The organism is Desulfosporosinus sp. HMP52 (assembly GCF_000765145.1).
Taxonomy (GTDB): Bacteria; Bacillota; Desulfitobacteriia; order Desulfitobacteriales; family Desulfitobacteriaceae; genus Desulfosporosinus.
In genome coordinates this window covers 57,672-107,941 of record NZ_JMGA01000012.1, presented here as the reverse complement: position 1 = coordinate 107,941, position 50,270 = coordinate 57,672, and the positions used below count along the sequence as shown (strand labels likewise).

General features: G+C 40.4%; 39 protein-coding genes and 4 pseudogenes (1 of these 43 only partly in view). 6 read left to right on the top strand and 37 right to left on the bottom strand.

Going from position 1 to position 50,270, the window contains the following annotated elements:
• Positions 1–36: 36 nt before the first annotated feature.
• The 10 genes from DP73_RS04775 to DP73_RS04730 all read right to left on the bottom strand — a co-directional run bounded on the left by DP73_RS04775 (position 37) and on the right by DP73_RS04730 (position 11,580).
• On the bottom strand, positions 37–1,224 hold the full coding sequence (locus tag DP73_RS04775) for a glycosyltransferase (RefSeq protein WP_034597876.1): 1,188 nt from the start codon (positions 1,222–1,224) through the stop codon (positions 37–39).
• Between the two features lie 31 nt (positions 1,225–1,255).
• Complete coding sequence (locus DP73_RS04770; RefSeq protein WP_034597875.1) at positions 1,256–2,371, bottom strand: glycosyltransferase family 4 protein; 1,116 nt, start codon at positions 2,369–2,371, stop codon at positions 1,256–1,258.
• 43 nt (positions 2,372–2,414) lie between these two features.
• A complete protein-coding gene (locus DP73_RS04765) occupies positions 2,415–3,548 on the bottom strand; it encodes a glycosyltransferase family 4 protein (protein ID WP_034597874.1) in 1,134 nt (377 codons plus the stop codon).
• Between the two features lie 484 nt (positions 3,549–4,032).
• Positions 4,033–6,126, bottom strand: coding sequence for a sigma 54-interacting transcriptional regulator (locus DP73_RS04760; RefSeq protein ID WP_034597872.1), 2,094 nt, complete (start codon positions 6,124–6,126; stop codon positions 4,033–4,035).
• 369 nt (positions 6,127–6,495) lie between these two features.
• Entirely contained in the window at positions 6,496–7,458 is a 963-nt protein-coding gene (gene meaB, locus DP73_RS04755) for a methylmalonyl Co-A mutase-associated GTPase MeaB (protein ID WP_034597871.1), read from the bottom strand.
• A gap of 5 nt (positions 7,459–7,463) precedes the next feature.
• Positions 7,464–7,868 carry a cobalamin B12-binding domain-containing protein gene (locus DP73_RS04750; protein WP_034597869.1) on the bottom strand — a complete coding sequence of 135 codons (405 nt, stop codon included), beginning with the start codon at positions 7,866–7,868 and terminating at the stop codon, positions 7,464–7,466.
• Between the two features lie 80 nt (positions 7,869–7,948).
• Positions 7,949–9,631 (bottom strand): methylmalonyl-CoA mutase family protein, encoded by a 1,683-nt coding sequence (locus DP73_RS04745; protein ID WP_034597868.1) that lies wholly within the window; start codon positions 9,629–9,631, stop codon positions 7,949–7,951.
• Positions 9,632–9,659: 28 nt separating this feature from the next.
• Entirely contained in the window at positions 9,660–10,211 is a 552-nt protein-coding gene (locus DP73_RS04740; RefSeq protein ID WP_034597867.1) for a cob(I)yrinic acid a,c-diamide adenosyltransferase, read from the bottom strand.
• 334 nt (positions 10,212–10,545) lie between these two features.
• Positions 10,546–11,310: a DUF6125 family protein gene (locus tag DP73_RS04735; protein WP_034597866.1), complete on the bottom strand. Its 765-nt coding sequence runs from the start codon at positions 11,308–11,310 to the stop codon at positions 10,546–10,548.
• Positions 11,311–11,358: 48 nt separating this feature from the next.
• On the bottom strand, positions 11,359–11,580 hold the full coding sequence (locus DP73_RS04730) for an AbrB/MazE/SpoVT family DNA-binding domain-containing protein (protein ID WP_034597865.1): 222 nt from the start codon (positions 11,578–11,580) through the stop codon (positions 11,359–11,361).
• 1,346 nt (positions 11,581–12,926) lie between these two features.
• Here DP73_RS04730 and DP73_RS04725 point away from each other — a divergent pair.
• Complete coding sequence (locus tag DP73_RS04725; RefSeq protein WP_034597864.1) at positions 12,927–13,592, top strand: hypothetical protein; 666 nt, start codon at positions 12,927–12,929, stop codon at positions 13,590–13,592.
• 72 nt (positions 13,593–13,664) lie between these two features.
• Here the strand turns inward: DP73_RS04725 and DP73_RS04720 are convergent, their stop codons facing one another.
• The 5 genes and pseudogenes from DP73_RS04720 to ltrA form a co-directional block, all read right to left on the bottom strand.
• Entirely contained in the window at positions 13,665–15,311 is a 1,647-nt protein-coding gene (locus DP73_RS04720; RefSeq protein ID WP_034597863.1) for a hypothetical protein, read from the bottom strand.
• Between the two features lie 511 nt (positions 15,312–15,822).
• Positions 15,823–15,894: pseudogene (locus DP73_RS22375) on the bottom strand (PD-(D/E)XK nuclease family transposase); the annotation flags it as partial.
• Between the two features lie 170 nt (positions 15,895–16,064).
• Positions 16,065–16,310, bottom strand: coding sequence for a DUF2442 domain-containing protein (locus DP73_RS04710; protein ID WP_034597862.1), 246 nt, complete (start codon positions 16,308–16,310; stop codon positions 16,065–16,067).
• 9 nt (positions 16,311–16,319) lie between these two features.
• Positions 16,320–16,568 carry a DUF4160 domain-containing protein gene (locus tag DP73_RS04705; protein WP_034597860.1) on the bottom strand — a complete coding sequence of 83 codons (249 nt, stop codon included), beginning with the start codon at positions 16,566–16,568 and terminating at the stop codon, positions 16,320–16,322.
• 335 nt (positions 16,569–16,903) lie between these two features.
• A complete protein-coding gene (ltrA, locus tag DP73_RS04700; protein WP_052090404.1) occupies positions 16,904–18,259 on the bottom strand; it encodes a group II intron reverse transcriptase/maturase in 1,356 nt (451 codons plus the stop codon).
• Between the two features lie 779 nt (positions 18,260–19,038).
• Here ltrA and DP73_RS04695 point away from each other — a divergent pair.
• Positions 19,039–20,781 carry a reverse transcriptase/maturase family protein gene (locus DP73_RS04695; protein ID WP_034597859.1) on the top strand — a complete coding sequence of 581 codons (1,743 nt, stop codon included), beginning with the start codon at positions 19,039–19,041 and terminating at the stop codon, positions 20,779–20,781.
• A 388-nt stretch (positions 20,782–21,169) separates the two neighbouring features.
• Here DP73_RS04695 and DP73_RS04690 read toward each other — a convergent pair whose 3' ends face one another.
• Together DP73_RS04690 and DP73_RS04685 are read right to left on the bottom strand one after the other, a co-directional pair.
• Positions 21,170–21,388, bottom strand: coding sequence for a type II toxin-antitoxin system HicB family antitoxin (locus DP73_RS04690; RefSeq protein ID WP_034597858.1), 219 nt, complete (start codon positions 21,386–21,388; stop codon positions 21,170–21,172).
• Positions 21,389–21,393: 5 nt separating this feature from the next.
• Complete coding sequence (locus DP73_RS04685) at positions 21,394–21,675, bottom strand: type II toxin-antitoxin system HicA family toxin (RefSeq protein WP_052090403.1); 282 nt, start codon at positions 21,673–21,675, stop codon at positions 21,394–21,396.
• 460 nt (positions 21,676–22,135) lie between these two features.
• Here DP73_RS04685 and DP73_RS22365 point away from each other — a divergent pair, with 460 nt between their 5' ends.
• Positions 22,136–22,354, top strand: a complete 219-nt coding sequence (locus tag DP73_RS22365) for a helix-turn-helix transcriptional regulator (RefSeq protein WP_081962955.1) — start codon at positions 22,136–22,138, stop codon at positions 22,352–22,354.
• A 669-nt stretch (positions 22,355–23,023) separates the two neighbouring features.
• Here DP73_RS22365 and DP73_RS04680 read toward each other — a convergent pair.
• Both DP73_RS04680 and DP73_RS04675 read right to left on the bottom strand, forming a co-directional pair.
• Positions 23,024–23,206, bottom strand: coding sequence for a transposase (locus tag DP73_RS04680; protein ID WP_052090402.1), 183 nt, complete (start codon positions 23,204–23,206; stop codon positions 23,024–23,026).
• A 109-nt stretch (positions 23,207–23,315) separates the two neighbouring features.
• Positions 23,316–24,155 (bottom strand): putative capsular polysaccharide synthesis family protein, encoded by an 840-nt coding sequence (locus tag DP73_RS04675; RefSeq protein ID WP_034597851.1) that lies wholly within the window; start codon positions 24,153–24,155, stop codon positions 23,316–23,318.
• A 244-nt stretch (positions 24,156–24,399) separates the two neighbouring features.
• Between DP73_RS04675 and DP73_RS04670 the strand changes: the two are divergent.
• Positions 24,400–24,925 (top strand): annotated as a pseudogene (locus tag DP73_RS04670) (transposase); the annotation flags it as partial.
• Positions 24,926–25,114: 189 nt separating this feature from the next.
• Here the strand turns inward: DP73_RS04670 and DP73_RS04665 are convergent.
• The 10 genes and pseudogenes from DP73_RS04665 to DP73_RS04620 all read right to left on the bottom strand — a co-directional run bounded on the left by DP73_RS04665 (position 25,115) and on the right by DP73_RS04620 (position 35,722).
• The gene (locus tag DP73_RS04665; RefSeq protein WP_034597850.1) at positions 25,115–25,990 is read right to left on the bottom strand and encodes a sulfotransferase; all 876 of its coding nucleotides are present in this window, start codon (positions 25,988–25,990) and stop codon (positions 25,115–25,117) included.
• A 305-nt stretch (positions 25,991–26,295) separates the two neighbouring features.
• Positions 26,296–26,538, bottom strand: coding sequence for a hypothetical protein (locus DP73_RS04660; protein WP_034597849.1), 243 nt, complete (start codon positions 26,536–26,538; stop codon positions 26,296–26,298).
• Positions 26,539–27,127: 589 nt separating this feature from the next.
• Positions 27,128–27,331 (bottom strand): reverse transcriptase domain-containing protein, encoded by a 204-nt coding sequence (locus DP73_RS23840; protein ID WP_242865699.1) that lies wholly within the window; start codon positions 27,329–27,331, stop codon positions 27,128–27,130.
• Positions 27,288–27,683 carry a hypothetical protein gene (locus DP73_RS04650; protein WP_034597842.1) on the bottom strand — a complete coding sequence of 132 codons (396 nt, stop codon included), beginning with the start codon at positions 27,681–27,683 and terminating at the stop codon, positions 27,288–27,290. The genes DP73_RS23840 and DP73_RS04650 overlap by 44 nt, the downstream gene beginning before the upstream one ends.
• A 938-nt stretch (positions 27,684–28,621) precedes the next feature.
• Positions 28,622–29,224: pseudogene (cysC, locus tag DP73_RS04645) on the bottom strand (adenylyl-sulfate kinase); the annotation flags it as partial.
• A 531-nt stretch (positions 29,225–29,755) separates the two neighbouring features.
• Entirely contained in the window at positions 29,756–30,550 is a 795-nt protein-coding gene (gene cysQ / locus DP73_RS04640; protein ID WP_052090399.1) for a 3'(2'),5'-bisphosphate nucleotidase CysQ, read from the bottom strand.
• Positions 30,551–30,576: 26 nt separating this feature from the next.
• Entirely contained in the window at positions 30,577–31,920 is a 1,344-nt protein-coding gene (locus DP73_RS04635) for a flippase (RefSeq protein WP_034597841.1), read from the bottom strand.
• A 266-nt stretch (positions 31,921–32,186) separates the two neighbouring features.
• Positions 32,187–33,491, bottom strand: coding sequence for a hypothetical protein (locus DP73_RS04630; RefSeq protein ID WP_034597839.1), 1,305 nt, complete (start codon positions 33,489–33,491; stop codon positions 32,187–32,189).
• Positions 33,492–33,597: 106 nt separating this feature from the next.
• Positions 33,598–34,665 (bottom strand): glycosyltransferase, encoded by a 1,068-nt coding sequence (locus DP73_RS04625; RefSeq protein WP_034597837.1) that lies wholly within the window; start codon positions 34,663–34,665, stop codon positions 33,598–33,600.
• Positions 34,634–35,722, bottom strand: a complete 1,089-nt coding sequence (locus DP73_RS04620; protein WP_034597836.1) for a glycosyltransferase — start codon at positions 35,720–35,722, stop codon at positions 34,634–34,636. Before DP73_RS04620 ends, DP73_RS04625 begins: the two co-directional genes overlap by 32 nt.
• Positions 35,723–35,998: 276 nt before the next feature.
• Here DP73_RS04620 and DP73_RS04615 point away from each other — a divergent pair.
• A pseudogene (locus tag DP73_RS04615) lies at positions 35,999–36,837 on the top strand (transposase); the annotation flags it as partial.
• Here the strand turns inward: DP73_RS04615 and DP73_RS04610 are convergent.
• From DP73_RS04610 to DP73_RS04585, 7 genes are all read right to left on the bottom strand, one after another.
• Positions 36,837–37,604, bottom strand: coding sequence for a glycosyltransferase family 2 protein (locus DP73_RS04610; RefSeq protein WP_242865698.1), 768 nt, complete (start codon positions 37,602–37,604; stop codon positions 36,837–36,839). The pseudogene DP73_RS04615 and the gene DP73_RS04610 sit on opposite strands and share 1 nt — an antisense overlap.
• Before the next feature lie 14 nt (positions 37,605–37,618).
• Positions 37,619–38,866, bottom strand: coding sequence for a nucleotide sugar dehydrogenase (locus tag DP73_RS04605; RefSeq protein WP_242865697.1), 1,248 nt, complete (start codon positions 38,864–38,866; stop codon positions 37,619–37,621).
• Positions 38,867–39,131: 265 nt separating this feature from the next.
• Positions 39,132–40,166 carry a UDP-glucose 4-epimerase GalE gene (gene galE, locus DP73_RS04600; RefSeq protein WP_034597882.1) on the bottom strand — a complete coding sequence of 345 codons (1,035 nt, stop codon included), beginning with the start codon at positions 40,164–40,166 and terminating at the stop codon, positions 39,132–39,134.
• Positions 40,167–40,439: 273 nt separating this feature from the next.
• Positions 40,440–41,237 (bottom strand): sugar transferase, encoded by a 798-nt coding sequence (locus DP73_RS21965; protein ID WP_242865696.1) that lies wholly within the window; start codon positions 41,235–41,237, stop codon positions 40,440–40,442.
• A 2-nt stretch (positions 41,238–41,239) separates the two neighbouring features.
• A complete protein-coding gene (locus DP73_RS23835) occupies positions 41,240–41,524 on the bottom strand; it encodes a hypothetical protein (RefSeq protein ID WP_242865701.1) in 285 nt (94 codons plus the stop codon).
• 222 nt (positions 41,525–41,746) lie between these two features.
• Positions 41,747–43,135 (bottom strand): sugar transferase, encoded by a 1,389-nt coding sequence (locus DP73_RS04590; protein WP_034597833.1) that lies wholly within the window; start codon positions 43,133–43,135, stop codon positions 41,747–41,749.
• A 250-nt stretch (positions 43,136–43,385) separates the two neighbouring features.
• Positions 43,386–44,180 carry a CpsB/CapC family capsule biosynthesis tyrosine phosphatase gene (locus DP73_RS04585; protein ID WP_034597831.1) on the bottom strand — a complete coding sequence of 265 codons (795 nt, stop codon included), beginning with the start codon at positions 44,178–44,180 and terminating at the stop codon, positions 43,386–43,388.
• Between the two features lie 126 nt (positions 44,181–44,306).
• Here DP73_RS04585 and DP73_RS04580 point away from each other — a divergent pair, with 126 nt between their 5' ends.
• Positions 44,307–45,005, top strand: a complete 699-nt coding sequence (locus DP73_RS04580) for a response regulator transcription factor (RefSeq protein WP_034597829.1) — start codon at positions 44,307–44,309, stop codon at positions 45,003–45,005.
• Here DP73_RS04580 and DP73_RS04575 read toward each other — a convergent pair.
• Positions 44,956–50,270 carry the 3' portion of an AAA family ATPase gene (locus DP73_RS04575; RefSeq protein ID WP_165574383.1) on the bottom strand. It continues 451 nt past the right edge of the window, so only the last 5,315 of its 5,766 coding nucleotides appear in the window; the start codon falls outside the window, past its right edge — the gene reads right to left on this strand; the stop codon is at positions 44,956–44,958. The genes DP73_RS04580 and DP73_RS04575 overlap by 50 nt on opposite strands.

Sequence of the window (50,270 nt, the reverse complement as noted above, 5' to 3'; positions counted from 1 at the left end):
CGGATTTTATCATGTCTATTAGGGCTATGCTTTTGCTTAAGAAATGTCACCCAGGATGTCCCTCAATTGTAAGTAGGCTTGATCGTTAGTCTGATCCAGATCACGTAAATTATCTGTGAGTATTCTAATATCCTTCGGGCTCACCAATAACTTCTTCAGAATTTCATAAAGTCTTGTTGTACTCATCTCCACAATAACTCCGTTTACACCGTCAACAACTTGTTCTTCTGCAGCAGCGTAATTAGTGCTAATGACAGGAATCTTTAAGATCAATGACTCACCAATTACCATTGGATAACCTTCAAATGCTGAAGTAAGCACAAATAAATCACTGTTCTTAATATATGGATGAGGATTTTCCTTATAGCCAATAAACTCGATCCTCTGCTCTACATTATATTTCCTGGCTAAATCCATATTTGTTTTAAGATCCGGGCCATCTCCTACGATTCTCCACACGAAGTTGTTGATATGATCCTCTTCTAAAAGCTTGCACACCTTTACAATTCTATCCATCCTCTTGGTTGCATTATCCACACGTCCAACTGTTATAATCTTAATCCTGCTGTCTTGTTCAAAAGGAATAAATTCACTAGCCTTCTTTAGAATATCCTCAGCAGAAAAAAAGTTATAGACCACAACAGTTTTGTGTTGATATTCCGGCAGTAGCTCATCGAATAGTGTTTTACAGGCTTTAGAGACACAAGCAATATAATCAAAATTCTTATAGATTTCCAGACAAACATCATGTTCAAAACCTGCTCTTAGGGGATCGGTATGAACCCAGGCAATTTTTTTAGCTGCCCGGACGAATTTATCGACAAACAGATTCGTACCTTGATTGAAGTAATTATGAGGAACATCATTAAAATAGGAAATAGCCACATCATAATTGCCTAAATTCTTTTGCCGTTTAAAAAGCATCCGGTAAAATTTATCCGATCCTAAAAGTCTAACCCCAACCATGGAGATCAGTCTGAGAAAGAGGCAGAACAGATTGCCCTTCTTGATCACTTCGCTCAAGGGTGTTGCTACTAAGCGCAAAAGCAAGTTCCCTTTAAGGATGCGGACAGGGTTAGGTATTTCCTGGATAAAGATGCCGTCTCCAAATGTAAACAGCTCCAACTCCAACTTATCCTGCTTGACTAATTCTTTCAACATATTGACTAAAGCCGTTTGCACCCCGCCAATCTGTAAATTTTGGGCAACAATTAATACTCTCATTTTCCCCATCCATATCATATAAGATTAAGACTTAATCCCCAAGGATTACCTCACTGTATAGTTCCTTCATTTTGACCTTAACCTTAGAAACATCAAAGGTCTTAACTGTTTCGATATTCTTCTGGCCCATGAACAATCTTAACTTCCTATCCTCGGCAACCTTTTTTATGAATTTAGCAAATCCATTGACATCCTTTGGATTAAGCAGAAATCCACCTTGGCCATTTTCAATCAAATCCGTATTGCCACGAATATTTGAGCATATTACCGGCAGACCGGCCGACATAGCTTCCATAACAGATACCGGTAAACCCTCATGGTATGAAGGGAAGACAAAAATATCTGAAGCAGAATATATCTCCGCTACATCATTTCTGAATCCTAAGAACCTCACTTTCTTTTCCACTCCAAGACTCCTAACCAGATTCTTAAGATAAGCTTGTAATTTACCTCGGCCACAAATTAAATATATTACCCTGGGATCATTGATCTTGGCTACGGCTCTGATAACTGTTTCATGATTCTTATTTTTATTCAATTCACCAACTGAAAGTAAAACCACTGTTTCTTCAGCTATCTCCAGCATTGCTCTTGTCTTACCCCTATCAGCATTTTTACTGCTGAACTTTTGGGTATTGACACCAATGCCGGGAATGTAGCAGACCTTATCCGCCTTGAATTTTTGCGCGAGACTATAGTCCTCCTGGTTTATGGTAATAATCACCTTTGTATATAGCGAAAGCAATACCTCAATTGGATAGTATAACAGCCAGTTGAGGAGAGGAGCATCTTTATAGAAGTGAAATCCATGAGGGGTATATAGAACCTTTGAAATACCTACAGCCCTGGCTGCCAGTCTGGCCAATACACTTCCCATTGGAGAATGGCAATGGACTGCGTCAAAATCCTCAGACTTCATAATTTCCTTAAGCTGTTTGTAGGCCTTAATATTCTTAAATGAAAATGGAGAACGCTGGATGTCGAAAGGATGCCTTACAATATTGAGTTCATCTAACCTCGGATTTGCATCCCTGAAATTTGCTGCCGCATGTACCTCATACCCTAATGAATGCAGTACTTCTATATTTCCCTGTTCAAAGAGATAAAATTGTCTGCTTACTGTTGAAACAATTAGGATCTTTTTCATTTTTATCCTCCAAATACGTACTGCGGGAATTCAGACAGAGCCGTCAAGCATATAAGTCTATCAGTTTATCTTCCATAATTGACCAGCTATATTTAGATTTATAAATCTCCCTGCCCTGCTCACCCATTTCTTTTCTCAAGTCAGGGTTATTTCTGAGTATGTTTACAGCTTCCCAAAATGCTTCTGAAGTATATTCGATAGCTAAACCAACTTTATTCCGGCTAATTAATCCATCGATTCCTGTACCCTTGCCTACAATAATAGGCTTGCCTAAGGCCATGGCTTCATACAATTTATTCGGTGCTGAATAGCGATGATTTTCAATGGCCGGATTATATACCGCAAACAATATATCGCATTCTGATTCTAACTTCAGAACATCCTTGTAATCTACTTTCCCATAAAAGTAGATATTCTCATATTCCTCGGATAGCTCTCTAAAATAGTCAGACAGATCTCCAAATCCACCAATATGCAGCTCGAATTTCTCGGAGCCTTTGATCACCTGCGCAATCTCCTGCAGAAGTCGATGATCTTGTAAAAGACCTATATATACTAATTTGAGATTGGGACTTTGAGATTTTACTACTGTTAGTTGTTGGTTAATATCTGATGGGATTTCCGGAGTATTATGAATGACTGTAACATTTCTCGGCCTGGCCTTCATGATCTGCTTATAGCGATCTTCATGGCATATTATCGTTGAAGTGGCGTGATTGATAACGAAATTATCCATTTTTTCTACTAAAGCCTTTAGGTTCCCGGGGACATAATGAGAATGGGTATAGTAATCATAAATATCATAGACGAGTTTTTTGCGGAAGATTTTTGCAGTCAGTATTGCCGGCAGGGATGTGTCGAAATCACAGCTATGGATAACCTGATATTTTTTTCTTCTCTTTAAAAGCTGTAAGAATAGCCAGGATTGAAATTTTAAAAGTTTGAATAAGGTTTTAATTCCTTGGGCATAACCGGCTTTAGTTTTAAATAAACAGATATTCGCGATTCCATCTTTCAATTGAATTTGCGGATTGGAATTTCCGCTTCCCTCTCTATCCCAGCCTAAAATACATACATCGTACCCATGCTTCACTAAAGAATTAGCAGTTTTTAGGGTTCTTGAATCATTCTCTATAAGGGTTGAGCGTAAAATAATAACCCCACTTGGTTTAATCATCAGAGGCCTCCCCAGCGATTCAAGTATTTTCTTTTACATACATGTCAATAAGGCAATTAAAAATCATAAGGCATATTTTTGTATACCTTACATAATTATCCTTATTTTACCACACCCCAAACCTTCCATCTACAAAATTATAATTAGTGACCGTTTCTTTTGTCGTATATATTAAAACCTTGATGCGTTCATACGGCCGTCCTGAAGAATGTCCTGATTAAAAGATAACTCACTCCAAACTTTAAGCTGATTTCTCGTGGAATACGATGTCCGGGGGCGATCTTCATTTTTGCTGCATCTTGATCTCTTTCATCCGGATGATCTCTATCACGAATACATCGGTAAAAACAAACAAAGTCATCATTGCAGATAATCCTAAGAGGCCCTAAATCAAAATGATCTAGGACCTCAAAAAATCCGTGGACATAAGCGGGTATACCCCAAGAGCATCTATTTTAACACCTGTAGCTGCACGGTTTCATGGTCAAGAATCTCTATAAATACAGTACTTGGCAGCTTTTCTAACAACAGTAGAGGCATCAACTTTTAGTTCCTTCGCCATCTGCCTTGTAGTACGATAGTTGGCATAGGCTCTTTCCAAAAGCTGCTTCTCCACACTTTCCACTGCATCCTTTAATGGCACCATCCCCGAAACAAGAATATATGAGGAACTAATTCCTACTTTATTCCGCAGGTAGGAAGGTAAATCCTCGCCGGTGATGTTATCATCTATGGTAGTAACAACCATTCTTTCAATAAGGTTTTCTAATTCTCTGATATTTCCCGGCCAGTCATACTGCATCAGTATATCAACTACTCCCTGTGATATCTTTTTATTCTTTTTATATTTGTAGTTAAATACCTCCACAAAATGTGCCGCCAGGGGGGGGATATCATCTTTACGATCGCGCAGGGGCGGGACATGTACCGGCACTACATTTAAGCGGTAATAAAGATCCTCGCGAAACTGCTTTTGCTGCACCATTTCTAATAGATTTCTGTTTGTAGCGGCGACAATGCGCACATCCATATTAATAACACTTGATCCCCCAACCCGGATAATTTCTTTGTTTTGCAAAAACCTCAGCACCTTGACCTGTAAATTCAGCGGCATTTCACCGATTTCATCCAGAAATAAAGTCCCTCCGGAAGCCAGTTCGATATATCCTGGCTTGCCTTCTTTTTTGGCTCCGGTAAAGGCCCCTCCATCATAGCCAAATAATTCCGATTCCAGTAAATTCTCAGGAATAGCCCCACAGTTCACCTTAATAAAGGGTTTATTCTGGCGTGAGTTGTTACTGTGAATTGTCTGGGCTATCAGTTCCTTACCGGTACCTGATTCACCGGTAATTAAAATAGTAGAATCAACTGAGGCCAACCTTACCACCATATCTAACAGGTCTCTCATCTTAGCCGAGCTAACAACCAAGTTTTCCGATTTATCATACCGCAGCTTCAAAGTACGCAGCTGATTTTCATAGTGCTGGGTTAGCCCCTTGGCTTTTTCCAGCTTGTGTCTTAATAGATTTAGTTCAGTGATATCCCTGACATTACAGACAACCCTGATTATTTCACCGCTGGCGTCAATGACCGGGTTTCCCGTAGTCAGGGTAAGCTTACCTGTTTTGCTTGTCTGCATAATCGTGATGGATTTCTTCTTCTCCAAGACGTGGCAGGTTACAGGTTCAGAAATAATACCGTCTCTTCTAATGTCCTCCACACTTAGCCCCAGGTATTCATGGGCATTAATGCCCGTCAGCTGTTCAAAGGCCTTATTATAACGCAGGATTTTTCCTTTGCCGTCAGTTATAAATAACCCGTCAAAAGATGATTCCACTATGGCATCCAATTCTTCATTTAATTCCTTCACATAGCACAGTTCCTTAGACACCTTATCCAGCTCAGAGATATCTTGGAGCACCGCAACGGCACCGATAATCTTACCATCTTTTTTAATCGGAGAACGGTTAGATGCAAAGTAGCAGTCATTAAGTTTTACTTTCTTTAAAGTTTCAACTTTTCCAGTCTCAATTACATAGGACAGTCTAGCTGTAGGAAGTACATCCAGGATATTTTTCCCAACAACAACTTCTGCTTCAAGGCCCAGTAACTTAGCGGCTGACAAATTCCAGACCTTAATTATCCCTTTTGCATCCACCGAAATAATTGCATTATGAGTGGAATTTATGATCGTATCAAGTTCCAGGGAAATGTTGCGGTAAGAATGAAAGAAGGCTTTGGCAATATCCCCGCGGGTAATGATCCCCACTACCCGCCCGTTTTCAACAACGGGCAGCCGGGGTACCGTAGCATTGACTACATCACCAAACTCATCCTCAGGATGGCCCGTGAGAATCTTCCGGGTCATTAAGACTTCCACCTGGGTATTCATATCCATGCCCCTGCTTATCGCCCGGTAAATATGACTCTTGGTAAAAAGGCCTACTAATTTACCATTTTCGTCTAATACCGGGGCACCGTCTATTTTATTGGCTATAAAAATATTTACTACCTCACAAATCTTATGATTAGGACTTATGGTTAAGGGATCAGGGGTCATAATTTCCCGAACCTTCATTTAATCTCACTTCCTTACTGCATATATATTAGTTTTTAGATCTCAGAACTAATTCTATGTTTTCTGAATTTATCCTTTTTTCAGTTAATTATTTCGCCTGCTGTCTCATAACTTAAGAGTCAAAAGCTCTACCCCGGATTGTGCTTTATTCCAGAACGTTTGACTCTTAAGTCTAATCTAAACACCCTCCCGCAGTGCTGTTGCAGCTATTTCCTTAAGTGAAAATGTAGAAGCACCGCCCTTTCCGATATAACAAAGGCCTACCACAGCAAAGTTAACTCAGAAAGGACAGGTGCTCTAAAAATCCTTAAACCCTAAATATATAGAAGCTAATCCCCATAATTTATCCTTATTAGCGCGGCTGTACCTTTAGACTTTGTTTTTATATCTAACGGCTACTTCCGCCGCTAAAGTATAGGGATCTGTTTCTTTTTTCAACAACTTATCAATCATTTTTTCCATTTCCCCGCCTGCATCTAAGTCATTTAATACCGGCTGCAGGATTGCTCCCCACAGAGCTTCATTAAATTCCGAAGTAGTCTTACGGCGCAAACGCTCAGACAAAAGATTATTATCCACCAGGTAGCGGTAATGATCTTCGATCTTATCGCAAATAACTGACACACTCTCGGCGAATTTTTTAGGTTCCTGTACGCTTTCTACCAGTAATACAGGTATCTCCCAACCACCTTTAGTAACAGACATATGAACCATGTTTGCCACTTCTTTATATAAGCTGGCGGTACCGTCACGGTCTGCCTTGTTAATGATAAAGATATCTGCAATCTCCATTAAACCGGCTTTAAGAGCCTGTATTTCATCCCCCATACCGGGCACCAAGACAACTATTACAGTATGAGCATGATTAATGATTTCTACCTCTTGCTGCCCCACCCCTACAGTTTCGACTATTATGGAGTCTTTGCCCATAGCATCCATGACATGAATGGCTTCTCCCACAGCCTTGGATATACCACCCATGGAACCTCTGGTAGCCAGGCTGCGCAAGAATACCCCTTTATCCTCAGCATGCCGCAGCATACGGATTCTATCTCCCAAAAGTGCTCCCCCCGTAAAGGGGCTGGTGGGGTCTACTGCCAGAACACCCACAGTCTTCTTTCTCTGACGGTAGGAAAAAACCAGTTCATCTGTCAAGGTACTTTTACCGGCTCCCGGGGCACCGGTAATGCCTATCACATGAGCATTCCCGGTTTTAGTAAAAATTTGCTGCATAAAAACATGGGTACCGGGTATTTGATCTTCTAGGTTTCTGATGAGGCGGGAGGCTGAACGGACATCCCCCGCCAATACTTTTTGACCTAATTCTTTCATAGCACTCACGCCCTTGGAGTTACATTAGTATTAATCCATTCCACCAATGAATCAAGTTTGGCTCCCGGCGTAAATAATGCTTTTAGTCCTGCGTCGTAAAGAGGCTGCATATCCTGCTCCGGAATAATCCCTCCACCGATAACGCAGATATCATCGGCACCTTCCGCCTTCAAAAGATTAACGACTTGCGGGAACAGATACTTGTGGGCACCTGATAAACAGCTCAAGCCTACAAGATCAACATCTTCCTGAATAGCAGCAGCAGCTATTTGCTCCGGAGTCTGGTGACAACCGGTATAAATCACCTCAAAGCCGGCATCCCGGAAACACCTGGCTAACACCTTCGCCCCCCGATCATGGCCATCCAGGCCGGGTTTAGACAAGAGTATACGAATTTTTCTCTCTGCCATCACACTTACCTCCTTCAACTTTAGGGAAAAACCATTTCCACTTTAAAAAATGCCGGCTACCTAAGAATTCCAACTCAATCTTAGTAAATGCCAGGGTCGCGGTATTCCCCAAAAACTCCTCTGTAAACATCGCAGATTTCCTGAACAGTGGCGTAGTTCTTAACCGCTTCAATACAATAAGGCATAACATTTTCGCCTTTCTTACAAGCAGCCTCGATGTCTTTAAGTGTTTCGGCTACTTTACGGCCGTCCCGCTTTCTCTTAACTTCAGCCAGACGATTGAGCTGTTCTGCTTCAACGGAGTCATTTATTTCTACTATCGGAATGTCAATCTTTTCATCTTCCTGGACATACTTGTTCACACCGATCATGACTTTTTCCTGAGCATCGATTTGCTTTTGGAATTTATAAGAAGCATCGGAAATTTCCAGCTGGGGGAAGCCCTGCTCGATAGCAGCAACCATACCGCCCATATCGTCAATTTTATGAATATATTCCCAAGCTTTTTCTTCCATTTCATTGGTCAGTGCTTCCACGAAATATGAACCCGCCAGCGGGTCAATAGTGCTGGCCACACCGGTTTCTTCAGCGATAATCTGCTGAGTCCGCAGGGCAATTTGTACTGCATGGTCTGAAGGCAGACACAGAACTTCGTCTAGTGAGTTGGTGTGCAGTGACTGGGTGCCGCCGAGAACACCGGCCAGAGCTTCAATAGCAGTCCGCACCACGTTATTGTAAGGCTGCTGGGCGGTAAGGGAGCAACCGGCAGTCTGGGTATGGAATCTCATCCATAAGGAACGGGGGTCCTGGGCACCATAACGTTCACGCATTGCTTTCGCCCAGATCCGGCGAGCAGCTCTTAATTTAGCAATTTCTTCAAAGAAATCGATATGCGAGTTAAAGAAGAAAGATAATCTGGGAGCAAATTCATCAACCTGTAAACCTTTACGTCTGATCACGTCTTCTACATATTCCATACCGTCTCTTAAAGTGAAGGCCAGTTCCTGTACGGCCGTTGACCCGGCTTCTCTGATGTGATAACCGCTGATACTGACGGTATTCCACTTAGGCACATATTTGGTACCAAACTCTATGGTATCGCTAATTAATTTTACCGACGGCTCGGGGGGGCACATAAAGGTCTTCTGAGCAATAAATTCTTTTAACATATCATTCTGAATGGTACCGCCGATCTTGTTCAGAGAAATTCCCTGTTCCTGGGCACAAGCAATATACATGGCCCATAATATAGTTGCAGGGGGGTTAATAGTCATAGAGGTGGTTATCTTATCCAGGGGAATCCCGCTGATCAGGTCTCTGAAATCATCGATGGTATCAATAGCCACTCCTACTTTTCCACACTCACCCCTGGCTTTGGGAGAATCAGTATCATAACCCATCAGGGTGGGGAAATCAAAGGCAGTGCTCAGGCCGGTCTGGCCGGTGGCCAACAGGTACTTCCAGCGCTTATTGGTTTCAACAGCTGTCCCCATACCGGAGAACATTCTGAAGGTCCAGTACTTTCCACGATAACCGGATGGCTGGCAGCCTCTCAAATATGGATATTGTCCGGGATAAGCTATATCCCGCTCAAAATCCATTTCTTTAATATCCTCGGGACCGTATATTCTCTTGATTCCCAAATCAGAAACCGTGGTCCAGCTTTCTTTTTGGTCCGGGTGTTTGGCCACAATTTTTTTAACTTCATCTTCCCATTTTTGCCTTAATAAGCTTGACTTGTTTACTAATTCTTCATTAATCAAAAGTTGTTCCCTCCTAATGGTTTATAGTTTAATACTCAATCCCTGCCCTATCTTTAATACCCGCATTATAGTGATGTTTTACCTCGGTAACTTCACTTACCAAATCAGCTATTTCTCTCAACTTATCGGATGCATATCGGCCGCTTAACAATATATCCAATTCTGCCGGCTTATTTTTAACCATCTCTAGTACTTCTTCCTCTGGAATGAGCTTAAAATCCAGGGCCACATTAATCTCATCCAGGATGACCATGTTATAGTCACCACCGGCAATGATCTCTTTAGCTTTTGCCAAACCTTGTTGGGCCATCTCCACGTCTACAGGCGCAGGATTGTTCCGCATAACAAAACTATCCAGTCCGAATTGATAGATTTGCAAGTCTGGAAGAAACTTTTCTGCGGCAATCACCTCTCCATATTTACGTCCCTTCATAAACTGAATAACGCATACCTTGTAGCCCTGTCCAAGAGCCCGTAATGCCTGACCAAAGGATGACGTTGTCTTGCCCTTGCCGTTCCCCGTAATTACCATCACCAAGCCACGCTTGGCTATGCTCGCCGTGGACTGCATCACACTCAATGTATTCACCTCTTTTCTTCACTCTTTCCCGTCTAGTCAATCAATGTGGAATCAAATTACTTTCGCATCTTTAACTCTTATATAAGCAAGAACAATGCCAATTTCTAATAATTCTGAATATTGACTATATAGCAAGCCCCTAGCTACTTTCTAACTTTAAACCTTGCCTAATAATTGTTGCATTGTTGCATTGCCGCAACGCAATAAAGAAGCAGAATCACTGATAATTTGCCTGCCCACCCCGTTTAAAACCTAACAGACTTGGTTTAATCTCTATGTTGCACATTTCAATAGTTTGTTGCAATATTGCAACTAATTATTGAAGGAAGGAAAATCAAACCTCCTGCTTGAGTACTTCTTCATCTAAGGTAAAGCGCCAGGCGCAAAACCATTCATCGGGATGAGCATCGGGAGGGCAGCCAATACATTCAGTTTTAAGGCCGGGGTCTATTGCCTTGGCAAATTGGGGGTATTCTACCAGACCCGCCGACTTGCAGGGGTAATCCTCTAAACCCCGGCGTTTTCTGGCTGACTGAACACGGCAATTATTCATCTGAAAAACTATACTGTTCGGGCTTTCCTCAATAATGCTCTGTTCATTAATCCCAGCATACATTCTAAACTGCAAGGCCTGCTTTAAACCCGCCAGCCCCGGTTTTTCCGGCAACCCCAGATAACGTTTAACAGACCAAGCTTCGAAAGGCGAGAATTGTGCCCAGCAGGAATCGTTACAGCGCTTTGCATCAAACATTCCATGCTTGAACTCCACCGCCTGGAACCATATACCATCATTAGCCAGCCAGTTTATGGAGGCTGCAGTAATAAGTTCAAGCAGCTTTTCCTTGGGCAGACTAAGTAATGGTTTGGGCACCCCATTTTCCATTTCAAAACCAAAGAATTTAGACAACCGCTCCATTTGCGTATGGAAGCTTTTCCGGTAAACGGTGTCCATCACCTCTAAAGCCTCTTGCCTACCCATCTGGTGTTGTACTTCCATGAACCATAATGTATGATGCACCATCATACGATGAAACATATCCATAGCCAGTTTGGATAAATCTTCATTACCAAGGGTATCCCAGGCAGATTCTTTCTGCATCTAAACCCCTCCTTCTAGATAGAGCACCGGATACGAAGAACTCTCGACTTATTCAATGTCGATCAAGATGCCTTCATGCAGAAGAGTCTTAAGCAATTCCTCATCCAGATCCTCATCATTCTCCGATCTAACAGAGGCTATTACTATCTGATTCAATTGAATGCTAACTCTAAGACAATCGCCATTTTTTAAATTAAGTTGTTTATTAACCTCCAAAGGGAGCAATATTTGACCAAAATCATCGATGGTCATACTTATTGTTGTTGCCATTCTTATTAACTCCATTCTATTAAAATAAGATGGTTAACTATAAAAAGTTCATGCCAATATTTTCACATAATTATTTCCTCCTCACTCATTGTCTTTCTCACAACACTGCTATTTGGTATTTGGCATTAAGCAATTATTCTATATTACTTGCAACATCTATGCCATCTTTTTATTTATTAACAACTATGCTTAAATAGCAATGCCTTAATGTCAATTTTTATTAAAAACTACTATTCTTCTTTAAGTAAACGTTGTATTACTGCAACACTATTAGTTGTTATGTTTGTTGTAGCTTTGCAAATTTCCAGATACATAGGGGCCTAGCGCGATGAAATAAGGGCCTTCTGTATGACTAAACCTGTTGCAAGATGCCAGCACTGGGGTTGAATCTCTATGTTGCGCATTTGAGTTATCCGTTGTGATATTGCAGCAATTGTTCAATCAAATGCGAAGGTGAGTAAATTATGCTCTTGCGTTCCAGTAAATAAAAAAGCCCCCCGTAAATTTACGGAAAGCCCTCAGGTTTTACTACATTCTTACCATGGATATTTTTTAGACTTCCGCACTATAGACTACGCCATCCACCTCTGGATAGGTTTCCTAAGAGATTCTCTCTTGGGGCAGTTCTCGCGCGACTTCACCGAGCTTTAGACGCTTCAATGCTTATTTATCTATACGCCTATCGGAGTATTAAAGAAAGCCTTTCAGGGTGTTATCCCTTCATTCGACTTTTCGTGATGTTAGTTCTATCAGAATTAGTCTGATGTCTAGGCTTTTATTGACCTAGAAACGTGTCGCACTTACCTGCCCGGAACGGCGACACCCCGAGAGCCGGTCCGGCGAGTAGAATTGATTTGAACGATATACAAACCATCGAAAGTTCACCCTGTTTAAGCTTTTCTTTCGTTAATCGTAGCTATAGGAAACCGCCGGAAATTTTGCATCTTTTTAAAAAAAATAGTCCTTTCAGCAGTGAATTTCTTGCCAAAAGGACTATTGGAACTATTCTTTCTTTCTACGACTTCTTTTAACTTCTTCATTTCTTTTCTTCCACAAAGCGATATCTTCAAACCGAATTTCTCGTAATATCCCAATATTCATTTCAAATATTATGCGGGCATCATTAAACACAAGGCAACGACTAACTAGACGTCTAATATTATGATTTGGGATATTAGTATGTTTGAATAGACAACTATATCCCTTCCTCTATTACTTGACACTTCCCAATTTTGATGCTTTGCGCTAAAATTATATAGACATAACAAAATTTGGGTAGGTATCACAAGGCATGGTTTAGTACCTGTCCCCGTTCGTTTAAAAATCATTTTATATGGAGTGTCCTTATGAGTGTGCTTATTGTTATTATTCCAATTTTAAGTGTGTTATCAGTATTGTTTTTTGTGTTTTTACGAAGGTACCCCATCAAGAAAGCTACCGATGCCCTAGAAGAAGCATTAAAAAAAGAGCATCCAAATACTCGTTTGCATCAATACTATAGTACACTTCAAAAGGAACATTTATACATTTTCAAAGAAGAAACCCTTGGCTATCAGGATGAACCAGATACGTTATTAAAGAACACACTTCAAGAATTTTGTGACATTTTAAACCAGAGTATTGGAGACATATATCTCAAAAAGTACACAATGGAGCATTTTAAATCCAGGTACCGGTATGCTCCTTTGGCCAGTAGGTTGATTAACTATGAACGTGATGTGTGGCTTTATTTTATAGGCTGTACTGATGGCACTCATGCACCAGCCGATTTTTTGGAATCTGAATGGCTATTATTCTATTACAAAGGATTTGTAATCAGATTAGATTTTGAAGAGCACAGAGCAGCAAGACGTACTTTTAAATTAAAACGCATTACTTCAAAACTGCAAGTCATTCATGATAAAACTGAACTGAACAAAAAATTAGCGGAGCAAGGGATTGAACCAAACCAGTACCATACGATGTTACAGATAGCACTTAACACACTGCGTTCGAATTATTATGAATTGTGAATTTAATGGTAATGCTGGGGTTTTTATCAATGACAGATGATTAATTTATGTGCATCATGCAGATTCCCCATGCTAATAGTCACTTTCTTGTGACTTAAGCTTATCTTTATACTTTTCATAAATAGCCTTTGGAATATTGTGTATCGACCTATTCATATTAAAATCAGGATTTTGCTCTTTGACCTTTTTCTCAAAATCATCGCGCTCAGGCTTATTTCGGTAAAAAGCAATCATCTTTGTAAGAATTTCGCTGTATTCATTAAAATTTGGGGGAGCAGGCGTAGTTGTTTCGTATGGTATTAGTATGCGGATTGAGCCATCTGAAGAATCACGCTCGCAATCTAGCGTAAGCACATTCCGATCTTCTCCGATTATTATTGCAAATCTTATCGTATCAAAAGACTTATAACGCTGAATAGAATTTGCACCATATGTCAAACCAGTCAGAAAAAGCCTACCCTCTTTAGCCTTTACGCCATAAGAGAAATTCAGGCCTTCCACAACTTCAGAATAAAATTCCTCCGAAGTATCATAAACCTCGCTGAACATTGAAAGGATTCTATCAATCGACTCATTATCGGTAAGAACGAATTCAAATCCGCTGGGGTTTTCCGTTCTGCGCCTCTCAGCAATCACACCTCTCAAGCGGATCGAATCGTTCTTGTAATTATCACTACTTAGTGGTATGCCTATTTTCCCATATCGTTTCTCAGAATGGTTTTCCACATAACTGTCAATCAAATCAAGTAAAGGCTCTATTTTCTCTACTCTTTCAGCAAACCTGTCAAAATATAAATGTCTGAAAGAAGCAATGATCTCAAACGTTCTCGGAACCAGTTCCGCTTTCTCTAAAATTTTCTGGCAAGCTTTGTGGAGAATCTCTTCACCAGGGTCATCAGAAATCCAATAATTACGGATGAAATTTGCCTTTTTTAGTTTATTTTCAAACTCGTCAATATTACCCTCAGCAATCTCACATAGAATGCCCACGTATTCTTCCTTAACCCAACGATATTTATCGTCTCTGCTTGCATACTTTTCAAATCTTTCAATTGTAGCCTCATTGTAATGCTTTTCAATTACACCTAGATTACACCCATTACCGATAAAAAACTTCCGTGCATCCTTTTCTGAATTGATTTCACAGCTTTTCTTCAAACTGTCTTCAGTTACATTGGGATTCTCAAGTTCGAATATTTTCTTAATGCTCTCAAGCATTTCTGATTTGTACTGGTTTCTTAGTCTCAACAAAGAAAATCCTGTCTCTCTTTCAGCAAGGTTCTTTTCAAAAGCATCCCTTTCTTTCTTATTAGAGAAATACTCAATTGCATGTATAACAATATCCTCCCAACCATTTGGGATGTTATATTTTACATTTTCTGAGTCATTTGTGCAGACTGCATTGAAAACTTCATTCTCAGTGATTACTACATATGTATCCACATTAATATATCCGGTGCCTTCATTGTTCATTCCATGGTTTTCTAATCGACTTTGAGTAAGAAAGATTTGCCCCATGCTGTCACGAACACCAAAAACAACGTTTAAGTTTAAATAAGACTGCTGATCCAAATGACTTGGTTTAATAAAGTTAACAATTTTACTTCGCATTTCTTCATCCATAAGTACGAATTCAAAACAATATTCAATTTTTGAATTTAAATCTTCACCTTTAAACACTTTTTTGACAGTTGAAATATATTTTGTAAATTTTTCCATAAAAATTATCTTTTCCTCACCTTTATTAAATGTTCTTCTCGTAAAAATGGTATATGAAACCTCATTAATTCTTTCACATTTAATTTACAACCGTCGCCATTTATTTAACCTCGCGAATGTAGCGTTGTAGCTTCAATACCTTGATCGTTTTCTCAGGCAGATATCCATATGTTTCAATTCTTACCTATTCGCTTTATTTAGCCGTTTTCCTACTTCTTATCCATATTTTTCTTGTTAGTGTTCACTCAATACCATAGGAAAAACAAAAGAGCCACCGCAAATACGGCAAGCTCTTAATGATTCAAAAGACCTACTACATCCTTAATAACACCATCTTCTACAAACCCTTGATATTTCAACCTCTTTGGCTCCTTAAAATTACCTAATATCTTATCGGTATTCACCAAGGTGCTCTCCTCTATATCTTCCTGAACGTAACTCTGGTAACTACTCCAACCATACTCTTGTGGTCGTTCTACCATGTCTGCCTTAACCGGATTAAGATGAGTGTAGCATTTAAGAAGGCCATAAGAATAGACTTATTACCCGACTTGCCAAAAATCAGCTTAAAAGCATAGTCTATCTAAGATCGATTAGTTGTCTCACAACTTAATCTCTACACGGAATTATTATACCAGTTTAGATAATTGAGTCACTCTTTCACTCCATTATCTTGAAAATAATGGAGTGAACCGCGAGGCGAGCACTTTCCTCGGCAAGAACATCCTCCCCTCTCCAACATGCTTTCTTAACCTACATCTCAATCCCCTGAGTCCATAGTTCGTTTTCGCTTAAGTCAATTTCCGAATCCCAGCTTACACCATATCCACCCATCTCAACTTTCACAGTCATAAAAAGGGCCTTATTCTTAAGGGAAAGAAATCGTGGGTGCTGAATCATATTCTGCATATTGTATTGTTTTATAACGGCATTATCAAAAGTTACAATTAAGCTATAATCATTTGTTGCAACAACTTCTTTTACTTTCGGTGGTATCATAGAGTTCACCTACTCTAAGCCCTTAAGTTTTTTGAACTCTTGAGTTTCCCACATATTCATCAATTCTTCTTGATGAATCCTTCCCCATTCAATTATCATCTTCTTGGCCCTATTCGGTAAATCCCCTTCTAACATTTCAAGGGTTTTGATATCGAATAATCCAACATACTCACCATATGATGCATGAAAATGAGGTGGTAGATGATCATTAAAGAACAACTTCACTATAATTCCATAGAATCTTGCAATCTCAGGCATTCGAGGTCCTCCTTTAATTTCTAATTTCTTTATAGTATTATTATCCCTTATTATACCATTGTGGCATACGCTGGTAACTAAAATTCTATCCTAATCGTTAGACTCAATAAAGTTTCTCTGGTCTTAAACTATTCAGTTCTAAAAGTTTACCACGACCAGAGTCTTCCATCTACAAAATTGTAAGTATACAATCGGGTAGGAGGCTACCCATTATTTGAGTAGCCGACCTCCCACAGCACCGTACGTACCGTTCGGTATACGGCGCTTCCAAAGTTTACACGTTACTTCGCCAAATAACATTGATTAAAGCTGAGATATCCGACTCGTTCAAAACGCTAGTTGGATAGGACTTGACTCAAGATAGGGCTATGGGCTATTCGCCAGTAGCCTTTTCTTGTGTTTGCCCACATCCAGGCTTGCTCTTCACTTATGCCTGCTTTCTTGAGGTTCTCGAAACGCGTTCGGATTTTCTTCCATCGCTTCCAGGTTGCCATCCGTATGCGGCTTCTCAGCCATTTATCTAACTCAGTAAGTAGTTTGTTTGCGTCAGCTAGTTTGAAGTAATTCGTCCAGCCTCGCACGACTTGATTGAGTTTCATCTTTCGTTCTTCAGTTCCCATCCCGTTGCTTCGTCCTGTTACTTCTCGGATTTTATCCTTAAGTTTCTGGATGCTTTTCGGATGGATTCTCAGGCGTCCTTCTCCTCTATAGATGTAGAAGCTATATCCAAGATACTTGACAGTGTTTACGTAGGCAACCTTCGTTTTCTCCCTGTTTACCCTGAGAAATAACGTTCCCTTGATGTACGGAAGAATGTGGTCTAGTGTGCGCTGAGCCGCTTTCTTACTTTTGCAGAAAATCATCAGGTCATCTGCATAGCGTACAAATCGGTGTCCTCGTCTCTCTAGCTCATGGTCGCATCCGTTTAGCATAATATTGCCAAGCAACGGACTCAAAGGCCCGCCTTGTGGTACGCCCTCGAAACTTTCTTCAAATATTCCATCGGCCATAACTCCTGCTCTAAGGAATTTATGGATTAGGGAGATGACTCGTCCATCTTTTATCGTTTCCGATAGAATTTGGATAAGCTTACTTTGGTTAACCGTGTCAAAGTACTTCTCTAAGTCCATGTCCACTACGTATTTGTAGCCTTCTGTAATGTGGTTCCGGCATTTCCGCAATGCATCATGGGCACTCCTTTTGGGTCTGAAACCAAAACTGTTATCTGAGAACTGCTTTTCGAAAATGGGACTTAGAACCTGAGTAATCGCCTGTTGGATAAGCCTGTCCACGACAGTTGGTATTCCCAGCTTTCTTGTCTTTCCGTTTTCTTTGGGTATATCTACCCTCCGTACGGGTTTTGGACGGTATTTACCATCCCAGAAGGATTGTACGAGTTCATCTTTGTGTTCTTTCAGGAAGGGCAGAAGTTCATCCACCTGCATACCATCAATTCCACCTGCGCCTTTGTTCCTTTTCACCTGTTTATAGGCTCGATTTAGGTTTTCGGCATTCAAAATTTGCTCAAGCAATCCTTCTGTCTGCTTGTTCGTGTTAGTGCTGTCGGTTTCAGTTATCTTGGATGGCGCGCACACTTCTGCATACTCTCTCTGTTCCGTAGATGCCCTTTGCAGATAGTCTTCTATTCGAAGTTGTCTGTGTTTTAAATTGCCACTTTCAGTAACTTTCATTGACCCACACCTCCTTTGGTTCAGCCCTTCCTTTTAGTGTCTAGAACACCTCTGTACTATGGCCTCTGCTGACTCCTCACGACAAATCTTATTTCAACCAGGTTTCTTACTCTGTTTCCAACCTGTCCGTGAGGCCTCCCACGGTAAGACGATTCACTTTCATTCCATGTACCCGCAGCATTTACGCTGACGTGTCTGTGTAGCTTTCGGGCTTTGACTTGAATCGCAGTCTTACCCCACGTTTTGCGCCTGATACTGTTTGTGTTCCTCGGGTCGGAACTTTGCCGCCGGCTTCCTTCAGATTGTGCGCACGTTAGCACCTCAAATGCATTTCATGAGAAATATACGCTCCTACAATGCGTAGTAAAGCATCCGGCTAACCTTAAGGCGAAAGTCAAGGGGGACCAGAGCATGCCGGAAAAGCCAGTATTACTGGCGAGCTAGGCCGTATATGGTGAAACTTAGATTAGTTGAACTCCAGTCAATGGTCCCAGGAAGGCTACTGTGAGTGATTCGCAGTATCTGTCGGTATGGTAGGTATGAATCTGGCCTACCATTAGTAGGCCGACAGGCATAACTGACATCGTCAGACAAACGACGAACGGAGCACCTAAGTACGGATACACCATTTGAGCCTGTGAAACGTGACTTGCCTAAGTGCGCAATAGCACCGCATATGGCAGAGAGACTCAACAGTAGCCAAATGATCAGTTGTAATGGCTGATACACGGTGAAGAGAGTCAGTTCCTAATTTCTTATTTCAAAAGGAGTCGATTCGAATGAATCAAACCAGACTACTCAAGAAACTAGAAGGCTTTCGTAAACGAAATAGCACTAACCCAAACTTTATTAATAAGGACATTTACCGATTGTTGTATGATGAAGACATCTACATCATTGCCTACAATGCCATCAAGTCAAACCATGGAGCAGAAACCAAGGGTGCAGATGGCACATCACTGGACGGCTTTTGTATGGAGTGGGTTTACGAGATGATCTCTAACTTGAGGAAAGAATCCTATAACCCCCTCCCCAACAAAACTCAGCTAATACCTAAGAAAAACGGGAAAATGCGAAAGCTCGGTTTTCCAAACGGAAAGGATAAACTTCTCCAAGAAGCGGTTAGGATTATCCTCGAATGCATTTATGAACCTACTTTCTCAGACTACTCCCACGGATTCCGACCAAAACGAAGCACTCACACTGCAATGGCTCAAATTGAAAACTGGCATGGTACATCGTGGTTTATTGAAGGTGACATCTCCGCCTGTTTTGATGAAATCGACCATCGAATTCTTGAATCCATTTTACGCGAACGAATCGCTGACGAACGATTCATCCGTCTCATCAACAAGATGCTTCGCGCTGGATACTTTGACATGCAGCATGAATACCATCGAACAAATTCCGGAGCACCACAAGGCTCAACCTGTAGTCCGATTCTCGCGAACGTCTATCTCGATAAACTAGATCGGTTTATGTCAGAAGTAGCAAAACGTGAAAACATTGGCAGGAAGCGGCGCAAAAGTAGTGCCTACACTCGTATCCAATACCAAATTCAAAAGCTCCGTAGTAGTAAATACTCCGTAGAAAATGGTGAGCAAATTCGTAAGTTGGTAAGAATCCGCAAATCTCAGTCCTCAGTAGATATGTTTGACCCGAAATTCAAACGCCTCCGCTATGTGAGATACGCTGATGACTTTCTAGTCGGGGTCACCGCATCAATGCAATTTTCGAAATCCGTTAGAGATGAAATTAAGCAGTTTCTGTTGGAAACCTTGCACCTCAGGCTGAACCTGGAGAAAACAAAGATCACACATGCTCACAATGAAAAGGCATTCTTTCTAGGCTATTTCATTCAAAAAGGAAATAAAGCCAGCCGAAACAAAGGTAATATTCGTATTAAAGCAAACATTAAGGGCATGATTCAGAAACTTCACCAAAATGGTCTGTGTGACAGTGACGGTTTCCCAAATGGCATCACACAATTTATTCCACTCCCACCCGAAAAGATCGTCAACTACGGGAACCAAGTCCTTCGCGGTCTAGTTAATCGGGCTGTAGGTTGTGTTAACTTCTACAATTGCGACCGTATCCAGTACATCGTCCAATTATCCGTAGCCAAAACCTTAGCTCGAAAATACGACATCAGCATGAAAAAGGTCTTCACAAAGTTCGGTTCATCAATTAGGGTCGACTATCTCAACGAGAACAACATGGAACGTAAAACTCAACTTGCACTATATCCCAACTTTAAACGTAGACGTAACTACTTTTACACTCTGCTGACAGCTTCAAAGACACCACTCACTCCAATATACAATCCACGTAATCCTACGAAACAACCTTGTACTCTGTGTAAAAGCATTAACAACATCTGCATGCTCCATCGTAAACCAGTGAATTTAATTTCACGCCCAAGCAAACCCATCATCGAATATATGATTAAAATTAATCGCAGACAAATTCCCGTATGCAAGCTGTGCTATAACTTGCTTAACTCCGCTATGACGAAAGCTTAATAGGAATGGAGAGCCGTATGCATCGAAAGATGCCCGTACGGTTCGGGAAGGGGCGAATTCCAGTGGGATTCGCCTATTTCATCCACCTCGCGATGGACACCCTTGCCTTAAGCTAATGGTTGGTCGCTACATACCCCCATAACGGACTTTCACCGTCTAGTTAATCGCCATGCGTGGCGCACGATTAAAACCGGGATGTGTTTACATCCCGGTAGTTTTATTAAATCATCAAATCTAACATTTTTCGAACCGGATAGTATTTATAAAAAAACAGGAGGCCCGAATTAAAAACTTATATACTCTAGAGCGCTAAGTGATGCCCTAGGAAACTAGGGCATTTTCGTTGTTCGTCTAGAACCTATTCTTGACCAAACCTTTCAACCGATCATTAATTAACTTGATAAATAATTGGTCGATATCGCGGTTCTGGGATTGGGATTCCCTCGGACATAGCAGTTTCAAGCCAAACCTTTTTTGCTGCCTGTAACTCTCGCAATGCTTCCTCCGGTGTTAAACCGAATGCCGAGCACCCTTTTAGATCCGGGATATCAGCAATATATCCACTGTCTTCTTCGCTGTAGAATATATTTACATGATAGTCCGCCATTTTCATCATTCTCCTATCTTAAGGCTGTACATTTCCACGAGCTTCAATAGCTGCCTAATTTGGTATGGCTTGGCCATCCCGTTAACATCCTGCAAGTTCAATAATTCTCTTACCCCTGTATGGATAAATATGTGATGGCTACCATTAGTCCTTTCTAGCCGGAAACCGTAAGCCTCAGCTAGTTTTATTAAATCATCAAATCTAACATTTTTCGAACCGAATAGAATTCTTTCTAATATTCGCCGGGCATTCAAAAATGCAGCACCGCCTAAAAATTTTTCATCCATATATTGGTATATAATACCATGCAGATTGCTATAAAACAAGACCAAAATAGCATTGGAAAGACAATCTAATAAACTTTGTTATAAGCATCAAGTGTCGATCATATTTAAAGTTATCCCAGTGCGTCCGATAATGACCGTTATGCCAAGTAAGGGCCCTAGGTCAGGGCAGTTTTATGGTTGTTCCGATGTATTGCCGTCTAAATCCTTGTATGACTTTAGTAGAGCAAACTCCCTGTCTTTGCTATCTATGTACATTTCCTCGGTTTTACGCTGTATGTGCTGAATTTCTTCAATTATGTCGGACATTTTGTTAAATAGAATACTGTACATCTCTTTATAATCTACCAACGTTCATCACCCCAACTTTTTTCACCATTTTTGAGATAATATTAGCGATATTATCGCTAAAAGTCAATAGCGAATAATTCGCTAAACTATAATTATCTTGAGGTGATTACAGTTGTATGAAAGAATAAGGCATTTGAGGGAAGACAAGGATCTAACGCAGACACAGGTTGCAGCGTATCTTAATTGCAGCCAAAGGATATACAGTAATTACGAACGGGGCGAAGTAGATTTACCCACGGGAATTTTAATCAAACTGGCAGAGTTCCATAATACAAGTACAGACTACCTTTTAAACAGAACAAATAGGAGAAAACCCTATCCCAAATTCTGATTATTATACTTGTAATGATCTACGCTTATGAAAGTTACCTTAATAAAACATTGCCAACCCCCTGAACGTGTCCGACAAATTCCGGGAAGTACCAGTCCCCGACCGAGCGGGAACCGCGAGGCAAGCATTTCAATTCACGAATTGGTCGGAACTGACAGAGTGTGGTCAGCTAGTTTGAATATGAGTATTCGCTTTACTTTTCGATTCGAGAAAGACTCTGATGGAATAGTTGTATGCGTATTGAGGAACATAGGCGATCACGATCACACAATGAGACCCCCTTATTAAACACCCAGTCGAATGTGACAATATTTTGTGTCCATTGAAGAATCCCTGAGATGCCTGGTGCTTTGGCCTCTCTAGGGGTTCTTTGTACTTTTCAAACTAGTATCTAAGCTGCGTCGATTCAAATGTCGAATTATCGAAGAAAACAGAGGTTCCATGACCCTTTCCGGAACGGTGACCACCGGAAACTGTTCCGGCGAGTAGAAAACCGACGTAAACTCTATGAAAAAGGCTAAAGCAGTCCACCCAGAGCGCTGGTCAAAAGGAATCCGAAGCTGGACGTTAGATAATGAAGTATGGCTCAATCCTGAGCGCATTCAACCTGAAATCAATAAGGAAAAACAGTCCTCTTAACTTATATACAATTTTGGAGTTAAACGACAACTAACTTGACAAACACCGACCGCTCGGAACTGCCATTCCTTTGGTTCTGGCTTGCTTTCTCCATTGATGCAAAGTTGCCTCAGACAATCCTGTTTCTCTAGCTATTTCACTGACTGCTTGATTCAGTGGTGACATCATCTTCATCATGATTGAGTACTTAAATTCTTTACTGTACTTTGCCATAGTTATCCTCCTCCGAGTCCTGTTAACTCACTATACTTCTCTCGGAGGTCCATGACAACTATTCTAACTCAGGGGGGACTCGAGCAAAGGTCTTTTCCTCCTCGAGCACTCATTGTTTATTTTTCCAATCTAAATATTTTGTTCTAAATTGCTTGATCTCTTTATCGCTATAAAAATGTTTCATATATTTTGAGTTATATAAACTATCTATATATTCTTCAGAAAAACAAACCTTGTATTTAAAATCTTTATATACAGGACCATACCATTTATTAGTACCATTGTTATCATTAATTAGTTTAAAGTTTTCTGCACCTACAAATTCCCCAATAACTTTTTCCAATGCATTCATCTTTTCCATCTGTAAAATTAATATAGATAATCCATTTTTATTTATTATGCAATATCCTAAATCTGCATCAAAAGGATATTCGTATACATTTATTTTGGTTGCTCTCAAAAATTCTTTATCAAACCAATTTATACCATGTTCATGGTTAAACCTTTTAAAAAAATCATTTATGAACAAATCTATTGAAGCCGTTATATTATTTCTAGTTTTATTAAGTAGTGCATATTCAAAATAAGGTATATAAAAATCTTGAAAATACATTGATGAATTTCGTGAAATAGGTTCTCTTACAATTGAAATAATTTTAGAATTTAGATTTTTCGAAGAAAATTTTTTCATTACTAGATGATTATATATTATTTTTTTTATAGTTTTTAAAAAATTTCTATTTCTTTTTTTTATCACTAGTTTTGTTGTATTATAATTTTTGAAAACTTCATTTATATGTGGAAGTCTATAAAAAGTATGTTTATGCACACTATCAACCCCAATTGCTTTTAAAGAAGTCTCAATAGTAGTTGATCCAACCTTTCCCATTTGATATATATAAATATTGTCTTTAATTAATTTTTTAGTTAAATAATCACTTATAATCACTTCATTTAGCCTCCTAAAATTCACTATTCATTTATTTACGTTATTTACGCCTGAATTATTCACAGCTCTTCTGATAAGTAGTTAAAGTTGTGATATTTAAGGCATTTAAGCCAAAATTGTTTTTCACCAAATAGATGAATAAAGAATCCATTTCTGTTAGAGTTAAATCTGCTACAAAATAACGAACAGAAAGGATTCTTAATATGCCACCTTAAAGCAATTCACTCTTAATTTCAATCACAAAATCAAATTGTCCAATGACGGAGGTGCACTTTTATCTGATACAGGTTAATTTCTCTTTAGAGGTTCGATGAAAATTCGATTTTCTAAGACACTGGCAAACTATTTGAAGCTAACGATTCAAGATCTTATTACGTTCATTCAAACGAAAATTTGCTGCGCCAAAAGATTTATCAAATGATTGCTGGTTATTTTGAAGATGATGCGGCTGATATGTTAACGAAGGATCCTGATTTTACCCAAATTATAAGACCCCGTCATTGGCTTCTCAACCCAGTTTGTCTCGCTTTTATTTACGTTTCGATGAAGAATCAATCCACTCCTTGAATCAAGCGAATCAAGAGTTACTAGATAAAATTCATTCGTTTCAAAAATCTGAAGCTCTTTTCCTCGATTTAGATTCGACTCATTCCGATACCTATGGGGATCAGGAATCTTCATCTTACAATGCTCATTATGGAATCATGGGGTTTCATCCGTTGGTTGCTTTTGATGGTGCCACAGGCGATTTTTTCAAAGCCAAGCTTCGCTCTGGAAAGGTGACCATCGGGAACCGTTCCGGCGAGTAAGGTAAACAAAAAGTTGATAAGTTGATGTCAGGCACCGGAACCTGCTTTGAAACCTACCCTGTAGACCTATCCCTGTAATCTTTTTTCTTCAAAACCAAACAGGTATTGAATCTTAATAGTTAATTTTTCAGATACATTCTGTTTAAATAATCACAGATACCTATACTCATTTATATAATCCCTACATATATTTTCAATAATTTCGATTTCTTCGTTACTTAGCCTTTCTCTATACCTATTATTCATATTTTTATATTCAGTACTACCGATATAAGAATCTAAGTTATTACAATATTCTAAACCCACAAACTGAAGTACTTTCTCCATCTCATGTTTAGGATCATCTATAAAATCTTCATATCTTAAAGTATACAACTTTGATTGATTAGATTTGCTCTCATGTAGAGTTTGCTCGTATACTGAACACAATTCTAGTGCAGCAAGTGCAGTAGGAGACTTATCATAACTATCCCATATTTCAAATCTATCTTCTGTAAAAGTTCCTTCCCAATATGGTGTTCTCTCTTTCCTCTTCCAAAATTCTACATTAAGTAAAGAGGCCACAACAGCTCTTGGGTCTCTCACTACATTAACAAAGTATGCATTATTATAAATACTACTAAGGTAGGTGATTCTTGGAGGGCCGGTCAATTTAGTGGAAAACCTCTCCTTATTTTGCCATTTAATAATTTTCTGAATGTATTCTTTGACAACTTTCGCCTCCCTATCAGTGGCTTTCATGTCTTTCATAAATGTTTGTCTAAATTTTTTCCCCGAGAGCTTTTCCCATGTTTCATATGATTCATGAGGTTTAGGATAGAATTTATTGAATAAACTCACGTCACCATATTGATTTTTTTTCCCTTGTTTATTTATTAAATTATGCACAAATCCTACTTGAGGAAGCCATAATCTATTTGTATAATTCGACAAGTATGCAATATCTCTATGTTTTGAAAAAGCTTCGAATATAATTGTAGTTCCACTTCGCCCTTCTCCAATAAAAAATATTGGCTTTTCCTTCACGAGAGCACCTTCCTTTCGTTTCCTCTAAAACACAAAATTCCAAGTTATAATTGTTGATTGTCAATGAAAATTGACCCCTTTTTTGAACTATATCCTTAAAGGTAGACGGTTATATAATGAATTTTGAATACTGAACCCATGAGGGTAGTTTAAGTGGGAAAAGAAAGAAAGAAAAAATAAGACATACTCAAAAGAGTTTAAACTGGATGCAATTAGAATGTATTTGAGCGGACAATACGGTGGATATACACCCGTTACAAAGATGCTTGTATTATGAGAACCAACTTAATAATTTGGTTGCAGCGTTAAAGTCCTGTTCGAATATGGCTTGAGAATTCGAGCGACTGCCCTTTGACTAGCCTATCTTCAACTGTTGGTATCCCCAGTGGTCTTGTTTTACCATTTCCTTTATCTATTTTCACTCGTCGCACCGGCGGGGCTTTATAACAGTTAGCTTTCATCCTATTCCGTGTTCGTTCACCAAGTTCCGATTCGAACTGTTTTTTTGTCTCTCCATCGACCCCGCTTGCCCCTTTTCGGTTCATCATTCGCCATGTCTCCATGAGAAATTCCGGTGTAATGATGTCCGCTAGTGAGGTAAAGCGGGCCTTCGCGTCGAAGCGAGCCTTAATTGCTATCCCGTCCTATTTTGTTACATACTTTTCCACCTCTGTGTGTGTAGATATGTTTCCTTGCCAGGAACTCATTCTGCCCCGCCGCTTCCCCATGTATGTGGCTTCCCACACTCCGCGTACTACCAGCGAGTCCGACTCCCACCACAGCATTCGCCTTCCTATGGATGGTCCTTTCAGTCAGCATACTCCTTTCCGAAGACCGAGGTGAGTCTCCCGGGTTCCGTACCGTTTCCTTTTCCGTCATGCCGTGTACTCAGACCCCGCCGAGGTCTCCAATTTCCTCGCCAATAGCGGAAATCTACTGTAGCCTTCCGGATATTCGACTCCGTCGGCCATCGGTTGTTCTAACGAGGCTCAATAGCTTCACTTGCGTTACGGCCTGAACGTCGCTCTGCCTACGCTTAATCTGTATCGTTACCTTTACAGACCCAAGGTTCGATTTCAGGTAGGGTGGCTTTGCCCTTTCCCTGAATAGGAATTTCACCTATTGAATACAGCTAGCTTAGCCCGGCGAACCGAAGAATCCTTTTATGTCAATATCTACAACAAAGTGTAAGTGTTGAAGGTTGATCATCTTGTGCATCATGGCTTTTGCATGTTCTGTACTTCTATTCGGCCTAAAACCATAGCTATGATTACGAAATTTCGCTTCACAGATAGGCTCAAGTGTTTGAAGTATACACTGCTGGATAAGTCGATCGGACATAGTGGGAATTCCCAAGAGGGCGCAGTTTGCCATTGTCTTTTAAGATCTCCACTCGACTGATCGATTGTGGTCTGTAGTGCCTTAACCTTCCTTTTACCATTTTAATAACTTGGTGATTGGTCCTATCCGAGATGTCTTTAATCGTTAATCCATCTGTTCCTTTTGTCTTACTTCCTTTGTTGGCCTTGATATTTCGATAAGCTAAAAGGATATTGTTTTCTTCTACAATTTTTTTCGTTTGGTTATTAAACTTTGCACCATCAAGCCTTTTATCATACAATTCATCAAGTGTACTTTGTTGCCCGTAGTATTCATTGTGGCGTAACTTGGTATTCTCGGTAGTAGGAGCCATAGTGGCAGCACCTCCTTTCGAGGTAGGCCTCTTTTAGTCTCACCAGAACCTATGGAGTGATTTTGTGATTGTAAGTTTTCATTTATGATAGATCGACTTGAGCCTATCCCTCCACTTATTATCATGGTTTCGTTGGTACTGTGACCCTACTTTCACAAAGGGAATAGTTCATCGGTAATAAGACCTCCCTCTTCTTCGCTTACCACGTTCCAGCATCTCTGTCTGTACATATACCTTTAGGTAGTTCCTCTGGGTTTGTAGACTCTTCGATGCCTGAAACATCGTAAGGATTTTCATACAGGTAATTTTTACTCACCCTCATCTACCAAACATATATTTGCTCTGACATTTCTAACCAGTTGGTACAATCCCCCGTACATTCGGAACTTCGTCAGTAGGTTTTATCTACATTCTTACTATGGGTATTTTTTAGACTCCCGCACTATGGACTACACCATCCACCTCTGGATAGGTTTCCCTAGAGATTTCCTCTAAGGGTAATTCTCATGTGACTTTACCGAGCTTCAGACGCTTCGACGCTTAATCATATACACGCCTATCGGAGTATTAAAGAAAAGCCTTTCAAGGCGTTACCCCATTATTTACTTTTCAAGATGTTAATTCTATTGTCTAGGCTTTTATTGACCTAGAAACGTGTCGCACTACCTGGTACCGGACCGGCAGAGTGACCAAAGGGAGCCGTTCCGGCGAGTACTCATTCCCAACCTCAACAATACCCTTATCCCCGCACTACACCAGGTTGCATATTTATTCGCCAAAACAAGCCTAGAGTACTCAGCATTTCAAAGGATCATGCGGAGGACTAAGTCCAACTATATGGAAGCTCTCTTGAGCACTTGATAAAGCTTCCCACGTTAGGCCTTTTTCTTGGTGTTCAGAACAATCTCACGGTAAGTATGCCCAAAAGGGAGTCCTTCGATAGAGTATTTCATAATTTGTTTGATAACAATATCTGTTGCAATTTCGATAGAAAACTTACTCGTATCAATCTCAATATCAGGATTTTCAGGTGTTTCGTAAGGACTTGAAATCCCGGTGAAATTTGGTATCTCACCTGCTCTGGCTTTTTTGTAGAGTCCTTTTACATCTCTTTTTTCACATTCTTCAAGAGGTGTGCTAACATATATTTCAACGAACTCATTACCGATTATTCTTTTCGCATTTTCCCTGTCATTTTTATAAGGAGAAATAAACGAAGAAATTACTATAATTCCTGCATCATTCATTAATTTAGCGACTTCGGAAATCCTTCTAATATTTTCAATTCTGTCAGCCTCTTTAAAACCTAAATTTTTATTCAAACCATGCCTAACATTGTCACCATCAAGTAACATAGTATGTTTGCCCATGGCAACAAGTTTTTTCTCTACTTCATTAGCAAGGGTAGACTTTCCTGAACCGGATAAGCCAGTGAACCAAAGAGTCAGGGGCTTTTGTCCCTTTTGTTCGGCACGGATTTCCCGAGTGATATCGGTATTCTGCCAAACAACATTTGTTGATCTTCTCAACGAATGTTCTATAATACCCAATGCAGAGGTTTTATTTGTAATCTTATCGATTAAACTAAGAGTCCCTAATACCTTGTTATTCTCAAACTTATCAAACACCATATTTTCGGATAGAGCTATATCACATATTGCCAACTCATTCTTTAGTAGACTGTTGACACTAATTCTATTGCCATTATTTATGTCAATTTTATATTTAAGTGCCATTACAGTAGCTGTCGCAACTTTAGGCCCTAATCTAATGTGATAGCTTTTTCCCGCGATAAGATCTGTGTCACCCAACCAAAGGATTGTAGCAGTAAACATATCGGCAATTTGGAGACTTGCATCTTTAAAACCATCCCCAGATTCTTTCAGTCCCTCATTCTCGCTAAAGGAATCATTAAATATTAATTTTGCTGCCTTTTGAACTAGCATAACAAAGCTATCATTGTTACTATTTAATTCTGGATCGATCTCTTTAAGATAAGAAAACAATTGCAAAACCTTATACATTGTTTTTTTCATTTTTAAATACCTCTTTTTGCTGCGTTCGACAGCTTCTTAAACCCAGATATTTTCTTTTCTATTCACAACATAAAACCCTTTTTCATTCAGAGTGTTTTCCCGATTATAAAGCATCTCGGTTCCATCCATTTGCCTAAAAATTCCACCTGCTTCTTCAACGATGCATTGCATTGCTGCAGTATCCCACTCAGAGGTTAACCCAAAACGATAATATACATCGGCTTCACCTGAGGCTACCATGCAGCCTTTTAGTGAGCTTCCTGCCGATATGGTCTCTTTGATTTTGTCATTATTCGCTTCAATTAGCTTAGCCTCTTTCTCTGATGAATGAGACTTGCTGGATACCATGATAAGATTTTTAACTTTATTTGTAACTTGAAGTCTCCTTTTTTCCAAACCAAGTTCTCCGTTTTGAACTTTCTCTATATATGATCCATAATCTTTACTGGCGTAATATAAGTCACCCGTAACTGGCACGTATATAACACCAACGACAATCTTATGCTTATAGGCTAATGCAATGTTGACCGTAAATTGACCATTTTTCTTAATAAATTCCTTGGTGCCATCAAGTGGATCAACAATAAAACAATAGTCATTAGTTAGTCTGCTTTTATCGTCTCTGGATTCTTCTGAGAGAATTGCATAATCAGGGAAATTCTCTACAAGACCTTTTACAATCATTTCATTAGATTTTCTGTCAGCTAAAGTAAGCGGAGATTTGTCAGCTTTAATTTTAAAATTAAAATTTGTATCATAGATTTTTAAAATTTCCGCTCCTGCTTCCCGTGCTAATTTTTTACATTGAACTAAGATTTCTCTTGAAAACATAAAATCACCTCAAGCTACATTAAATATTATTTGAACCTAAAAATGGTTGGATTAATCTTTAGTTTGCGAATTACTACAATAACCATAAAAATATTCCAATATATCATTGTAGTGGCAGTGGCTATAGATGCTCCGGTCATACTCCATTTTGGAATTAACCATAAATTTAGCAAAAAGTTGATAACTAATCCTCCTGCAATAATCCCTCCAGATATCTTCTGATTTCCTGTCATATTTAGAATAAATCCAACAGAACCACAAAGGGCATTAACTATATTACCAATAAGTAGAATTATTAATGGTAAATAACCAATAATAAAGGCTTGTCCAAAGATAGATAAAATCCAAGATCCTAAAAAAATCAAAACAAGAGAACCAATACTTGTCACTGCAAAGATCCCCCATGAAGCTAATGTAACCATACGTTGAAGTTCTTTAATTCTTCCAGAAGAATATAATTCCGATATCATAGGTGCAGCCATAGTATTGACGGCTTGTAACCCAAATATCACCAAAGTGGAAATTCGTTGTGCGGATGAATAGATTCCGGCTACATCAGTACCAATTAAAATTCCTAACATAATGATATCCATCTGTCCCATAACCAATTGCATTCCTGAGATAACAAGTAGTGGAATTGCTGTGCTCATCCATTCTCTTACTTTGAAGATTGGTTTTGCATTGCTAATTATCGGAGAAAGGTTTCTACTGAACGCCCAGATACTTAACCAAAGCGCAAAAAGCACTGAAACCAAGTTTATTGTCATTACGAACCAACTTGTTAAGTGTCTCTGCAAAAGTATATAAGTAATCCCTGTTATCACCATTATAAACAGAGGTCGAATTACTTGTAGTGGCACTTGAGCAACCAATATTTTCTTTAAACCACGCAGACGTGCCCCATAAAGTTGTAATAACGCTAAAGCTGGTACAAGAAATGACCCTATATAAAATACTACTCTCAAAGAGGAACTAAACTTTGGTACGTTAAACCAGGCAAATAATAAGATGGAAAAAGTTACTACAGACGAAAAGATCAGAACTCCTTTTTGGCTTTTTAACAAAAAACCTTTAAGTAACCCCCAATTTTGGTCAACCTCATATTTAGGCATATATTTAAGCGTAGCAGTGTCATAACCCATCTTACCAACCAATACTAAGATATTAACCCAAGTAAGAACATACATGTAATCCCCATAATTATTAACACCAAGGATTCTTGCCAATACGACTTGCAAAATAAATGCTAAACCTGTACCCATAACCTGTATTATTAGAGACTGGCTTGCCCCTCTAACCAAAACAGCTCCGACACCTTGCCCTTTAATTATTCTTTTATAGTTTTCTTTAAGTTTTGTTTCTTGCGTCATATAAATCCTTTTATTGATTGAGATTTTATTAAAATTAAAATACAAAGTGTACCCACTCATTCTTAGATTAACATTTAATTTAATACTCATATGGAAAAGTGTAACCAAATGTAAAAAAGACTTTTACTAACTTGTATTCCTATATTATTTAACTTTTAACCATTTTGACCTCCAGCACTTTTGCGTAACAAATAATCTGCACTTCGAAAGAACAATCTATTTGTATGTTAATAAATATACTATTCTCATTGTTAACCTCTTTAATCTCACTTATATAACTTATTTGAAGTTTGCATTCTATTACTCTGTATAATGTAGTACACGGTAATTATCAGTATCGAACCGGACAATAAAACATTTCGGCTTGCTCCTAATACAAACAGGGTAATTAATAAAATATTTAAAACCGGTAAATGATTTTTCGAATTCTTTACAAATAAACTTCCATAGTAAAATAGCATTACTAGTAAGGTAAGAATGCCACCGTTATGTAACAAGACCACGTACGAACTATCTGCAATTTTTTCTCCATAAACGCTTACCGGTCCTACTCCCGTAAGGATATTATCTAATCCTACTGTTAAAGTTTGATAAATATATCCTTGCTCAGAACTATCATTTCCCAATCTAGAAGCAAAAGCGCTCAAAGGATCTCGAAGGTACTGAAAATAAGAGAACATCTGTATATTTGAAATCTTATCTAAAAAAACAATAAAGAACAAACATACTATGCCAAGTGAGAAATAACTTATAATTCTGGTCGTGTTTAATTTCTTCTTGCTATACATAACATACATTATTAGCAAAATAGGAAGCATAAGGAAGAATAATTTGGTCTGCGTAGCAATTCCTAAAACAATCGTAACAATTGTCAGTAGCTTTGGATGCTTAAAGTAAAATTTTCCGGTAATAATCTGAATCAATAAAAATGCTAAAACAAGTATAAGTACACAACTAAATTCCATAGGTGTTCCAAATAGTCCAAAATATCTATAATAGTGATCTATATAGAAACCACCACCCCACGTATTAATTGAAGCTGCACTCGTATAACCAGCTCTGTCAGCTGAATAATATAGTTCATTACACAATGCAAACATTTTTAACGGCATCAACCATTGCAAAGTTACCATTATCGCATTGGCAACAACAATATACCCCAATGCTTTTCCCATCGTTCTGTCCAACTGCTGACTATTTGAATCTATAGATAAAAGATAGCAAACATATATTGTTATAATATTTTTCAATAAACCGACTACGCTAATCCAAAATTCATTTGAATTTGGTGCTCCATGAGAAAGCCATCCTATAAAATACATAACTATCCAAATCATAGTCATCAAAGAGAATGGCTTCAATGCGTTATATTTCTTTATACTCCGCCTTTTTAAGAAAATCATTATTGTTATTAATGTAATGTATAAGTAGTTTGAATCGAAAGTAGCTCCTCCTAATTTAACACTCGGTGCAATGGCACAATAAAATAATACTATTGCAACAGGGTTCTTATTATTTATTATTTTGTAAGATGTCAATATACAAAACAACACCAGTATAGCAAATCCCATTGGTTCTCTTTTGCCCTCTTTCTTACCGCATTTAATCTGATTATTTAAGTAAAACGAAATAAGTTAAACGCATAATTCTCTCAAAAACTCTTTTAACATTTAAAATCTACCTGTATATATTTATATACGCTTTTGCCATTTGCTCAGCTGAGAACTTCTTCAATGCTTTGTTTCTAGCATTTTGTCCCATGGTCCGTCTTGAATTTTCATCTTTTAGTTTTAATATTGCATCTAATAATTCCTGGCCATTAGGATTAACTAAAAGTCCTTCTTTTTCATTTTCGATCATTGTTGGAATACCTCCAACATTAGTCGTAACTATAGGTAGAGCACTTCCCATAGCTTCGATCAATGTCATAGGCATACCTTCATAAAGTGATGGCAGGATAAACATATCTGCTTGACTAAGATACTGGTAAACGTTATCTTTTACTCCCAATAGTTCAACCATATCATTAATATTCAACTGATTTATTTCACTAATTATCTCATTCTTTAAAAAACCATTACCGATAATACTCAGCCTTACACTCGGCCACTGATTTTTAAGCTCTTTCATAACATGTAATAACATTCTGTGGTTTTTTTGCTCTGCAAGTCTTGCAATATTTAATATATTAAAGCTTTCGCTTGAAGCATTATAACTTTTCTTTATAATGCACTTACTTAAATCTATCCCATTAAAAATTACAGGTATGTCATTTTCATTTACATTATATCTTTTTGTAATTGTTTGTTTAATTTCTTCGCTTAGTGCAACGGGTATAACATTACATTTGTGATAAAAAAAATAATTAAACTTTTGTTTTCCAGGTGTTGCTTCCTTATCCGCAACATTATGAACGGTGTGGACTCTCTTCTTTACTCCTGCCAATATCGCTGCAGGTACAGCATACTGCATCACGTGTATATGGGTATGTAAAACGTCTGGTCTCTCTCTTTTCATAACCTTGGTTAATGCCACAATCATTCTCAAATCTAGTCCTGGTCTTTTGTTGAGAAAAATGACTTTAACCCCTTCATGCTCCAGTCTATTAGAAATGGGTGTGTGATATGAAAACAAACTTACAACAACAACTTCAATGCCTTGTCTAGTTAACTCAACTGATAAGTTTTCACACATTCTTTCTGCGCCCGCTAAATTAAGTGTCGGAATAACCTGTAATACCTTCATTTATTTTCTCCTTATAGCATCCTCGCAGAGTATCTGTCACCTGCTCTAAAACTGTATTATACATATACTCTTTAGCCTTCTGTATGCACTTAAACTTCATTTCAAATATTTCATCAGGATGCTCAATCGCAAATCTAATTGTTTTTACTAAACTCTCGGATTCTTCAAATTCATAGACTAGTCCGTTTACATTATTTGCAAGAATTTCATCGCAAAAGTGCCACCTTCTTGCAATTACAGGTACGCCAGCTGCTAAAGCATCAATAATGGTACCCGGAATACCCTCATTATAATAGCGTGTCGGAAATAGTAACATATAATAATTCCGTACGGTTTCTACACTTTTATCAGCATCGATACATCCCATATACCGAACACAATATTGGTATTGCATCAAATATTTATTAAAACTAAATTTAAAATCCTCATCTACTGGTCCGTATATATCTAATTTTGCAAGAATTTTACCTGCGTCTTGATTTATAGCATTGATGGCCTCAATAGCATCGGTAATACCTTTTTTTTCTTGCACTCGACTGAATGTACAGAACTCGTATGGATATCTTACATATGGTGTGATTTCAACATCTTTAATGGCATTAATCTTCTTAAAATTAGGCAAGTATGCTCCGTTATTAACACCTAAACTTTTTAAGTCTTCTACCAATTCATGGCTTTCTACCCAATTTATTTTAAAAGAATTGACATACTCCTTCCAGCGAGGATGTTGCTCAATGTTATTTGCTAAACTCCCACCTATTAAAGAATGATAAATATCCTTTTTAAAAAATTTATTTAGATAGTAGAAAAATGGGAAGAAGAACCTTCTTCCATTTATTGCTACACATAAAATAATCATGTCACATTTTTGTAGTGCTATAATTGATTGAATTAGAACTCGAATTATATGTTTTTTATACTCACAGGTATCTACTAGCATAACAGATTCTACATTATGGATATCTTTTAATAACTCATACAAATTTCTCGTTTTTACGGTTTGACCATCGAACAATTCGACATGTTCGGCAACTCTTCCAACTAATGCAACCTTCATATTATTCCCCATCTAATTTCCCACATCTCTCCATTTTTTTACATCCATACTTCTAGGATTAAAACGATCCATCCCATTTCCCGGAGTAAAAGTCAATTCAGAAAAATATATTCTTATTAACTCAACTTTCGCATAGCGAAAGTTACCTCTAACCCAGTATGTATCTAGGTTAGGACAAAATGATTTTGTCTTATTGACAGAAAAACACCTTTCCAATTGGTAAAATGGAAGTGACCAAACAACCATTAAATCCAAACCAGAAAGGTGCGTATCTAAATGTTACAACACAACTCTCTGTCTGAACAGCGTCAAAATCAACTTTCTTTAATTTTTTCTTCACTTAAGTTAAGTCAACTTCTTCGAACAACGGGAATCAGTAAATCCTATGGGGTCTCAAGCTTCGCCGTATTCCAAATCATATTTCAGTTAGTCTTCCAAGGCCGTAATTTGTAACGCTTACTAGAAGGCAGCCGAGCAGAGTTACTTCCAGGTAAAGACGTCGTTTATCGATTTCTTAATGAATCCCGTTATAACTGGAGACGTTTCTATCAGTTACTCAGTCTTAAGGTTGTCGGGCGATTTGAAAAATTCACCTCCGCACAGCGTATCCGTGTTTTTATCGTCGATGATTCTGTCATGGGACGAGAAAGGAGTAAGAGGTTGAACTCTTAGCCCGAATCTTTGACCATGTTTCTGGTCGCTTTATCTGTGGTTATAGCTTACTCACGTTGGGTTGGTCTGATGGCTACAGCTTTGCACCCATAGATTTTACGTTGATGAGTTCGGCTAAGGGTTAAAAACCGTCTTTGTGAAATGCGAGAGGACTTGGACAAACGATCCATCGGCTATAAGCGTCGCATGGAAGCAATGAATTCTAAACCTGATGCCGTCGACCAAATTCCTGAAAGCGCTCTCAAGGCGGGATTCTCGATGGATAGTTGGTTTACTCATGCTCCGCTTCTACAAAAACTGATGGATAAGGGACTTCACACTATTGGGATGGTAAAGAGCTTAAACAACGTTATTGTTTCGAGGGAAATGCATTAAGCCTAAGTGAGCTTTATGCTAAAATCCCCAAAAACACTAAAGCAGAAATTCTTGGTTCAGTTCATGTTCAAACATAAATTCTCTTCCACACAGCTAAAAATGCGTATCTAATAAAACAATAGCAACTAAACGGTAAGGAAAGATGTTCAATATCTCTATATAGCATCCAGATTCCTTTAACAGCTTTAAGCTTATTACTGCTTAATGAATTAGCAGCTCTACGGTATTCTGCTAAAATTTCATCAAGTCCATAACAATCGAATCCGGCTTTTAATATTTGTAGCCAAGTTGCGGCGTCCTGTCTTCTTCTGATATCTGGCATAACCAAATACTTCTTATCTACAATTTCAGTATCAACCATTATTCCGACAGTCTGAAGAAGGTTATTGGTAAGAAATCCGACATAATCCACTTTCGGAAGCATGTGGACTTCTTTATATAACTTATTACCCGAATCATCAATTACTTCGTATGAAGCACAAGAAAAACCACAATTCTTATTCTTCATAAACTGAACTTGTCTCTCCAATTTTCCCGGCTTCCAAATATCATCTGCATCCAGATATGCAATAAAGCGTCCGGTGGCTGCTTGCATAGAACGTGTTCTAGCCTTTGCTGCTCCACCATTAACGAGCTGTCTTAATATTTTAATTCTTGGATCATCAGCTGCAATCTTTTCGACTATTTGAACGGTTTTATCGGAGGAACAATCATCCACAATAATCATTTCCCAGTTTGTATATGTCTGCGCTTGAACTGATCGAATGGTATCAATTATATACTTTTCACTGTTCCATGACGGAGTTATTATTGATATTTTATCCTGCATATTCATCTATAGACAGTCCTTTAATCCCTTTGGAAAATATCTCTCGTGTAAACTTTCTCAACTACATCATTCAAACAGCTATCATATCTGTTTGCAATAATTGCCTGGCTCTGCTTCTTAAACTCATCCAAATCATTAACGACCTTACTTCCGAAGAAAGTCTCTCCGTCTTCAAGAGTTGGTTCATAAATGATTACGGTTGCACCCTTGGCTTTGATGCGTTTCATAACCCCCTGGATTGCACTCTGACGGAAATTGTCGGAATTGCTCTTCATGGTAAGTCTGTACACACCAATTACACAGCTTTTTTCGTCTTCTTTTCTGTAATCCCTACGGTAGTAATAATCGTAGTAGCCTGCCATTTTTAGAACCTGATCTGCAATAAAGTCTTTTCTTGTTCTATTACTTTCAACGATGGCAGACATCATGTTCTGAGGAACATCTGCATAGTTAGCGAGAAGCTGTCTTGTATCTTTCGGCAGGCAATAACCACCATATCCGAAAGACGGATTGTTATAATGCCTACCAATACGAGGATCAAGACAAACACCATTGATTATGGCTTTAGTATCCAGTCCCTTCATCTCAGAATAAGTGTCAAGTTCATTGAAATAAGACACACGAAGTGCTAGATAAGTATTAGCAAACAGTTTGACAGCTTCTGCTTCTGTAAATCCCATAAAAAACGTATCAACATCTTCTTTGAGAGCCCCTTCCTGTAGCAACTTTGCAAACACTTCTGCTTCTTCTCTAGTTTGTTCATCGCAACCGATGATAATTCTACTTGGGTACAAATTGTCATACAGAGCCTTGGATTCACGGAGAAATTCCGGGCTGAATACGATATTCTTACTATTCTTTTTTTCTCTGATACTCTCTGTATAACCCACAGGAATGGTACTCTTGATAACCATTACAGCCTCAGGATTAACTTTCATGACTGAATCAATTACAGTTTCAACCGCACTTGTGTCAAAATGCTGAGTTGCAGAGTCATAGTTGGTAGGAGCAGCAATCACAACAAAATCTGCATCAGCGTAAGCAGCCTCGCCATCTGTTGTAGCCACCAGGTTCAAATCCTTCTCTGCCAAATATTTTTCAATATAATTATCCCGAATAGGACTAATTTTTCTGTTAATCTTTTCTACCTTCTCTGGTATGATGTCCACAGACTTAACCTCATGGTGCTGTGCTAAAAGAATGGCAATTGACAGACCAACATATCCGGTGCCAGCCACAGCAATTTTCAAATAGTCATATTTTCTCATTTTCATCGTTCCCTTAGTGCTCTTTAATTTATTCTACCGTTTCAGATTTCTCGGCTTATCAACATCAAGGCCCTTAGCCACTGAAACGTTGAGTCATAACCTCTATATTCGAGCTTATTCAATCCATCTAATAGAATTGGTGCTGCTTGTTTTCTACCTGTGAATCCAACGATTCCGCGATTCCGCACATTGCTTTATCCAATTTTCTCCACACACAACTACTGTGTACCTCTTTCTTACATAAACCGTGTGTCTACTCACACAACTACTCCTCGAATCCATTCGGGTTATTCTTCTGCCACTTCCAGCTATCCCGGCACATTTCTACGATCCCGTACTCAGCCTTCCAGCCCAACTTCTCATACGCTTTACTCGGATCGCTATAACACTCCGCGATGTCCCCGGCTCTTCTTTCCTTAATCACATACGGAACTTTCACTCCGTTTTCTTCCTCAAAAGCCTTAACAACGTCAAGCACACTGTACCCTACACCAGTGCCCAGGTTAAAAATCTCTACCCCGCACTTTTCTTCAATAGCTTTAAGTGACTTTACGTGGCCTCTCGCAAGGTCTACGACGTGGATGTAATCACGAACCCCCGTACCGTCCGGAGTATCGTAGTCACAACCGAAGATCCCTAACCTCTCTAACTTCCCAACAGCCACCTGAGTAATGTAAGGCATCAAGTTATTAGGAACACCATTAGGGTTTTCTCCAATCGTGCCAGACTTGTGAGCCCCAATAGGGTTGAAATAACGTAGCAGTACGATGTTCCACGGGTTTGGATCGCTACTTACTACGTCCGCCTTCTGCATATCCATCATTACCTGCTCTAACATCGACTTCGTCTGGCCGTAAGGATTGGTACACTCTCCCTTAGGACACTCTTCTGTAATCGGAACCACAGCCGGGTTGCCGTACACAGTAGCAGAAGAACTAAAAATAATATTCTTGCAACTGTTCTTCTTCAACACATCCAATAAAACCAGCGTTCCAGTTATATTGTTATTGTAGTACTCCCAAGGGAGGAAAACCGACTCTCCAACCGCTTTAAGGCCCGCAAAATGGATACAACAGCCGAATTTAAACTGATGAACCACACGGTCTATGCTTTCCCTGTCCCTAATATCAACTTTATAAAACGGAATCTCTTTTCCAGTAATCTTCTCAACCCTCTTCAGAGCGATTTCACTGGAATTAACCAAGTTGTCTACAACTACTACGTCATGGCCCGCTGCCTGTAATTCAATTACCGTGTGTGAGCCAATATACCCGGCTCCACCTGTTACCAGAATTTTCATCTTATCTTTACACTCCATTGTGGACATCCCTGTCCCGGTGTCCTTTTTCTCTGCCTTGTCCTTCTGGACCGTTTTTGCGATTAAGAAGCTATATCAACTCTTCCTTCTCTACGAACAATAGGATAGTTGACGTAGGAGCTATGAGAAAGTATCCTTGAAGGAACACAGGAGGAGGAAATGAATTGATATCCCAAAGAGTTGAAAAGCTCTGTTATTGCAAAGTAGGATCAAAAGTTAACTCGACATATTCATGGACGCTTGTAAAAGTACAGCTTAGCTCGCACCCTTCCTCATAAAAACCACTGGCACCGTCCTAGCCAATATTTCCACATCCATCCAAAGCGAACACCGCTCCACATAATCAGCATCCATTTCCATCCACTCTTCAAAATCCACTTCATTCCGTCCGCTGATCTGCCAAATACAGGTAATCCCCGGCTTAACCGCCAACCTCTTTCGATGCTTCGGATCATACATATTTACCTCACTCGGCAATGGCGGGCGCGGGCCTACCAGACTCATCTCGCCGATCAGCACATTCCACAACTGCGGCAACTCATCTAAACTGGTCCTCCTTAAAAACCGACCCACCGAGGTAACCCGCGGATCATTGGTAATCTTAAACACCGGCCCGCTCATCTCATTTAAATGTGTCAACTTCGCCTTAAGCTCTTCCGCATTTACAACCATCGATCGAAACTTATACATTTTAAAAGTCCGCCCATTCAGTCCAACCCGTTCTTGACCGAAGAAAACCGGTCCATCTGAGGTTACTTTAATGGCAATCGCAACAGCTAATAAAATTGGACTTATAGCAATCAAACCCATTCCCGTCAAAACAACGTCCATAACCCTCTTAGACAGTACCTGCCAAGGAAGTCTCGGACGGCCATCATAGGCCACCATGGGCAGTCCATCAAAATCAACCGGTCTGCTTCGTGTTACTTTAGCTACAGTATCGTCTAATAAAATAATTACATTTTTCCCCATTAGATCCAGTAACTCAAGACAATTCTTCACTCTTTCATCTGATAATGGTGCTGTAACGACGGTTACATCGACAATTTTCATACTCATGACGCTTGTAAATTCGAATAATCACCCAAATAAGGTATCTCCAGGCCATTGCGTTCTGGGGCTAAAAAACCGACTACCTTATAACCTAATTGGAGATTTTTATTAATTCTATCTAGATAAGAGTGAGCAGCTTGACCGTGGCCTAGGATTAGTACGTAACGTGTATTTCTGCCTATCGAGTGCCAAGCTTGCAACACCAGCCGCACAATTAGGTGGACGCCTAATGTAAGACAAATCGCTATAGCCTCGAAGTAGAATACAAATCGGTTATGTATTAGCATGGGCTGGTACAAGGTTACAGCCGTAATGGTTATACCGAAGGTAGCCAAAATGAGTAATAATCAGCTGTCTTGCTTCAAGGATCGCTGGTATGAATCGTCTAGACCGGTACGCTGATTAGGCGCTCATATCTCCTCTAAGCGGTTCCTATACTGTAGAGCTAGGTCTAAACTAAATTTTTTGATGACAATCCAACTTAGTAGCGTCAGTTTATATCATTATTTTCAACTTGCACCTTTCCTCCCCAACACCACCGGAACCGTCCTAGCCAATATCCCCAAATCCAACCACAACGACCAGCGCTCCACATACTCAGCATCCATTTCCATCCACTGATCAAAGTCCACTTCATTCCTGCCACTAATTTGCCAAATACACGTTATCCCCGGCTTAACCGCCAACCTTTTCCGATGCTTAGAATTGTACAAATTAACTTCACTGAGCAAGGGTGGCCTTGGCCCAACTAAACTCATATCCCCTCGAAAAACATTGTACAGCTGAGGCAGTTCATCAATACTTGTCTTGCGAATAAACCTACCCACTGCTGTCACTCTCGGATCATTAGCAATCTTAAAAACCGGCCCACTCATTTCATTTAAATGTGCCAACCGTTCCTTAAGTTCTTCGGCATTAACAACCATCGACCGGAATTTATAAATGTTAAAAGCCCGTCCATTTAACCCAACTCTTTCCTGAGCAAATATTACCGGCCCTTTGGAGGTTAACTTTATAGCTAAAGCTACTAAAGCAAAGACCGGGCTAAGCACAATAAGACCAGCCCCAGATAAAATAACATCCATCCCACGTTTAGCGGCTTCATGCCAAGGCCGTCTGGGGTGGCTATCATACACAACCATTGAGAGCCCCCCGAAATCCATAGGCCTGCTGCGAGAAACCTTCGTCACAATATCGTCGAGAAGTACAGCCACTGTTTTACCCATGACATCCAGAATTTCAATGGATTCTTGAACTCCCTTTTCCGTAATCAGCGCTGTAACAACCGTTAAATCTACGATATTCATGCGTATAATTGATTCCAGATTGGAGTAATCCCCGAGGTAAGGTATCTCAAGACCATTTTTAGTTGGGGCAATATACCCTATAACTCTATAACCTAACTGAGGGTTATCCTTTAATTTCTGTAAGTATAGCTTAGCAGCAGAGCCTCCACCCAGAATCAATACATAACGAGTATTTCTGCCTAGTTTCCTCCCTGCTTCCAAAGCCAACCGTGTCACAATATGCATTCCAATGGTCAAACTCACTGCAAAAGCCCCAAAGTAGAAGAAGAAGCGTGTGCGCAGTATATTCGGGTTATAAAGATAAGTAGTTATCATACTTACTGCAAATGAGAAAAAGTGAGCTTTCATCATCTGGCTTAGTTCACGCCGCACAGACATGAAACGGCGTGATTGATAGACTTTTAAAGAATTGCTGGCGATGATCCAGGCTAATAAGTAGATCAAGAATACTGCAAAGTACCTTGGCCAACTATTACTTGTTACGACATTCTTTATTTGATAGATTTCAATAGCTAAAGAAAAGCCTATAGCAATCAGAACAATGTCTACTAGTTCAGATATATTTTCAGTTATTCCCCGTTCCCTCAGCATTGTTCCACTTCCCTTTTCCTGATCCACCCGTAAGTAAGATTACATTCATATCATAATCCCCTTATCCGAGCCAAGTTCCATTAATTTAATTAGGTCTTCAGTCCCAGGACCAAATGCACTCCATATATTTCCCTATAAGAAAGTAATATCCTTCACACACTAATCAAAAAATTCCTACACTATAACCACAATTCCAGTAATCTTCGCCACAATCCGAGTCAATCTCATGTTTCTTCTTCCAGATATCCTTCTATCTTCGAAACAACTCCCAAAATCTTCTCTTTTTCTTCTTATTTGGTTGATGTAGGAAATACTCCCTTCCCCCCATCAAACCTTCCCCCGTCAAAACCGCCCGAGGGTTCTCCAACGTTACTTCCCGGAACCCCTCTTCTCCAGCCGTCTCCTTGACACTCCCCAGCCCCTTAAGATAAACCCCATCCTCCTGCGAAATCCGATGAGCATCCGACCCAACAAAGTGAATCAAACCACTCCTCAGCATCCTTTCCGCCAATTCCTGAGCCTCGGGCCCATACCTCCCGCTCAGACTTCTCAAGTTCATCTGAAAGAGTACTCCCTTATTCGCCCATTCAACTAAGTACTCCGGCCTCTCGATCAGACCCCTATTCCGCTCCGGATGAGCCAGCACCGGAGTCAACCCCTGAACTTGCAAGTCAAAGAGGACTTGTTCCGTATACTGGGGAATCTCCAGCATGGGCAGCTCTAAGAGCAGATACTTACCCGTATTTCCCAGGGTCATCAGCTTACCCTCGCCAGCCCATTTCCCCAGATCCGGAGAAATATAATTCTCTGCCCCGGGCCAAATCTCCACCAGGATTTCTTCCTCTGCCACATGCTTGCGCAACTGCTCCACAGCAGCCAGGATCTCCTCAGGGCTTAAGAAGTCCCTTCCTTCCATCACATGAGGGGTGGCAATTAGAGTTGTAAATCCCGAATGAACTAGTTGACGAACTATCCCCAAGGAATCTGCTATAGTCTTCGCCCCATCGTCTAGACCGGGGAGGATGTGGCTATGTGTGTCAATCATTTAAACGTCTCCTAACATAAATTCTAGCAAAACTAAGTAACAAATCTTCGTACATATGTTACAATAATGTAAATCACCTAAAATTATCTAATTTAAACATATTAATCAAGCAGAAGGGGGAGTACTATGGCATGCAACAATATCTTAATCGTTGATGACGATCCCATTGTTTTAAGAATGCTGGAGTCTGCCCTAAACAAAAACGGGTATCATACTATTAAGGCGGAATCCGGCGAGAATGCCCTTCGGATTCTGGATGCTCTGGCCATTGATTTGGTTCTCTTAGATGTGGTCCTACCTGGGATGGACGGACTTAATACACTTAGAGAGATAAGACTTCATCCTACTTATGGCTATGTCCCTGTGCTCATGCTGACCAGCAGGGATAGTGAAATTGATCACGTAATCGGTCTGGAATTAGGAGCCGATGATTATATCTCCAAGCCCATCCGCTTCCACGAACTCATTGCTCGGATCAAGGCCGTACTGCGCAGGGCGGATTCCAATCGGACAGCTTCTCCTAAAGTAGTCTTCCGGGGTCTGGTCATGGATCTGTCTAGTCGCAAAGTCACCGTTAACGATCAGGAGATAGAGCTCTCCTTCAAAGAGTTTGAGCTGTTATCCCTTTTAGCCAAAAGACCGGGCCGAGTCTTCACCCGGGCGGAAATTCTCGATACTGTCTGGTCGGAAGATGGCTTCTGGGAGACTCGCACAGTGGATGTCCATATCCGCAGAATTCGCAAAAAGCTGGAGGAAATAGGCCAGAGTCCCCTGCTTATTGAGACTGTCCGGAATGTGGGCTATCGTCTGCCAATGTCTCTTTAACCTGCTGAAGCTCCTCCACCAGACGAGGCATTAATTCACCGAGTTCCTGGTACAGTTCATGGGATCTGGGCCACTCCCCAGCCTCTGCTGCCCGCTCCAGTTCTCCCGCAGTCTTAAAAACCTTCATAGCATAAAGACAAGATAAAGCGCTGGCCAGTCGATGGGCGCTTTTTTCTAATTTCCCTGAGTCGTGGGCTTCCAGATCTGTTCCAATTATCTCCAGCCAAGTTTGGTAATTTTCTAAGAAATCTTCAATACTTAATAGCATCACATCTCGGCCAAAAAGTCTGGCTTCTTGGCGGAATATCTCCTGATTGATCAATTGACCCGGTTCTTGAAGGTCTGCTTGTGGCCTGCACTCTTCCCTGCACCTTTGACCAGGTTCCCCTTCAGGTATTTGATTCTCCTTCGCCAAGCCTGCTGACTGGCGCACTTGCTTAAGGATAGTCAATAATTTTTCTTCTTGAATAGGTTTGGACAAATAATAATCCATCCCTTGCTGGAGGAGTCTGTCCCGGTCACCCAGAATAGCTGAGGCGGTTAAGGCTATGATAGGGATATGCCGGCCTGTTTGTCCTTCCAGGGTACGGATGAATTTCGTCGTCTCTAAGCCATCCATGATAGGCATATTCTTATCCAGTAAAATACAGTCATAATCCTGAAACTTCAGGGCTTGCAGCAGTTCAAAGCCATTATTAACCATAGTCACAGCACAATTATGATAAGTTAAGATCTGCTTAATATAGGTCTGATTGGCCAGATTATCTTCGGCAGCTATGACTCTTAAGCTCTTCAGATCCTCCCGCTCTTGATTCTCCAAGCTAACCGCTGCCTCATTTAGAGCTATCTCCTGGGGACTGGCAATTCCTAGGGGCAGAAGGAGAGAGAAGGTGCTGCCGACTCCTTCCTGACTCTCCACTTCAATTCGCCCTTGCATTAATTCTGCGAAGCGCCTAACAATGGTCAGGCCCAGCCCCGTTCCACCGTATTTTTTAGTGATGCTGCTGTCAGCTTGGGAAAAGCTTTGGAAGATGGTTAGCAGTTTGATTTCAGAAATCCCGATGCCTGTATCCTTAACCTGGAATTGAACCACCTGCTTGGTTTCGGTGTGAGCAATAGATTGAATGTTAAGCTCTACTGACCCTTGATGGGTAAACTTCAGGGCATTGTTTAACAGATTATTGAGAATCTGACTGATTCTCAAGGGATCTCCCCGGAGATAATCCGGGAGGTCGGAGCTCATCTCAGCCAGGAAGCTAATCCCTTTTTCTTCAGCCTTGATCCTATAGGCATCCAGAATTGGAGTGATTAAATCCCTTAGACAAAACCCTCTCTCTTCTATTAGGATAAGGTTGGACTCGATCCTGGAAATATCCAAAATATCATTAATGATTCCCAGCAGGGATGCTGCCGAGGATTGAATTAAATCAATATATTCCTCTTTGTATTGACCCTCCTTTTTTAAGAGGCTGGTCATCCCCATGATTCCTTGGAGGGGGGTTCTAATTTCGTGGCTGACATTAGCCACAAAGCGGGTTTTGTTCTCATTGGCTTCTGCCAGCTTACGATTGCTCTCTTCAAGGGCCAGATTTTTGTCTTGCAGGGCCCGGGTATGGGCGGAGATAATTCGTTCCAGGTTCTGATACTGTTTGGCATTTTCTAAAGCGACAGCGATCTGGGCGGATATTAGCTGTAAGAATTGTTGCCGTTCCCGGGTAAAAATCCCCTGGGCCAGGTTGTTTTCCAGATAAAAGAGGCCTATGACCTTTCCTTTGATGATCACGGGCAGGCAGAGGACAGAAGCTGCTTGCTGTTCACCGTCTAAGGTCACCGTTTCTCCCGTTCTGGCCACATAGGTGATGAGCTTAATGGGCAGACCTTTGCTTTGAGCTTCGAGATCTAAGGATTCGAGAAGGCGTATAGAGTTATCTTCGACCTTCCCTTCCGCCTCAATAGTTAGTTGGTTGTCATAATTCAGGATGAATACCACGGTTCTGGCTCCTGAATTCTGGAGCATGATTCGAATAAGCAGCTTGAGCAAGTCCTCTAAAACAATTTCGCTGGAAATAGCCTGACCGATCTTCAGAATTGAGGCCAGGTCCATATCCGGTACCTCCGCCGATCCGCCCTTAGAGGGCAGACTCTGGAGGAGCAAGGGATACCGCTGTTCCAGGTCTACTACTTTAGCCATCCCTCTCCACTCATGGTAGGCGATGATTGCTTGGTGGAGATAAAACTTAGCCGAGACCTCTCTCCCTCGGTCGTGATAATACTCAGCGGCCAGTTCATTAGCCAAAGCTTCTTCCTGGATGAATTGATGGGTTTCCGAATACTGGATGGCTAAATCATAGCAAGTGGCAGCTTTGAGTTCCTCTCTGTTCAGCCGGGCAAACTCGGCTTTTACTAAATACAGCTTATTGAGGATATTCTCCGGAGCTGACCGGGATAACTTTTCTAAAGCTCTGATACTCTTTTTAATCCTCTTTCTCCTTTGCCGCCGTTTGGAATAGCTTAGGCGTTCATAGTTGGCCGCAGCGACTAAGGCTCCGTAAAAATGGAGTAAGGGTAAGCAGAAGGTGCCCAGAACTCCATCCAGGTATTCATCAAGGAAGGGCAGATTCTCCAGGGCTTTCTCGGGTTGACGGAAATAGTAGTACTGAATCAGCCGGTGAAAGTAGATATTAAAAACGATGGTCCGATCATTCGACTTAGTGTAAATGGGCAGCAAACTTCCTTCATCGAAATCCTCTCCTACCAGGGCACAGGGATCCGGGGATAATCCGGCAAAATTCAAGGCAGTCTGGCGATAAATCTGGCAGAGACGCTGGGAGGTCTCATGTCCGGTCTTGTAAATGGCCTGACGGTGGGCCTGCATTTCTGCTTCAATCATGGAGAGATGACGTCCGGAAAAATAGGAGCAGACAAAGTACTGCATCATCGAGTGTCCTGCCGAGAGTAAGTCTCCGGAGGCAAATCCACTCAGGTAGGTCTGGGGAAAGTCCTCCAAGGCATCTCGGAGAGGGTCTCGACAATGTCGAATCACCATGTTAAAGATCATCCGAATCTTACTGTCGAAGCGATAAACTCCCAGCTTATCCTGGAGCCGGAGAGCCAATTGCCCAAATTCATAGCCTTTATTGGCTTTCTTAAAAAGCATGTTGGTAATATAGCCGTAACCGGAATAAGCTACGATAGTCTCTTCTGTGATGCCGTGGGTCAGAGAAAGGCGCAGGGCCTTTAAGACGATCAGGATTATGGCGTAATAGGAGGCAGAATAACTGCCAATCCCAGTGCTGTTTAGAATTCGCATGGCTGTTTTATACTTTTCATCTGTCATCCGGGGCAGATTTAACAAGTCGTCCTTTTGCTTCCCTCTTAAAGCCCAAGCGATTCTTAAATACTCGATGATTACATGACCCAGGTGAGGCTTCCGGGGAAAGGGAACTCCTAATAACTCCAGGGTGTTTTCTGCGATGGCCATGGCTTTTTCTAATTCATTCTCTGCAGTATAGGTAGCAATCATGATTTCTGAGATTCTGGCCTGATCTAAGAGGTCTGGGCAGTGCACCAGGGTTTCTGCCGCCACCTCTTCCACCCGCTCAAACTGAGTACAGACATAGGCCATTTCTGCCAGCTGAATATGCAGCTCCAGCATAAAGGGATATTCCGTCCTCCAGGCTTCTGGGGCAGTAAGCTGTTTAGCTAAGTTAAAATATTCTAGCGCGGGTTCATATGCCGAGGAGGCTTTGGCCTTCATTCCGGCTCGAAAGTTCAGACTGACCAGAAAGGATCTCTCAGATGGGTCTGTGCTTAAACCTACCCCCAGGTTGAGGTGATCCACCAGTTCAAAGAGACGGTTTTCTAACTCCGGCCCTGTCAGCTTGGTATAGAGCAACTTACCGATCTTGCCATGGGTGGCTGCTTTTGTTTCCTCTTCCAGGAGAGAATAAACCGCCTGCTGTACTCGGTCATGTATGAAGCTGTATTGATCCTCTGCTCCTTGAATCAGTCCGGACTCCACGGCTGCCTGCAAAGTATCCTTAATAACTTCGCCGGGTTTTCCCGTGACGATCTCCAGGGTATGAACATCAAAGCTGCCGCCGATACAGGCGGCCAGTTTCAGGAGGTCAACCATGGCTGGAGAGAGCTTGCTGATCTTGGAAATCATTAAGTCCACTACATTATCCGTGACCTTACAGTCTAAGATAGCCGATAGATTCCAGGTCCAAACAGACTGCCTGGCCTCCAGACTTAAAAGCCCTTCCTCTTTGAGCATGTATAAGAACTGAATCACAAAAAAGGGATTCCCCTTGGTCTTTGCGTGACAAACTTCAGCGATGGCTAAGATCTCCTTGAGGGGACGGCTCAAGGAGACCGCCAGCAAAGCATTGACATGCTCAAGGGCCAAGGGCTGCAGGTCTAGGACCTCTGCCTTTAGACCCTGTTTCTCAAGTTGGTTGAAGAGCATATGCAGGGGATGAGCAGCATCAATCTCCTGATCTCGATAAGCGCCTATGATCAGGATGGATCGGGACCCATCAACAATGAGTTGTTCGATAAGCCGAAGGCTGGATAGATCTGTCCATTGCAAATCGTCCATAAAAAGGACGAGAGGGCTTTCCGGGGTGGCGAAGAGTTGGATATACTTCAAGAAAACATCGTTAAGTCTGTTCTGCGCCTCCGGGGGGGCCAGCTCAGCTGCCGGAGGCTGGGTGCCGATGATCAGCCTAAGCTCTGGGATGATCTCGATGATGAGTTGGGCATTCGGGGAAAGTGCTCTGATGAGTTTCTCTTGCCAAGCTGCCAGGGTGGTTTGATTCTCCGATAATATTCTTCTTAAATAAGGTTGAAAAGCCTGGATAAATGCTGTGTAGGGTACATTGCTTTTATACTGATCAAATTTACCCGCTAAAAAGGTGCCGCCCATCTCCCCTACATAGTCTAGGAATCCTTTGACCAGAGAGGTTTTGCCCACACCGGAATAACCGGAGACGAAGATAAGTTCTTGTTGACCTTTGAGCACTCGTTGATAAACCTGCTTAAGAGTTTCCAGCTCTTTTTCCCGACCAAAAAGCTGATTGGGTATGACCAGACTCCTGGTTTTATCCAGGAGGGCTATTTCGAAGGGTTCAATCTGATCTGTTTGATCCAGGTCCTTATCACTACTCTTAACTCGGAGACTTTCAAGACATCTTTTAAGGTCATGTTTCAGGGCTTCCACAGTCTGGTAGCGATCCTCCAACTTTTTTTGCAAGAGTTTGTTGA

What these genes read in the sequence shown, in the direction of transcription:
- DP73_RS04760 (WP_034597872.1), bottom strand. Translation starts at nt 6,126, where the DNA reads ATGAAGGTTCGGGAAATTATGACCCCTGATCCCTTAACCATAAGTCCT.
- DP73_RS04690 (WP_034597858.1), bottom strand. Translation starts at nt 21,388, where the DNA reads ATGGCGGACTATCATGTAAATATATTCTACAGCGAAGAAGACAGTGGA.
- DP73_RS04765 (WP_034597874.1), bottom strand. Translation starts at nt 3,548, where the DNA reads ATGATTAAACCAAGTGGGGTTATTATTTTACGCTCAACCCTTATAGAG.
- cysQ (WP_052090399.1), bottom strand. Translation starts at nt 30,550, where the DNA reads ATGTTTTCAAGAGAAATCTTAGTTCAATGTAAAAAATTAGCACGGGAA.
- DP73_RS04775 (WP_034597876.1), bottom strand. Translation starts at nt 1,224, where the DNA reads ATGAGAGTATTAATTGTTGCCCAAAATTTACAGATTGGCGGGGTGCAA.
- DP73_RS04695 (WP_034597859.1), top strand. Translation starts at nt 19,039, where the DNA reads ATGAATCAAACCAGACTACTCAAGAAACTAGAAGGCTTTCGTAAACGA.
- DP73_RS04685 (WP_052090403.1), bottom strand. Translation starts at nt 21,675, where the DNA reads ATGGATGAAAAATTTTTAGGCGGTGCTGCATTTTTGAATGCCCGGCGA.
- DP73_RS04620 (WP_034597836.1), bottom strand. Translation starts at nt 35,722, where the DNA reads ATGAAGGTTGCATTAGTTGGAAGAGTTGCCGAACATGTCGAATTGTTC.
- DP73_RS04625 (WP_034597837.1), bottom strand. Translation starts at nt 34,665, where the DNA reads ATGAAGGTATTACAGGTTATTCCGACACTTAATTTAGCGGGCGCAGAA.
- DP73_RS04605 (WP_242865697.1), bottom strand. Translation starts at nt 38,866, where the DNA reads ATGAGAAAATATGACTATTTGAAAATTGCTGTGGCTGGCACCGGATAT.
- DP73_RS04770 (WP_034597875.1), bottom strand. Translation starts at nt 2,371, where the DNA reads ATGAAAAAGATCCTAATTGTTTCAACAGTAAGCAGACAATTTTATCTC.
- DP73_RS04610 (WP_242865698.1), bottom strand. Translation starts at nt 37,604, where the DNA reads ATGAATATGCAGGATAAAATATCAATAATAACTCCGTCATGGAACAGT.
- DP73_RS04585 (WP_034597831.1), bottom strand. Translation starts at nt 44,180, where the DNA reads ATGATTGACACACATAGCCACATCCTCCCCGGTCTAGACGATGGGGCG.
- DP73_RS04660 (WP_034597849.1), bottom strand. Translation starts at nt 26,538, where the DNA reads ATGATGAACCGAAAAGGGGCAAGCGGGGTCGATGGAGAGACAAAAAAA.
- galE (WP_034597882.1), bottom strand. Translation starts at nt 40,166, where the DNA reads ATGAAAATTCTGGTAACAGGTGGAGCCGGGTATATTGGCTCACACACG.
- meaB (WP_034597871.1), bottom strand. Translation starts at nt 7,458, where the DNA reads ATGAAAGAATTAGGTCAAAAAGTATTGGCGGGGGATGTCCGTTCAGCC.
- DP73_RS04730 (WP_034597865.1), bottom strand. Translation starts at nt 11,580, where the DNA reads ATGGCAACAACAATAAGTATGACCATCGATGATTTTGGTCAAATATTG.
- DP73_RS04735 (WP_034597866.1), bottom strand. Translation starts at nt 11,310, where the DNA reads ATGCAGAAAGAATCTGCCTGGGATACCCTTGGTAATGAAGATTTATCC.
- DP73_RS04710 (WP_034597862.1), bottom strand. Translation starts at nt 16,310, where the DNA reads ATGATACCACCGAAAGTAAAAGAAGTTGTTGCAACAAATGATTATAGC.
- DP73_RS04680 (WP_052090402.1), bottom strand. Translation starts at nt 23,206, where the DNA reads ATGGCAAAGTACAGTAAAGAATTTAAGTACTCAATCATGATGAAGATG.
- DP73_RS04650 (WP_034597842.1), bottom strand. Translation starts at nt 27,683, where the DNA reads ATGGCTCCTACTACCGAGAATACCAAGTTACGCCACAATGAATACTAC.
- DP73_RS04725 (WP_034597864.1), top strand. Translation starts at nt 12,927, where the DNA reads ATGAGTGTGCTTATTGTTATTATTCCAATTTTAAGTGTGTTATCAGTA.
- DP73_RS23835 (WP_242865701.1), bottom strand. Translation starts at nt 41,524, where the DNA reads ATGCTAATACATAACCGATTTGTATTCTACTTCGAGGCTATAGCGATT.
- DP73_RS04750 (WP_034597869.1), bottom strand. Translation starts at nt 7,868, where the DNA reads ATGGCAGAGAGAAAAATTCGTATACTCTTGTCTAAACCCGGCCTGGAT.
- DP73_RS04590 (WP_034597833.1), bottom strand. Translation starts at nt 43,135, where the DNA reads ATGCTGAGGGAACGGGGAATAACTGAAAATATATCTGAACTAGTAGAC.
- DP73_RS04635 (WP_034597841.1), bottom strand. Translation starts at nt 31,920, where the DNA reads ATGACGCAAGAAACAAAACTTAAAGAAAACTATAAAAGAATAATTAAA.
- DP73_RS04720 (WP_034597863.1), bottom strand. Translation starts at nt 15,311, where the DNA reads ATGGAAAAATTTACAAAATATATTTCAACTGTCAAAAAAGTGTTTAAA.
- DP73_RS04630 (WP_034597839.1), bottom strand. Translation starts at nt 33,491, where the DNA reads ATGGGATTTGCTATACTGGTGTTGTTTTGTATATTGACATCTTACAAA.
- DP73_RS23840 (WP_242865699.1), bottom strand. Translation starts at nt 27,331, where the DNA reads ATGTCCGATCGACTTATCCAGCAGTGTATACTTCAAACACTTGAGCCT.
- ltrA (WP_052090404.1), bottom strand. Translation starts at nt 18,259, where the DNA reads ATGAAAGTTACTGAAAGTGGCAATTTAAAACACAGACAACTTCGAATA.
- DP73_RS04580 (WP_034597829.1), top strand. Translation starts at nt 44,307, where the DNA reads ATGGCATGCAACAATATCTTAATCGTTGATGACGATCCCATTGTTTTA.
- DP73_RS04705 (WP_034597860.1), bottom strand. Translation starts at nt 16,568, where the DNA reads ATGCCTGAGATTGCAAGATTCTATGGAATTATAGTGAAGTTGTTCTTT.
- DP73_RS21965 (WP_242865696.1), bottom strand. Translation starts at nt 41,237, where the DNA reads ATGAAAATTGTCGATGTAACCGTCGTTACAGCACCATTATCAGATGAA.